Origin of the sequence: Stenotrophomonas sp. NY11291 (genome assembly GCF_023277365.1) — a bacterium.
GTDB lineage: Bacteria > Pseudomonadota > Gammaproteobacteria > Xanthomonadales > Xanthomonadaceae > Stenotrophomonas > Stenotrophomonas geniculata.
Genome location: NZ_CP096975.1, coordinates 57,298 through 114,485 on the forward strand (window position 1 = coordinate 57,298; position 57,188 = coordinate 114,485).

Genomic DNA, 57,188 nt, shown 5'->3' on the forward strand with positions numbered 1-57,188 from the left:
GCCGGGTGTGCCGCGCCAGCAGGCGTTCGCACGCCTGCAGTGGAGCCCCGCCGACTGGCAATGGGCACTGGAGGCCACGGCCAGCAGCGATACCGTGGTCAACGACGTCGCCACCGAACGGGCGCCGGGCTTTGCCCTGTTGCACGTGGAGGGCGGACGCCGCTGGACCCTGCCCGGCGGTGAACTGCGTGCTTTCGCGCGGCTGGAGAACGTGCTGGACCAGGCCTACATCGGCTCGGTGATCGTCAACGATGGCAATGGTCGCTACTACGAGCCCGGGCCGGGACGGCGGGCCAGCGTGGGTGTGCAGTGGTCGTGGCGCTAGCGCGGGACCGCTGCGCGCGCCGGGCAGGGCCCGGCGCTACCGTCAATCGGGGGCCTTGGCCGGTACGAACGGCGAGGTCGGGTCGCTGGCGGGGAAGGTTTCCTCCAGCGCCTCGTCCTGGTTGTCGCTGGCGCGCTGCTTGCGCTCGCGGCGCTTGAGCGGGCTCTCCTGGCCACCGCGATGGCGGTCACCGCCATCCTTGCGGTCCTGGGCCGCCTGTTCAGCCACATGTCTCACCGGCAGATGGTCGTCACCGTGCTCGGCATCGAAGAACGGCGCACCGGTGCCGCGGTAGTCGGCGTTGTCGGCATCGCGCTTGCCGCGCTGTTCACCGGGAAGAGGCGGGTGGTTTTCCCGCATCGGGTCTCGTGAGGTCTCTCGGCTCATGGTCTGGTACCTGCACTCGGGGCTCCCACTACACCGCCCTGCAGGTAAAGCCACTGCGAACCTGGCGTCATGAACATCTCGCTCACCCCCCGGTAACGGCACCGCGCGTATTCCTGCCCACCCGCCCCCGCTGCAGGAGCCGGCCATGCCCCGTCTTGAACGACCCGCACCGTCCGTGTTCAACGCCCTGCTCGATCCGCTTGGCCAGCGCACCGCGCAGCGCCGCACGCGCCGCCAGGAAGATCCGCAGGCGGTGGCACAGGATTACCTGCAGTACATGCTCAGCGATTACGAGGAGAGGCGTGGCCAGAGCCACCGCAACTGGCGTGATCTGTGCCCGGTGTATGCCTTCGCGCTGACCACCCATGCCGCGGATTGGCCACGTGGTGATGCCGCCGATACCTGCGAGGAACTGGCCGAGCACTGGGAGCAGATGCGCGGGCAGTCGCGGTTGAGCTGGTCGCAGGTACGGCCGGTGGTGGAGGACGCCTGGCGCGCACTGGACCATATTCCGGCGGCGGCGGTGAGGCCGTTGCTGCAGTAGTGGCAGGCACTTGAAGCAGCCGAGCGCGGGCTCGGCTCTACAGCCAAGTGGTCGCGCCACCTGACGTGCACGGCACGGACACGGTTGGTTTACGCCCTCCGGCCCACGCTGGGCACCCTGCCCCGCCAAAGGTACGCCCATGGCCCGCCCGATCTGGACCGGCACGCTGTCGTTTGGCCTGCTCAATGTGCCCGTGTCGCTGATGTCCGGCGAACGCAAGGTCGATCTGCAGTTCCGCATGCTCGACTCCCGCGATCGCAAGCCGATCCGTTTCGAACGGGTCAACGCCGACACCGGCGAGGAAGTGCCCTGGAAGGACATCGTCAAAGCCTACGAGTACGACAAGGGCAGCTATGTCGTGCTGGAGGAAGGCGACATCCGCTCGGCCGCACCGGAGAGCCACGAAGCGGTGGAAGTGGAATCGTTCGTGGATGCGGCGCAGATCGACCCGCGTTACTACGAGAAACCCTATCTGCTGGTACCTGGCAAGAAGGCCGAAAAGGGCTACGTGCTCCTGCGCGAAACGCTGCGCAGCACCGGCAAGGTGGGCATCGCGCGGGTGGTGGTACGCACGCGCGAATACCTGTGCGCGGTGATGCCGCATGAGGACGCGCTGGTGCTGATGATCCTGCGCTATCCGCAGGAACTGGTGGATCCCGAGGATTACAAGCTGCCCACCGGCAAGCTGTCCGACTACCGCATCACCAGCAAGGAAACGGCGATGGCCGAACAGTTGATCGAGTCGATGGCCGGCGACTGGGATCCGTCGCAGTACCACGATGAATTCCGCGAGCGCCTGCAGCAGGTGCTGAACAAGCGCATCAAGTCCAAGGGCGGCACCACGCGGGTGGACGATGAGCCGGCACCGCGCGAGGACGCCAGTACCAACGTGGTCGATTTCATGGCGCTGCTGCAGAAGAGCCTGGATGCGAACACGCGCACGCCGGCGAAGAAGACGGCGACGCGCAAGGCACCGGCGAAGAAGGCTGCGAAGAAGACCGCCAAAAAGGCCGTGAAGAAAACCACCCGGCGCAAGGCAGGTTGACCATGTCGCTGCACCAGTACCGGCGCAAACGCCGACTTGGCGGTGGCGCCGGGCAGACACCGGAGCCTGACGACACGCGCGTCCGCGGTGATCCGAGGCGGCGGCCGACCTTCGTCATCCAGCTGCACCATGCCAGCTCGCGCCACTACGACTTCCGCCTTGAGATGGACGGCGTGCTGAAGAGCTGGGCGGTGCCGAAAGGTCCTTCGCTTCGCGTCGGTGAGAAGCGGTTGGCCGTGGAAGTGGAAGATCACCCGCTGTCCTACGCCACCTTCGAAGGAGACATTCCCGAAGGCCACTACGGCGCGGGCCACGTCGAGGTGTTTGATCAGGGTACCTGGGCCTGCGAAGGTGATCCTCTGCAGGCACTGGCGGCAGGAAAGATCGACTTCGTGCTGCATGGGCAACGCCTGGCCGGTGGCTGGAAGCTGGTGCGCACCGCGATGAAAGGACGCCAGGTGCAATGGCTGCTGATCAAGCGCGACGATGGTGAAGGGCGCGACGCCGAGGCGGATGACCTGCTGACGGCACCGATGCCGAAACGAGCACCTGCGGCGAAGAAGCGTTCCGCAGGGAAGGCGGTGCGCTCGGTCCCCGCCGCACGGACGACCACACGCAAGGCCGATGCGCGCTGGCATGCATGCGCACTGCAGCTGCACGGCGCACGTGATACGCCCTATCCCCGCGGGTTCAAACCGCAGTTGACCGATCATCGCGACAGTGCCCCGGACGGCGAGCGCTGGCTGCATGAGATCAAGTGGGATGGCTATCGGCTGCTGGCCGACCTGCACGATGGCGAGGTGAAACTCCGCTCGCGCAACGGCCTGGACTGGACGGCCGATTTTCCCGAGGTCGTGCAGGCCGTGCGGGCGCTGCCGGTGCGTGATGCGCGACTGGACGGTGAGCTGGTGGTGCTGGACAAGGAAGGACGCAGTGACTTCGCAGCGTTGCAGCGCGTGATCGACGGCAGTTCGAAACAACCACTGCGCTACATCGTGTTCGATCTTCCGGGTGTGGCCGGCGTGGACATCAGTCGTGCACCGCTGGTGGAGCGCAAGGCGCTGCTGAAGGACCTCATCGGGCCCGCGCCCGGCACCCTGGCCTTCAGCGAACACGTGATCGACCATGGGCCGCAGGTATTCGATGCCAGCGGCGAGGCCGGCTTTGAAGGCATCGTCAGCAAGCAGGTGGATGCGCCGTACGTGAATACCCGCGCGCGCAGCTGGGTGAAGGTGAAGCACGAAGACACCGACGAGTTCGTGATTGTCGGCTACACGGCACCCAAGGGTTCCCGGGTGGGATTCGGTTCGCTGCTTCTGGCCACGCCGGACAAGGCTGGCCTGCGCTATGTCGGCCGCGTTGGCACCGGCTTCGACGATGAAAGCCTGCGTGCGCTGCTCAAGGCACTGCGGCCATTGGCAGTGAAGACGCCCGTGCTGCAGTTGCCGGCGCATGTGCCGTTCCGCGCTGCCAGCGTACGCTGGGTGACACCAGTGGCGGTGGCGGAGGTGGCGTTCCGTGGCTGGGGCAAGGAAGGCCTGCTGCGCCAGGCCAGTTTCAAGCGGCTGCGCAGCGACAAGCAGAAGGAGGACCTGGGAATGAGCACCGCAGATGCCGAAGCCGGAGGTGAGGTCCAGATCACTCATCCGGAGCGGGTGGTGTTTCCAAAGCAGAAACTGCGCAAGGGCGACGTGGCCGACTACTATCAGCGCATGGCGCGCTGGATCCTGCCCGAAATCGCCGGACGACCACTGTCACTGCTGCGCTGCCCGGACGGCGTAGGCAAGGCTTGTTTCTTCCAGAAGCACCATGGTCCCGGCCTGGGCGATGCGGTACATGCGGTGCCCCTGCAGCAGAAAAGCGGCCGCGAGGATTACGTCTACATCGACGACACGCGCGGCCTGCTGCAGCTGGTGCAGATGAACACCCTGGAGCTGCATCCCTGGGGCGCGACCGTGGCCGATCCCGAACATCCGGATCGTCTGGTGTTCGATCTCGACCCCGGCGAAGGCGTCAGCTGGGCACAGGTGAAAGCCGGTGCACGCGATGTGCGCGACCGCCTGCAGCAGGTGGGCCTGAAGAGCTTCGTACGCCTGTCCGGTGGCAAGGGCGTGCACGTGGTGGTGCCGCTGCAGCCCAAGGCAGGCTGGGACGAGGCGAAGGCGTTCTGCGAGGCGTTCGCGCAGGCAATGGCGCTGGAGCAGCCTGATCGCTACGTGGCGACGATGAGCAAGGCCAAGCGCGGCGGGGTGATCTTCATCGACTGGCTGCGCAACACACGGGGTGCTACCAGCGTGTGCTCGTGGTCGCTGCGTGCACGCGACGGCGCCGGCGTGGCAGTGCCGCTGCGATGGGAAGAGCTTGCACGCGTCAGTGCGGCCGACGCGTTTCCGATGGCCAAGGCACTGGCGCGCGCGAAGCGGCTGAAGGGTGACCCATGGCAGGGCATCGCGCGGTTGAAGCAGACGCTGCCGCGCATGGACCTGTAGAGCCGAGCCCATGCTCGGCTTGCATGCACATCGACACAGGCAGCCGAGCATGGGCTCGGCTCTACAGGGGCGGCGTTACCTTGCGTCGCGCGACGCGCGGCGGCCGAACCACCAGCCGGCCAGCAGCTGCAACGGCAGCGATGCCAGCAGCGAAATGACGAACCAGAGCGGAAAATCAGCGCCTGCGGCCCACACCGCGTAGCCGCAGCCCAGCGCGATCAGTGACCAGATGGAAAAACCATGCGAACGCGGCCAGCAGGGCGCGTAGTAGGTGGCGAAGGAAATGCCGGCGATGCCACCGAGCACGCTGAAGGCCAGATCCCACCCCAGCTGCACGCTGTTGTTATCCGGCGACATGCCCACCAGCGGGGGCAGCCAGCTGGCGACGCTGCTGACCAGCGCAAGCGACAGCACGCCGCCGATCAGGGCGACGAAGGACAGGAACAGGGTCTTGAGCAGTGCGGGCATGCGCGCATTGTAAGGCTGCGCGAAGTGCCTGGGGTTGCTGGCCTGCGGCCGGTACTACCGATGGATCGGCATGGCCGCCGCGTCCGTGGGAGAGGGGGACGGAGCGACGGCGGCCATGCACAAGCGGTCAGGCGGCGAAGTCGAGCACCACGCGGCCTTCGATGGTGCCCGCGTGCATGCGCGCGAACACGTCGTTGATGTTTTCCAGGCGGTCGGTGCTGACTGTGGCGCCGACCTTGCCCTCGGCGGCGAACTGCAACGACTCCTGCAGGTCCAGCCGGGTACCGACGATCGAGCCCCGCACGGTGATGCCGTTGAGCACCATGCCGAAGATGTCCAGCGGGAAGTTGCCCGGCGGCAGACCGTTGAGCGAAACGGTACCGCCACGGCGGACCATGCCCAGCGCCTGCTCGAACGCCTTCGGCGACACCGCCGTGACCAGGGCGCCGTGCGCGCCGCCGATTTCCTTCTTCAGGAAGGCAGCGGGGTCGGTGGTGCGCGCGTTGACGGTGATCTGCGCGCCGAGCTGCCGGGCCAACGCCAGCTTGTTGTCGTCCACGTCCACCGCCGCCACGTTCAGGCCCATTGCGCGGGCGTACTGCACGGCCATGTGGCCCAGGCCACCGATGCCGGAGATCGCCACCCAGTCACCGGGCCTGGTGTCGGTGACCTTCAGGCCCTTGTAGACGGTCACGCCGGCGCACAGCACCGGCGCGATCTCCACGAAGCCCACGTCCTTTGGAAGCAGGCCGACATAGTTGGCATCGGCCAGTGCGTACTCGGCGAAGCCGCCGCTGACCGAGTAACCGGTGTTGCGCTGCGTTTCGCACAGCGTTTCCCAGCCCCCCAGGCAGTGTTCGCAATGGCCACACGCCGAGTACAACCAGGGGATGCCGACCCTGTCGCCTTCCCTGACGTGCCCGACCCCGCCACCCACGGCCACGACGTGCCCCACGCCCTCGTGACCGGGGATGAACGGCGGGTTCGGTTTGACCGGCCAGTCGCCCTCGGCGGCGTGCAGGTCGGTGTGGCAGACACCACAGGCCTCGATCCTGACCAGTACCTCGCCCGCCCCCGGGCGTGGTACCGAGACTTCCTCGATGACCAGTGGCTTGCCGAACTCACGCACGACAGCGGCCTTCATGGTGGAATTCATGTTCGGATCTCCGTAGTGCGCTTGCCCACAGAATGACGCCGGCACGAGGCCGGCGCTTTGATCACGATCAAACCTTTGAAGATCCGTGCGCCGGGTTCAGCTGGCCAGCACCGAGGCCTCGCGGGCGAGGCGCTCGATGGCCTCCCAGTCGCGGGTCTGCAGCAGTGCCGGCGTGGTCAACCACGAGCCACCCACGCACAGCACGTTGGGCAGGTGCAGGAACTGCGGCGCGGTCTGCGCGCTGATGCCACCGGTCGGGCAGAAGCGCACGTCGGCGAATGGACCGTGCCAGGCCGCCAGCAGCGCGGCACCGCCGGCCTGCACGGCGGGAAAGAACTTGAACGTGTCTTGGCCGTGCTCCAGGCCCAGGATCAGGTCCGAGGCCGTGGCCGCACCGGGCAGGTACGGCAGGTCGGCATCGCGCGCGGCCGCGTACAGTGCCGGCGTGGCGCCGGGGGACACCGCGAAACGCGCTCCGGCCTGCTTCGCCGCCTGCATCTGCGCCGGGGTAAGCACGGTGCCGGCACCGATCACCGCGTCCGGTACGGCCTCGACCATGGCCGTGATCGCGTCCAGCGCCTGCGGCGTGCGCAGGGTCACTTCGATCACCGGCAGGCCGCCGCGGAACAGGGCCTGGGCCACTTCGACCGCGTCATTCACGTCTTCGGGGGTGTACACCGGAATCACCGGTGCCAGTTTCAGGACCGCGCGTACGCGCGGATCAGCGGCGGACATCGAATCGCTCCTCGCCCATCAGGGCCAGCACGTCAGCTTCGCTGACAGGATTGAAATCGCCGGGGATGGAGTGCTTCAGCGCCCCGGCGGCCAGGCCGAACCGCACGGTGGCGTCGGCATCAAGGCCGGACAGGATGCCATGCAGGATGCCGGCCGCGAAGGCATCACCGCCACCGATGCGGTCGACGATGCCCTGCAGATGACGCAGTGGGGCCTGTGCGCGGGTTCCGTCGCAACCCAGCAACACAGCGCCCAGCACATGGTGGTCCACGCTCAGCACCTGCCGCTGCGTGCAGGCCATCCACTGCAGTTGCGGAAAGGCACCGAACGCGGCGGCAGCGGCCGCGTCGATCCGCTCCATCAGGTCCGGCTGGGTGAAGCGGGTGCCCAGTACGACCTCCATGTCGCGGTAGTCGGCGAACACGATGTCGGCCTGCGCGAACAGTTCGCGCAATACCGCCTGCGCATCGCCTCCCCAGCGCTGCCAGAGGCGGGGCCGGAAATTGCCGTCGAAGGAGACGCGGACACCGGCCTGTCTTGCCGCGCGCGCCGCCGCCAGCGTGGCCGCCGCCACGTGCGGGCCCAACGCCGGGCTGACCCCGGAGACGTGCAGCCACTGCGCGTCCTGCAGCAGCGCTGGCCAGTCGTAGTCGGCTGCAGTGCTGCGCGCGAACGCCGAATCCGCGCGGTCGTAGACCACTTCGCTCGCGCGCTGTACCGCGCCGGTGGTGAGGAAGTACAGGCCCATGCGGCCCTCGGCGTCCTCGCGCACACCGCGCGTATCCACGCCGTGCCGCCGCAGTTCACCCAGTACATGCGCCCCCAGCGCATTGCCGGCCACGGTGCTGACCATGGCCACCTGATGTCCAAGCCGGGACAGCGAGACACCCACGTTGGCTTCGGCCCCTCCCACATGGACCTGGAGTTGCGGCGACTGCAGCAGCAGTTCGTTGCCGGGGGCACCCAGGCGCAGCAACAACTCTCCAAAACACACGATACGACCCATCTCAGCTCCTTCACGCGTGCCACCAGCATGGGACACTGCATGGCGTGTAAGTGGACCACGCGAGGGGCGTGGCGATTGGCTAGCGGTGTCATTCTAGACCGAAGACGCCTTGAGAGCGCTTGGGCTATATGTCGAAACCTTTGTCCTGCAAGCGTCTTGGAGACATTGCAAATCTGTTGCGGTGCAAGATGCCCGATCCCGGTGGTGCTGCTAACGTCGGTTTTGACTAGCGGTGTCATTTCGCCGCGCAGCTGCGATACCAGACCTTTGGGAGAGGGGAAAGGCATGCAATCTCGGATCCATGGAAAAAAGACACCGGTTACCTTGCTGGCCCTGGGGGTGGGACTCGCCCTGTCCACCAGCGCGGCCGCCCAGCAGCAGACCGCTACCGACCTGGACACGGTGAACGTCACAGGCTATCGCGCCAGTGTCGAAAAGGCGCTGGACATCAAGCGCGGCGAGGCCGGCGTGGTCGATGCCATCGTCGCCGAAGACATCGGCAAGTTTCCCGACCTCAATCTGGCTGAATCGCTGCAGCGCATTCCGGGCGTGGTGATCACACGCGAAGCCGGCGAAGGCCGCAACATCTCGGTGCGCGGCCTGGGCCCGGATTTCACCCGCGTGCGCATCAATGGGATGGAAGCGCTGACCACCGTCGGCGCCGGTGACCAGAGCGGTGGTACCAACCGCGGCCGCGGTTTCGACTTCAACGTGTTTGCCTCGGACCTGTTCTCGCAGCTGGTGGTGCGCAAGACCGCCTCGGCCGACGTCGAGGAAGGCTCGCTGGGTGCCACTGTCGACCTGCGCACCGCGCGCCCGTTCGACTACGACGGCTTCACCTTCGCCGCAAGCGGCCAGGCCGGCTACAACCAGATGGCCGAAAAGGCCGACCCGCGGCTGGCCGCGCTGGTCTCCAACACCTTCGCCGATGGTACCTTCGGCGCCCTCCTGTCGGTGGCCTACTCCGAGCGCCAGGCACTGGAGGAAGGCTCCAACACCGGCCGCTGGGCCAACGGCCCGAGCAATGGCAACTTCGCTGCGTCATCGCCGTTCGCCGCCGCACGCGCCGCTGATGTATTCCACCCGCGCTTCCCGCGCTACGTGCAGATGGAACACGAGCAGAAGCGCCTGGGCGTGACCGGCTCGCTGCAGTGGAAGCCCAGCGATGCCAGTGAAGTATCGCTGGACATGCTGTACTCGAAGATCGATGCCACCCGCGACGAGCAGTACATCGAAGCGATTTCCTTCAGCCGTGGCAGCAGCAGCACCCCGCGCCTGGTCGGCAAGCCGAGCACCATCGTCAGGAACGGCGAGATCCGCAACGGCGCGCTGCTGTACGGTGAATTCGACAACGTCGACATCCGTACCGAGAACCGCCACGACGAGTGGAGCACCGAGTTCAAGCAGATCAGCCTGAACGGCCAGCACCGTTTCGGCGACGACTTCACCGTGTCCGGCAAGCTGGGCATCTCGCGCTCCAGGCACGAGAATCCAGTGCAGACCACCGTCATCATGGACAAGTACGACGTCAAGGGCTACAGCTACGACTACCGTGGCAACAGCCGCTTCCCGATCCTCAACTACGGCATCGACCCGACCGACCCCAACGGTTGGGAACTGGCGGAAATCCGCCTGCGCCCGCAGTACGTGGACAACGACTTCGATACCGGCCAGATCGACTTCAACTGGAACATCAGCCCCGGCTTCCGCCTGAAGGGCGGCGTGCTTGCCAAGGACTACACGTTCAAGACCACCGAACTGCGCCGTGCCAGCGAACTGGCCGTGCCGACCTTCGCCAGCGGCAGCAGGATCGTGCCCGTGGACATGATCAACCAGGCCGGCCTGAAGGGCATCAATGGCAATCCGTCCAACTGGGTGGTGCCGAACCTGGATGCAATCGCCGACCAGTTCGACATCTACAGCAACAGCGGCATCTATGCCGTCGCGCCGCGCGCCAACAACGTGCGCAGCGTGGAAGAGAAGGACCGTGGTGCCTACCTGATGGGCGAGTTCAGCACCGAAATCGGCTCGCTGCCGCTGTCGGGCAACTTCGGCGTGCGCTACGTGCGCACCAGGCAGACCTCCACCGGGCTGTCGACGCTGGCCAGTGGTACCACCTCCACCACCGCCACCCGCACCTACGATGACACCCTGCCCTCGTTCAACCTGGTGGCCGAGGTCACGCCCGATTTCCTGATCCGCCTGGGTGCGGCCAAGGTCATGACCCGCCCGGGCCTGGGCAGCCTGACGCCAGGTGCAACCGTGGCCGTGGCCGGTGGTGCGCGCACCATCTCCAGCGGCAATCCCAACCTGGACCCGACGCGCGCCACCAATGTCGACCTGGGCTTCGAGTGGTACTTCGCCGAAGGCGCGATGGCGGGCCTGGGCCTGTTCTACAAGGACATCGAGACCTCGGTCCAGACCCTGCGCGAGAACCGCCCGTACACCGACAGCGGCCTGCCTGCCGAACTGCTGACCGGTACCGGCGCCTCGCCCACCGACGACTTCACCTTCACCCGGCCAGTCAATACCCCCGGCGGTGAGCTGTACGGCGCCGAGGCGAACTACACCCAGCCCTTCACTTTCCTGCCGGGCAAGTGGTCGAACCTGGGCGTGCAGCTGAACTACACCTGGGTCGAATCGAAGATCCAGTACATCAACTCGGCTGGCCAGCCGGTGATGAAGAACGATCTGCTGGGCCTGTCCAAATCGTCATGGAACGCAACGCTGTTCTACGAAGGCGAGACCTTCGCTGGCCGCGTCTCCGCCACCAACCGCGATGACTACCTCACCCAGGTGCCCGGTCAGGAAACCGGCTTCAACCTGGACGGCTACCACGGCATGACCGGCACCACGGTCATTGATGCGTCCATCCGCTACAAGATCAGCGACCAGCTGGAACTGAGCCTGGAAGGCATCAACCTGACCAACGAAGCCTCGGATGAATGGGTGTACTCGCCCGCCACCGGCCGCCTGCCACTCCAGTACACCGAAACCGGCCGCCAGTTCCTGCTGGGCGTGCGCTACAAGTTCTGAGCAACGCCGGCGGCGCGTACCGATACGCGCCGCGGTTCGCCATGACCGCTGCTGCGCCGCAAGGTGCCGCTGCGGCGTGGCCTTGCTACGGTCCGGCGGCCCGCCGCCGGCCGTCGCCCGTTGAAAGGAAATGTCTCCATGCCGCACCGCACGACCGTGTCCCGCTGCCTGCTGCTGGCAGTGGCCCTGGCTGCAGGCCCCGCGACGGCCGCCGCCGATGTCCCCACCCTGCTCTTCGATGTGGATGCCAATCACGGCCTGCAGGCCGTGACCGCTCACGGTGAGGCCGTAGCGAACTTTCGCGACAAGGTCGCGGTGGTCGACGACGGCGAGCATGGCAAGGCCATCCAATGGGAAGACGACGGCGTGCTTGCCTGGGACGCGCCGGGCAACATCCTGGCCCAGCGCGGCACGCTGGCCTTCGACTGGCGTTCACGCTATGCGGTGGGTGAAGCGCCGTTCGTGATCTTCCGCGTCGGCTACGCCGACCACAGCAGCTGGGACATGGCCTGGCTGCGCATCGACTGGAACGGGCACGGCTTCGATGCCTTCGTCACCGATGCCAACTTGGCACGCACACGCGTGTCGTTCCGCATGGATGCACTGCCGCGTCCCGACCAGTGGTTGCACCTGGCCTTCGCCTGGGATGAGGACCACGGCGTGCGCCTGTTCATCGATGGCCGCGAAGTGGCGCGTGCACAAGCCACAGGCGATTACGATGCGGCGCTGGACCAGCTCGGCCTGGCCGGGCGGGTGATGGCGCCCTACCAGGTGCAGAGCCGCTACAACTTCCTGCGTGGCAGCGACTTCCAGCACATCCGGGTGTACGACCGCATGCTCGACGCCCCCGCCGTGCAGGCACTGGCAGGCGGCAAGGCGCCGGCCAGCGCGGTGGCGCCGGCCAGCGACGAGCGCGCGTGGCGCCATCGCTTCGGGTGGGAAGGCGCGGCACCGCCTGCGCTGGCGTCGGCCGGCACCCGCATCCGCAAGATCGAATTCGCCGACACCCGCGACCTGAAGGCGTGGATGTGGAAGGCCACCGATGGCATCGCCGAAACCACCTGGCCGGGCGTGTACAACCGCTCGCGCCTGCCCGGCCGCAATGACTACTTCCAGCTTCCGGACTGGAACACCTATGTGGAAGGCGGCCAGCACCTGGACCTGACCCTGCCGGCCACCGAAACGGTGAACCGGGTGGAGATCCGTGGTGCGGCCTTCGGCACCCTTTCCCACGGGCCCGACGCCGAACATGCCACCGACGTGCTGGTCACGCGCCCGCGCGGCGTGGTGCGCAGCGTCGACGACATTGCCGCGCAGCGCGGCGGCGTGCTGCGTTTCAGCAACGTCGAGCAGGAAACACCGATCCAGGAAATCTGGGCCTACCACGTGAGCAAGGGCACCGAGCCGGAAGGCACGGTGAAGCAGACCTACATCATCGACAGCCGGGCGCTGCCCGACTACACCAACCTGGACGCATTGCGCCGCTACATCGACGGACGTTTCCCGGCCGCCGAACGCAGCACGGTGATGGCGCTGCCGAAGGGCGCCGGTTCCCGCCGCCGGGATGCCGGCACCCTGCCCGCACATCCGCAGCCGATCGTGCACGTGCTGATTCCTTCCGGGGTGGGTGACGCGCCGGCCAACCAGCCGCTGATCCGCAGCTGGGCCTACAGCTGGGAGAACATGCACGACGGCCTGGACGGCGTGGCCATCGACCTTCCCGCGCTGGACCTGCCGCCCACCCACGATGGACTGATCCCGCTGAACATCCGCATCAAGGATCCGATCTGGCCGGCGCGCGACATGATCGATGTATCGGTGTCGGTGCCGCCACGGCAGGCGCGCACGCTGTGGCTGGACCTGCGCGATCGCATCCTCACCCCGGACAGCCTGTGGCTGAGCATCGCCTCGGCCGCACCAGGCTTCGATGCCGATGCCCTCGACGGTGCGCAGGTCCGGCTGGTGTTCAAGCCGCGTGCCGACGCGCTGAAGGAGCACGTGGCCGACCGCTTCAACCAAGTCCGCGACAACTGGGGCTTCCTGGTGGAAGAGCACACCACGTCCAAGCGCCAGCGCCTGTACGCGCGCGTGTACGCGGACCTGAGCGACCTGCTGCGGGTGGACCCGGACCATGAACTCGGCCGCCTGTACTGGAACTACATCAGCTACAACAGCCAGGGCCGCCCGCCCTACACGGCGCCTGCCGTGCCCAGGGGCGTGCCGGCGTGGGCATTCAACCAGGTGCAGGACCTGGCGCAGGTGCGGCAGTTCGTCGACTGGTGGATCGACGAACGGCAGGGGGCCTACGGTGACTTCGGTGGTGGCATTTCGGACGATTCCGACCTGACCCAGCAGTGGCCGGGGCTGGCCCTGATGGGCGTGCAGCCGGATCGATTGAACGCCTCGCTGACCGCGCTGTCCGACGCGGTGTACCGCAACGGCATGTTCAGCAACGGCTTGAGTACCATCGAGACCGACGAGCTGCATTCCTATGAGGAAGGCATCAACACCAACAGCGCCATGCTCTACCTCAACTGGGGCGATCCGCTGACGCTGGAACGCCTGATGGAAACGGTGAAGGCCTTCGACGAGCGCATCATCCTGCGCAACCCGCAGGGCCACCTGCTGTTCTCCAGCAACTGGTTCGGTGGCAACAAGGTCTACCGCGAACCGAACTGGCAGTGGCAGAAGCCGTATTCGTTCCCGGTGCTGCACCCGGCGTTCCTGCTGGGCCAGTACAACGCCGACCCCACCGGCCGCGGGCTGGTGATCGGCCTGGCCGATGGCTATCTGGCCCACGCAGGCAAGGACGACAAGGGACGCTTCACCCTGCCCAACGAGATCAACTGGGCCAGCGGTGCCACCCGCGGCGGCGAGTTGAACAACGGCTCCGGCAGTGGCGACACGATGCACACCTTCTGGGCGGCGTGGCGCTGGAGCGGCGATGCGAAGTACCTGCAGGCACTGGACTACCGCGTGGCCCGTGGCGGTCCGGGCGCACTGGCCAACCTGGGCGAGAACGTCGTGGACGTACTGGGCCGGCAACAGGACTGGTATCCGCTGCTGCGCGCCGAGGCTGACGCGGGAAAAACCGGCTTCGCCAGCCTGATGGCCTGGCAGGCCAGCGGCGACAGGTCATACATCGCCGCCCTGCATGCCGACGGCCTGCAGGCGAAAGTGCAGCGCGCGTACATGAACACCGAGGGCCACTGGTGGTCCGACCGCGTGGAAGCGCCCAGTGAATTCCTCCAGCGCGCACGCCTGGGTGGGATCGCGCTGAAGCGCAACCAGAGTTGGCCCGGCCACACCGTCAGCTGGCGCTTCGACCGCGATGGAGCGGCCGAACAGGTCGCCCTGCTGGTGCATGCGCCGTCGCGTGAACGTTTCACCGTTACCAGCTACAACCTGGGCACGCGCACCATCGGCGCCGACATGACCGGCTGGAACGTGGCCAGCGGGACCTGGCGGATACGCAGCGGCGTGGATGCCGATGGCGATGGCCACATCGACGGCACGCCCGCCGAACGCCGCGTACAGCTGGAAACCAGCGCTTCGGTGGCGCTGCAGTTCCGTCCCGGGCGTACCGAGGTGTTCGAGTTCGAACGCGTGTCCGAGGGAACACCGGTGGAAACACGGCCGGACCTGGGCGTGGGTCGCGGCGACGTACGCATCGACGGCAGCCAGCTGCAGGTGACCGTGCACAGCCTGGGCCATGTCGGCACCGGCGTGGCCGTAGCAATGCTGGAAGACGCGCGCGGTCGCGAGATCGCCCGCACGGACGTGCCGGCGCTGGGGGCACCCCGTGACCTGCAGCCGAAGACCGTGCAGGTCTGGCTGCCGTTGCCGGCCGGTGACCGCAGCGGCCTGCGCGTGCGCGTGGCGCTGGCCGACGGTGGCGAAGAAGTGACCCGGCTCAACAACGTGGTCGGCGTGCCGCGATGATGCCTGCATTACGCCGGGCGTGATCCGGCGTGGGTCAGGACGCCTCGGTCTCCAGCCGTTTCATCCGGCGCTGGTACCAGCCATCATCCAACGGCTCGAACACCGCGCTGCGTTCCATCACGCCCTCGTAGACATGCAGCGACACGGCCACGTCCGCTTCGCTGGCGTTGCACAGCGTGTGGTACTCGTGCGGCGGAATCAGGCTGCCGGCACTACCGCGGTGGCCGTACAGCGTGGGCTGGGCGGCAAAGCGATGACGTTCGCCATCCTGTTCAATCAGCGCATAGGGAGTGACGATGAGTTCGCCCTGCCAGACGCCTTCCACGCACCACATCGCATCGTGGTCGTGCAGCGGCGTGCCCTGGCCCGGGCCCCAGCACATGGCGATGACGCTGTAGCCCAAGGTCGGGCTGCGGTGCAGTTCACGGCGTGCGTAATGCCCTTCGACCGGGCGCCGCACGCAGGGGGGCAGCTGGATGGACGGATCGACGATGGCCTCGCGCAGCACCTGCTGCAGCGCACCGGTGATGGCCTCCGGCGTGCCCAGCATCACCGCGGCATCGATCGCAGCGAACAGCCGCTCCCGGCCGGTGAATGACGGTGGCAAGGACATCGTTCCCATGCCCCGACTCTAGCCGAGAGGGGTTAACAGAATGTTTGCACCGCGGTGTCATCACTGCGTGCCGCGCTGCACGAACGGTACTTTCGCGTACAGCGCACGTTCGCCGGCACGAGGATCGTCCACCACGCCGCTCTGGCGATCAAACAGCATGGTCTGCCGCCGGGGCAGCGCGTAGGGGGGCCATTGCGGCATTCCGCGATGATTGGGGTCGCCGTTGCGCGCGAAGGCGATCAGTGCGTCGCTCATTGTCGCCGCCAGCGTATGCGCGTCCGCGCCGCCACCGGTGCGTGCGCCGGGCAGGCCGGCGTTGTCGAACACCAGCGGGATGTCGAGCGTGTGGAAGGCGCGCAGCCGGCCTTGCTCCACCGGTGAGCCCCAGTCCAGCTGGTAGGCCCAGGTGGGCGCGGCCCCGCTGGGCTGGCGCGCACGCGCTTCCAGCTCCTCCACTGCGCCGCGCCAGGAACGTCCTGCGGTAGTGGCCGCGAAGAACACCTCCGAAGGCGTGTAATGCGGGTACAGGCGCCGGTACTCGGCGATCACCGTCTGCGGCAGCAGATCCACGAACTGCTGGCGTTGCAGCTGTGCCGGCAGCGTCTCCCAGGTCAAGGTGAAGTTGGCCGGATCGTTGCCGAGGAAGGCACGGGTCTCGTCGCGCGTATTGCCGATGACCATCGGAATGCTGGCCGACTGCCGCGGCGCCTGCGGCCAGAACGGATGCACCGGGAGGGAGACTTCGTCCAGTACCGGCCCGAAGTACAGCGACGTGCTTTCCACCCGCGATGGATCGCGGGCACGGGTGGCTGCAAGCAGATCCGTGGCCGGGAGCCGCAGCAGGGCAGACAGGTCCTTTGCACCCACTGCCTCCATTGCGATGGCAGCGCGCTGCGCGGCGGCACGCGGGCCGGCCGCGGTGACCTGCTGCCCGCTCATCGTCCACGCGCGCTGGAACAGGCCGCGTGCCGCCGGCATCGCCATCAGCGTGGCGATCTTGGCGCCGCCCCCGGACTGGCCGAACACGGTGATGTTTCCAGCGTCACCGCCGAAGATCGCCGCGTGCTCGCGCACCCACTGCAGCGCCTGTACCAGGTCGAGCTGGCCGACATTCCCCGACGCGGCGTAGCGTGCGTCGCCAAGTGCGCCCAGGTACAGGTAACCGAAGGTGTTCAGCCGATGATTGAGGGTCACCACCACCACATCGCCGCGGCGGCACAGCGCACTGCCGTCGTACAGCGGATCGCTGCCGGAGCCGTTGTTGAACCCACCCCCGTGTATGTAGACCAGCACCGGGCGGCGGCCGCCATCCCCCAGTGCGGGGGTCCAGACGTTGAGGAACAGGCAGTCTTCGCTGCCGGGGCCTTCCGCGCCGCCCTGCGGTGCGGCCGCGCCATAGTCCAGTGCATCGGCGATCCCGTTCCATGCCGCTTCCCGGCGTGGTGGCTGGAAGCGATGGGTGCCGGTATCGGCGCCGTAGCGCACGCCGCGGAATACCAGCACGCCTTGTTCATGCTGGCCGCGCAGGCGCCCCCCGCGCACGCGGACGATCGGCAGGCGTTCGTCGCGTGCACCGGGCATCGCGGCTGCCGGCAGTGCCACCAGCGTGGCCGTGGCCAGCGCCCAGCGCGCGCTGTCGCGCAGGAAACGGCGGCGCTGCAGATCGTCGGGTGCTCTCGTCATCGGCTGCCCTCCGCATCCTTTCCTGCTGTCAGCCATGCCTGCGCCAGCGCTGGCCACTGCGACAGGGTGGAGCCGGGCTGCAGGCGCATGCCGAAGCCGTGGCCGCCATGGGCGAACACATGCAGTTCGTGCTCGACACCCGCCCTGGCCAGCGCCTGCGCCATCACCTCGCTGTTGTGCACGCTGACCACGCGATCGTCGTTGGCATGGATCAGCATCGTCGGCGGCATGTCCGCATGCACGTGCTCCTGCACCGAGTACTGCGTCGCCAATGCGGGGTCAGGGCGCTCGCCCAGCAATCGCCCGCGCGAACCACTGTGCGCATGCGCGCCCATGTCGATGACCGGGTAGACCAGCACCGCCCGTGCCGGGCGCGCGCTCAGCTGATCGATCGCATCGCGTGCGGGATAGACCGGCGCATCGAAGCCGGTGGCCAGCCGCGCAGCCACGTGGCCGCCGGCGGAAAAGCCCATGACCGCCACATTGTCCGCCTCCAGGCCGCGGCGCGCGGCCTGGTCGCGCACGACCCGCAGCGCACGCTGGGCATCGGCCAGCGCCGCCTGGCGGTCCCTGCCCGGCTGCGGCAGGCGGTAGCGAAGCACGAACAGGGTGAAGCCTGCCCGCTGCACCCAGTCCGGCACCAGCGCGCTGCCCTCCTTGTCGATTACCACCCGCTGGTAGCCGCCGCCCGGAATGACCAGCACCGCCTGCCCGTTCGGACGTGGCGGCGCGTGCACGATCATGTATGGCGCATCGATCCCGTCCACGAACCGGTCCGGATGGGCCGGATCGGGGCTGCGCTCAACCACCCGCGCCTTCCGCGCCGGAGCGCTCTGGCCAGGTACCTGGCCGTCCGGCCACAGCGGCAGGCGTTCGCCCGCCACCTCCCCGGCAAGCCGCTGGCCGTCGCGCAGCGGGACGTCGCTGGCACGTGCCGGGGCAAGCGTCAACAGAACGCACAGGAACAGCACAAGAGGGGGCAGACGCATGGCGGACCGGGCTCCAGCGAAGGGTGGGCAGCGTGCCGCAGGCGCCCCGGAAGCGGGTGTGATGCGCTGCGGCTTGCGTGATGACACCGGTTTACCATATACACCTCCTGCAGACGCTGTCGATGGGCAGTGCAACAACGCAGAGGGAGACCGTTCTTGAGCAACGAACACGGCACACAGGGGCAGAGGCCGGCGCCGGACGGTGCAGCCGCCATCGCCCGCGCCTTCACCGATGCACGCCGCGCAGGCAAGGCCCTGCCCGCGTTCCCCGGAGAGATCCCCGTCGATCTGGTGGCTGCCTACCACGTGCAGGACCAGGCCATTGGCCTGTGGAGCGATACAGTGGTCGGCTGGAAGGTGGGTTACATCGCTGCCGAGCGCCGCGACGGCTCCGGCGATGAGCGCCTGCTGGGGCCGATCTTCAAACGTCAGCTCTGGAATGATACCGGTGGAACAACCGACATCCCGGTCTTCGTCGGGGGCTTCGGCGCAGTCGAAGCAGAGTACGTGCTGGAGCTGTTGGAGGACGCGCCGGCCGGACAGCTGGACTGGTCCCCGGAACAGGCCGAAGCGCTGCCTGCGCGCCTCTATATCGGCGTGGAAGTGGCCAGCAGCCCGCTGGCCACCATCAACGAACTTGGTCCGCGCGTGGTGGTGTCCGACTTTGGCAACAACAACGGCCTGGTGCTGGGCCCGGAGATCGTCGACTGGACCGCACGCGACGAAAACTCGCTGCGTGCCGAGACACTGATCGAAGGTGAGGTGGTCGGCACCGGTGGCGCCACCCGCCTGCCCGGTGGCCTGCGCGCGGCATATGCCTTTGCGCTGTCCCGTTCGGCCCTGCGTGGCCGGCCGCTGCGCAAGGGCGACCTGATCGCCACCGGCAATGCCACCGGCATCCACGATATCGAGGCAGGACAAACGGCGCTGGTGCGCTTTGCCGGCTTCGGTGACATTGCCTGCCGGGCCGTGCCCGCGGGATGACCGCGGGGCTGCCCTGGTGAACACGCGCGGGAGGGCGCAGATGATCACACGACGTAACTTCCTGGCCGGGGGCGCTGCTGCCCTGGCCACCCCGATGCTCGCCGCCTGTGGCCGCGGGCCGGGCGGCGATATGGCCGGTGGCGCGCTGTTGACCGCCACCGACGTGCATGTGGCCGACTACCCTACCGTCACCGCGGTGAAGTGGATCGGCGAAACGCTGCAGCGCGAAACCAACGGTCGCCTGCGCCTGCGCCAGTACCACTCCGGCCAGCTGGGCCGCGAATCCGAGGCGATCGACATGGCGCGCTTCGGTGCCATCGATATCACCCGCGTGTATGCCGGTGCGCTGAACAATGCCTTTCCGCTGACCCAGGCGCTGTGCCTGCCCTACGTGTTCACGTCGGTGGCGCACCAGCGTGCCGCGTTGGATGACGGCGTGGCCGAAGCCGTGCTGCGCGGCTTCCAGGGCCGCGGCCTGGTCGGCCTGGCGATCTACGATTCCGGTGCACGCTGCTTCTACAACACCAAGCACCCCATCGTTTCGCCCAAGGACCTGCACGGCCTGAAGCTGCGCGTCGCCTCATCGGACATCTTCATCCAGCTGATGCGCCTGCTCGGCGCCAACCCGACGCCGATGTCGCTGGGCGACACGTTCTCCGGGATGGAAACCCACATGATCGACGGCGCCGAGAACAACATGCGCAGCTTCCATTCCAGCCGCCACTTCGAAGCGGCGCACTACTGGTCGCAGAGCGACCATTCGTACGCGCCGGATGTGTTGCTGATGTCGCGTGCCAGTTTCGAACGCCTGTCGCCTGACGACCGCCAGCTGCTGCTGCAGATCGCGCGCGCGTCGGTGAAGGTGATGCGCGAGCAGTGGGATGCGTCGGAGGACGCCGCACGCCGCGCCGTGCTGGCCTATGGGGTGAAAGCCAACGAGGTGGACATGCCCGCCTTCCGCACCGCCGCCCAGCCGCTGCTGCAGCAGTACCTGCAGCAGCCGGAGATCGCCGCGCTGGTCGACCGCATCCGCGCCGCCTGAGGACACTGCCATGATCGAGACGACGACGCCCGCCACCGGGCCTGGCCAGCGCCTGCTGGACCGCATCGCCGACATCGCCATCTACGGCGCCGTTGCTGCCCTGCTGGGGCTGGTGGTGGTGCAGGGCTGGCAGGTGTTCGCGCGCTACGTGATCAACGATTCGCCCAGCTGGACTGAGCCGGTCACGCTGCTGCTGCTGGCCACGGCGATGAGCCTGGGTGCCGCCTGCGGTGTGCACACCAACCGCCACTTCGGCTTCTTCCTGCTGCATGCCTACCTGGGCCCCGGCCTGCGCCGTGCGGTGGACGTGCTGGTGCAGCTGGTGGTGGCGGTGCTGGGAGGCTTCATCGCCTTCTGGTCGGGTGATCTGCTGCTCGACGGCCTGGACATCAAGACCGCCGGCGCCGATCTGCCGCAGAGCATCAACTACCTGCCACTGGCGGTGGGCGGCGGGCTGATGCTGCTGTTCGCGCTGAACCGTGCGTGGAACGCGCTGCAGGCCCGCGCCACCGGCGCCGAAGACGCTGAAGGAGATCGTTGATCCATGGGTATCACCATCCTGTTCTCCGTGTTTGCCGTGCTGCTGCTGCTCGGCGTGCCGGTGGCCTACGCGCTGGCCGCTGCCGCGCTGGCCACCCTGCTCTACCTGGATATCCCCAGCATCGTGCTGGTGCAGCAGATCTCGGCCGGTACCGGCTCGGCCTCGCTGATCGCCATTCCGTTGTTCATCTTCGCGGGCGAGATCATGATGCGCGGCGGCATCTCCGAGCGCCTGATCGCCTTGGCCTCGTCGCTGGTGGGGCGCTTGCGCGGTGGCCTCGGCCAGGTCTCGATCCTGTCCTCGCTGTTCTTCGGCGGCGTGTCCGGCTCGGCCATTGCCGAAGTTTCGGCGGTCGGCGGCACGATGATCCCGCAGATGGTCAAGCGCGGCTACGACCGCGATTTCGCCGTCAACGTCAGCATCACCGCCGCGCTGGTGGCGCTGCTGGTGCCGCCGTCGCACAACCTGATCCTGTTCTCGGCCGCTGCCGGTGGGGGCCTGTCCATCGCCGATCTGTTCGCCGCCGGCATTGTCCCCGCGCTGCTGATGACGTTGGCGCTGATGGTCACCGGCTATGCGGTGGCGCGCCGCCGCGGCTATGGCGTGGAGGTCTTTCCCGGCTGGCGCGCCGTGGCCCTGCGCATCGTCTCCGCCCTGCCCGGCCTGGGCCTGGTCGCGCTGATCTTCATCGGTATCCGTGCCGGCATCTTCACCGCAGTGGAAAGCGCAGCCATCGCCGTGGTCTACGCCTTGCTGGTGACCACCGTGCTGTACCGGCAACTGCGCTGGCGCGAGTTCTTCGACACCGTCATCCACGCGGCGCGCAGCACGGGCGTGATCCTGTTCGTGATCGCCACCGCCGCCGTGTTTGGCTGGCTGCTGGCCTACCTGCAGGTGCCCGCGGCCGCCGTCGAGTTCCTGCAGTCGTTCGCGCACAGCCAGTTCATGGTGCTGCTGATGATCGTGGTGATGCTGCTGCTGCTGGGCACCTTCATGGACCTGGCGCCGATGATCCTGATCTGCACGCCGATCTTCCTGCCGGTGGCCCGCGCCTACGGCATCGATCCGATCCACTTCGGCCTGGTGCTGGTGCTCACCGGTGGCCTGGGTCTGGTCACGCCCCCGGTGGGCTCGGTGCTGTTCATCGGCACGGCCATCGGCAAGATCAGCGTGGGCCAGAGCATGCGCACGATCTGGCCGTTCTGGTTCGCCGCGCTCGCCGTGCTGCTGGTCGTGGCCTTCTTCCCCTCACTGTCGTTGTGGCTGCCCGCCGCGCTGCGCGGCTGAGCCACAAGGAGACTGCCATGCGTGCACTGTGTATCGCCGCCACCATCACTCTGCTCGTGCTGTTGCTGCCGGCACGGCCTGCACCCGCGGCGGAGCCCGCGCGCGCCCCGGCGCAGTGGGCGCGGGGGCTGGAACACCAGCGCCAGGCGGACCGGGGCGATGGCACGTTCCTCAATCCGGTGCTGGCCGGTGACCATCCGGATCCCTCGGTGCTCAAGGACGGGGACGATTACTACCTCACGCTGTCGTCGTTCGACGCCTACCCCGGGCTCCCGATCTGGCACTCGCGCGACCTGGTGAACTGGCAGCCGCTGGGACATGCGGTCACCCGCAACGTGGGGGCGATCTGGGCGCCGGACATCGTCAAGCATCGGGGGCGCTACTTCATCTACTTCCCGGCCCGCACCGGCGAGCGCCGCAGCAACTTCGTGGTCTGGGCCGATGACATCAAGGGCCCGTGGAGCGCGCCGATCGACATCGGCCTGGGTGGCTACATCGATCCCGGCCATGCAGTGGGTGAAGACGGCAAGCGCTACCTGTTCCTCAGTGGCGGTGATTACGTGCAGCTGGCCGACGACGGGTTGAGCGTGGTCGGCACGCCGAAACACGTCTATGACGGCTGGCGCTACCCGCAGGACTGGGACGTTGAGGCCTACGCGCAGGAAGGCCCGAAGATCCACGTCCGCGACGGCTGGTACTACATGACCACGGCAGTGGGCGGCACCGCCGGTCCGCCGACCGGGCACATGGTGATCACCGCGCGCTCGCGTTCGATCCACGGACCATGGGAGAACGCGCCCAACAACCCGATCACGCGCACGCAGTCGGCGGCCGAGCCCTGGTGGTCACGCGGCCACGCGACGGTGATCGAAGGGACCGATGGACGCTGGTGGATGATGTACCACGGGTACGAGAACGGCTTCTGGACGCTGGGTCGGCAGGCCCTGCTCGAACCGATCGAATGGACCGCTGACGGCTGGTTCCGGGCCACGGGCGGAGACCTTGGTCAGCCACTGCGCAAGCCGGCCGGACAGGCGCTGTCGCCGCATGGCATGGCGCTGTCGGATGATTTCCGCGGCAGCACGCTTGGCCCGCAGTGGGCGTTCTTCAACCCGGCGCAGGATGAGTACCGCCGGCTGGGTTTCAGTGGCAACGGCCTTGTCCTGCAGGGCAAGGGCAGCACGCCGCGCGACGCCTCGCCGCTGACCACCATCGCCGGCGACCGGGCCTATCAGTTCGAGGTGGAGATGGAGATCGCCCCCGGTGCCGTGGGCGGCGCGCTGCTGTTCTACAGCGACCGGCTGTACGCGGGCGTGGGCAGCAACGGCGAGTCGTTCATCATGCATCGCTACGGCGAGGAGCGCCCTGCCCGACCGGCCCCGGGCCGCGGCGGCCGGCTGTGGTTGCGGGTGACCAACAACCGCCACATCGTCACCTTCCACTCCAGCACCGACGGGCACACTTGGCAGAAGTATCCGGTTCAGATGGAAGTGTCCGGTTACCATCACAATGTCGCGGGCAGGTTCCTGGCGTTGAAGCCGGCGCTGTATGCGGCCGGCGACGGTGCGGTAACCTTCCGCAACTTCCGCTACCGCGCGCTGGACTGAGCGCGGAGCCGGAATCCCCAGACTTACCGGGTTCAAAACATGTCAGTGCGCAACAAGAACGATGCCGCTACGCCGGCATTGGCGAAGGGCAAGGCAGCCACCATCAACGACATCGCGCGACTGTCGGGTGTATCCAAGAAAACGGTTTCAAGAATCATCAACAACTCGCCACTGGTGCGCAAGGACACGCGCGACAAGGTGGAAGCGTTGATGCGTGAAGTGGGCTACACGCCCGATCCACTGGCCCGCGGGCTGGCGTTCCGCCGCTCCTTCCTGATCGGCATGGTCTACGACAACCCCACCGCGCAGTACATCGTGGACATGCAGTACGGCGCGCTGGATGCATTGCGTGGATCCAGTTTCGAGCTGGTGGTGCATCCCTGTGACAGCCGCAGCCCCGGCTACATCGAAGGCGTGCGTCGCTTCGTGCAGCAGCAGAAGCTGCACGGCGTCATCCTAGTGCCGCGTGCCTCGGAAGACCAGGCGCTGGCGGACATGCTCGATGAGATCGGCTGCCGGTTTACCCGCGTGGCAGCGCTGCCGCTGGACGAAAGCTCGCAGATGGTGGTTACCCATGACCGCGATGGTGCGGCCGAAGCCGCCGACTACCTGCTCTCGCTCGGCCACCGTGACATTGCCCTGGTGACCGGTCCCAGCGCCTACCGTTCGGCCCATGAACGTACCGCCGGCTTCATCGACGCACTGTCGCAACGCGGTATCGAGCTGCCGAAGGACCGCATCATCGAGGCCGGCTACACCTTCGAATCCGGTGTCGCCGCTGCCGAGAAACTGCTGCTGGGCAAGCGCCGCCCGACCGCCATCTTCACCGGCAACGATGAAATGGCCGCCGGTATCTACAAGGTGGCGCTGCGCGCGGGCATCAACATTCCGCGCCAGCTGTCCATTGTCGGCTATGACGACAGCCCGCTTGCCTCGCGCCTGTGGCCCTCGCTGACCTCGGTGCGCCGGCACACGCGCGATACCGGACGCACCGCCGCGGCGATGCTGATCCAGCCCGAAGGCCAGGCCGCGCTGCCCATTGCCAGCGTGCGGCCGCACCTGATCGTCCGCGATTCCTGCCAGCCGCCGGAGGATTGATCCCCAAGGATCAATCCTGCAGGTCACGACCTCTGGTCGTGACACGCCCCTGCCCCATCCACCCGATCCACCGCGCCCTGCCCGGGCCATCCCGGCATCGTGCGACGCAAAATGACACCGGTTTCCTGTCTGGCTAGAATCGACCGTGAACCGCGCCGGGGCCGACCCGTCGGCCCGCCCCCCGCTCTGGAGACGCCATGTACAGCAAGACCCATTACGCCACCCATCCCGATGCCATCCACGGTGCCAGCAACGACCAGCTGCGTGACCTGTACCTGCTCGATGGCCTGTTCAACGCCGGTGCGGTGACCCTCAAGTACACCCACTACGAGCGCTTCGTGATTGGTGGCGCCGCCCCGGTGGACGCACCGCTTGCGCTGCCGACCCAGACCGAACCCGCTTCGGCCGCAGGCCACCCGTTCCTGGAGCGCCGGGAACTGGGCGTGATCAACGTCGGCAGCGGCACTGGTACGGTCACCGTGGATGGCACCGGCTACACGCTGGGTCCGAAGGACGGTCTGTACGTGGCCATGGGCAGCAAGGAGGTCGTGTTCGCCTCGCAGGACGCCGCCAACCCCGCCCAGTTCTATCTGGCCTCGACCCCGGCCCATGCCCGCTTCGAAACCAGGCAGCTGTCCATCAAGGACGCCGTTGCACTGGACCGCGGCGCGCTGGAAACCAGCAACGAGCGCACCATCTACCAGTACATCGTGCCGGCCACCTGCCAGTCCTCGCAGCTGCTGCTGGGCCTGACCGTGCTCAAGCCGGGCAGCGTGTGGAACACCATGCCGCCGCACCTGCACGACCGTCGCAGCGAGGTCTACTTCTACTTCGACCTGGGTGACAGCGACCGCGTCTACCACTTCATGGGCGAGCCGGCCGCGCAGCGTCACATCGTGATCCAGAACAACGAAGCGGTAGTGTCGCCGCCGTGGTCGATCCACATGGGCGCCGGCACCAGCAACTACGCCTTCATCTGGGCGATGGGTGGCGAGAACCTGGACTACACCGACATGCACGTGCTGGACATCTGCCAGCTCAAGTAAGCCCGCCTGGCCGCCGCGCACCGTGTGCCGGCCGTCGACACCGCTCGTCTCTATCAAGGAACGCATACGCAATGGCTAATCCCTTCAGCCTGGAAGGCAAGGTCGCTCTGGTAACCGGTGGCAATACCGGTCTGGGCCAGGGCATCGCCGTGGCACTGGCCGCCGCTGGTGCCGACGTCGCCGTGGCCGGCATCGCCCCGCCCACCGATACCATCGAAAAGATCACCGCGCTGGGCCGCCGCTGCCTGGCCATCGAAGCCAACCTGATCAGCATCGAGCCGGTGGCGCGCGTGGTCCGCGAGACCATCGAAGGCCTGGGCGGGTTGGACATCCTGGTCAACAACGCCGGCCTGATCCGCCGCGCCGATGCGGTGGACTTCAGCGAGCAGGACTGGGACGACGTGATGAACGTCAATCTCAAGTCCGCGTTCTTCATTTCGCAGGCCGCCGGCCGCCACTTCATCGAACAGGGCCACGGCAAGATCATCAACATCGCTTCGATGCTGTCCTTCCAGGGCGGTATCCGCGTGCCGTCGTACACCGCCAGCAAGAGCGGCATCGCCGGCATCACCCGGCTGCTGGCCAACGAGTGGGCGGGCAAGGGCATCAACATCAATGCCATCGCCCCGGGCTACATGGCGACCGACAACACCGCCCAGCTGCGCGCCGACGAAGCGCGCAACAAGGCGATCCTGGAGCGCATCCCGGCCGGTCGCTGGGGCACGCCGGATGACCTGGCCGGTGCGGCGGTGTTCCTGGCCTCGTCGGCGTCGGATTACATCAACGGCGCCGTGCTGCCGGTCGATGGTGGCTGGCTGGCGCGCTGACGCGTGATCCGCGGTAGTGCCGGCCGCTGGCCGGCGTCCTGGCAATGCTTCCGCCGTTCATGAGGTTGCCGGGCAGCGGCCGGCACTACCGGAGACCGGACATGCGCACCCTGTTGCCTTTGTTGTTGCTGCTGTCGTGCACCACCGCGCAGGCGGCGCCCGTGCGGGTATTCATTGCCGGTGACTCCACTGCGGCCGCATACGGCCCCGAGCGCGCGCCGCAGGCCGGCTGGGGCCAGGCGCTGCAGAGCTACCTGGACCCGGCGCGCTTGGAGGTGCACAACCACGCCAAGGGCGGGCGCAGCACGCGCAGTTTCATCGAGGAAGGGCGCCTGGAGGCCATCGCCGCCGAGCTGCGCCAAGGCGACGTGCTGCTGATCCAGTTCGGCCACAACGATGCGAAGTTCGAAGACCGCACGCGCTACACCGATCCGGACAGCGACTACCCACGCCTGCTGATGCGTTACGTACAGGTGGCCCGCGCAAAGGGCGCCACGCCGGTGCTGGTCACGCCGGTGGCGCGGCTGCTGTACGACTTCGGTTCACTGCTGGATACGCATGGCCGCTACACGCAGTCGATGAAGGCGTTGGCCGCGCGCGAGCAGATTGCGCTGATTGATCTGAATGACCGCAGCATGCGCTGGGTCCGCGCGCTGGGTGAGGAGGGCGCGCGACCCTACTTCCTGTTCGTGCCCGAACAGAACAAGGCCGACGGCACCCATTTCAGCGTGGCCGGCGCACATGCGGTGGCCTGCCTGGTATTGCGCGAGGCGGTGCCGCTGCTACCCGCGCTGCAGCCGGCGCTGGTGCGGGATATCGACTGCGACGTGGTGGCGGAAGGGCAGGGTAGCGACCCAGCCCTGCCCTCGCAGGTGGTGCACGAAGACAGTGTTGTGCGCACGCAAGCAGGCCCGCACGGCGGTGCCGGCCCGACCACGGCGTATCCGTTCTTCGCCGATGCCGAAGGGCTGCCGTTCGTGCTGCGCAAGCGTGTGCTGCACAAAGGCGCGGGCATCGGCCTGCATCCGCAGCACAAGGACGAGATCTATTACATCGTCAGTGGGCAGGGCAGTTATGTGCTGGATGGCAGGCAGTACGACGTGCACGCCGGGCACGCGCTGCTGACCCGCAAGGGCAGCCACCATGCGCTGCAGCAGGTGGGTGAGGAGGATCTGGTGGTGCTGCTGGTGTACCCGCGCTGATTGAAACGTAGCCGAGCATGGGCTCGGCTTTACAGAACAGCGCCGGCGTGCATGGTCATCGTCGTTCGACAGGCTCCGGGCCGAAGTGCTTCAGCCCCAACCTGGCCAGGTCTTCCGGTCGCTCGAAATAGGCTTCGTCGAAGGCGTGCAGCGCCTCCTGCTCCTGTTCGGTCATCGCGCCGTACAGGTCGGTCAGTTGCTTGACCGCCGGGTCATCTTCCAGCCGGTCGACCAGCCCGCGCATGCCGGCCAGGATCGCGTGGGTCTTCGCCGCGCCCATCGCCTGCAGCGCACGTAACGCCAGCTGGCAGGTCGGGTCGCCCCAGTTGCACAGGAACTGCATGAAGCCGCCGTTGTTGATGTCGGCCTCCATGCGCCACAGCGCCACCAGCTGCTGGTCTTCGTCGGACAGCGCATCACACGTCGCCGCCGTCCGCCCAGCCTTCACCCGTGCCGGCCTGGAACACGTGATCGTCAGCCTGCACGTCACCGGCAGGCAGGTGCGCCTGGTCGGCCAGTGCCGCGTAGATTGGGGTGAAGTCCGGCGACGTCGCCTGCATCAGCTGTTCAAAGCTGTCGATGACGAAGTAGGTCTTCTGGAAGGTGTCGATGCGGTACTTCGTTCGCATGATCCGCTGCAGGTCGAAACCGATGCGGTTGGGTGCGGCCGATTCCAGCGAGTACAGCGACTCGCCCTTGGACGACACGATGCCGGCACCGTAGATGCGCAGGCCGTCGGGCGTGTCGATCAGGCCGAACTCCACCGTGTACCAGTACAGGCGGGTGAGGTTCTGCAGCGCGTCCGGGCCGATCGCGTGGGCTTTGACGCCGCCACGGCCATAGGCCTCCATGTAGTCGGCGAACACCGGGTTCATCAGCAGCGGCACGTGGCCGAACAGGTCGTGGAACAGGTCCGGCTCGGCGATGTAGTCGATCTGGTCCGGGCGACGGATCCACCAGGTCACGGGAAAGCGGCGGTTGGCCAGGTGGTCGAAGAAATCCAGTTCCGGCAGCAGGCCTTCGACGCCGACCAGGGTCCAGCCGGTGGCCGCGCCCAGCACTTCGTTGAGCTGGTCGAAGCGCGGAATCATGTGCGCGTTCATGCCCATCTCGTCCTGCGCGTCCAGGAATTCCTGGCAGGCACGGCCGACCAGCAGCTCGCGCTGGCGCTGGTACAGCGTGCTCCAGGTGGCGTGGTCGTCGGCGCTGTAGGTGTCCCACGGCTGCTCGACGAGCGCGGTGGTGTACACCGGCACGTAGCCCTTGTCGGTCTGCTGGTGTTCGACGCGGCGGGGCTGGGCGAGGTCCATGGGGCACTCCTTGAAGGGATAGCCACGATGCTAGGGCAGGGCGCGCGCAACAGGGTTGCAAAAGTTGCGCCGATTGGCATTGTTGGCGCAATATCCTTGCGCAGTCACCATGTTGCGGAGCAGCAATGGCCGGAGAAGTCCAGTTTGATCGCACGGATATACGCCTGCTGGCTGAAATCCAGCGGGATGGGCGCGCCACCAACGCGGAGCTGGCGACTCGGGTGAACCTGTCGCCCTCGGCCTGCCTGCGCCGCCTGCAGCGGCTGGAAAGCGAGGGCGTGATCGTCGGCTACGGCGCGCGGCTGGAGCCGCGGCAGCTGCGCCTGGGCCTGCAGGCCTTCGTGCGCGTGCAGTTGGAAAAGCACGACCAGGCCGCCATCGGCCACTTCGTGGACAGCGTGCAGGGCTGGGACGAGGTGGTGGCCTGCCATGCGCTGACCGGCGACATGGACTACCTGCTGCACGTCTACGTGCGCGACCTGGAGCACTTTTCGCACTTCCTGCTGGACCGCCTGCTCAACGCCGGCGGCGTGGCCGACGCCAATTCCAGCTTCGTGCTGCGCACGGTGAAGGGTTTCCAGGCATTGCCGTTGTCGCAGTTGGAATGAGCGCAGCGGCGATTTGACGCGGCCGGGCGGGTAGCCGAGCATCACCGCCCTGCGCGCGCCGCAGCGTTCCTTTCCGGTTCCACGCATGTCCGAACTCCAGCACCCGGTGCCCACCACCATCTTCCTGCCGCTGCAGCGCAAGTCGCTGGCACGTTACATCGCTCACGGCACGCCGCCGCAGACGGCAGTGGAGCAGGCCGGGCTGATGGCCGCGCAGTTGTGCCGGACGCGCCTGCATCCAGCGGCCGAGATCGAACGCCTGCTGCATGATGCCTGCGCGCTGTTTGCCGGCAACGAAGGCGCCGCCGCGCAGCTGGCCGGCCCCGGTGGCGGAGGCCAGCCGGAGCTGGATGCCTGGCTGACCGCATTGGCCGCCCACGGCGTGCTGCTGGCGCCGGCGCAGATCCTGCAGGACGTCATCGCGCAGTCGCCATTGGAGTATCCGGGCCTGGCCCTGCAGCAGGCCTGCCAGGAAACCCTGACCGAGCATGAGATCCGCTTTCCCGCCACCTTTTCCAGTGACGAGGCGCTCACGCAGGATGACGTGGCCGCCGAGGACGCGCGTGCGGTCGAACACCATGGCCTGTACACCTCCGAGCAGGCCCGCGTGCTGCGCGCCATCGCCGCCAACCCCGATGAGCTGATCGACCTCGATGGCTATGCCGGCACCGGCAAGGGCCACCTGGTGCTGGCGCTGATGGAGGCGCGGCCCGGCCGCTACACCTACGTGGCGCCCTCGCGTGGGCAGGTGGAAGCCTTCCGCAGCCGCGTGCCGGCCAGCACCGCGGTGCGCCTGCTGACCCAGATCGAGTTCGCCAACCGCGTGGCGCAGCATGCCGCGCGCAGCGGCCACACCGGTGGCTTCGTTGCCAGCTACCGGCGCAGCACCCGCACGCCGCGTGAGATTGCCGGCCGCATCGGCCTGCAGGGCATCGGTGGGCGCAGCCCGGAGCAGGTGCTGCTGACTGCGTTCGAGGCCATCAACCGTTGGTGCGCGTCGTCTGCACCGGGCTTGGCGTTCCAGCATTTCGACCGGTCGGTGCCCGCCGCGATGCTCGACGTGTCGCCGTACATGGCGGCCGCCGAGCACGTCTGGCGCTGCATGTTCGACGCCGAACTGCAGCGGGGCACGCTGCTGAGCCTCAGCCCGGCGCACATCGGCAAGTGGTTGGCACTGCGCGGCGTTACCCCGCCGCTGGACATGGGCATGCTGCTGGTGGACGAGGCGCATGACCTGAGCCCGTCGTGGAAGCAGTTGCTGGCCGGCCATGCGCCTGGCGTGGTCAGCCTGGGGGATCCGCACCAGTGCCTGACCGGTACGGTGCCGCGCTGGGCCGCGTCGAAGGTGCTGGAAATGCACCAGTCGGTGCGCCAGGGCAACCAGGTCGAGGGCCTGGTCAACCAGACCCTGGCACTGGATGGACTGGGGCAGGACAGTGGGCCGTTCGTCGGTGCCGCCGACCGCGCCACCGGTGTGCTGCATTACCGCCACTGGGCGCAGGTGCCGAGCGAGGGCCTGCGCATCCATGGCAGCGTCGCCGATCTGGCCCTGGATGCGGCACAGCTGCACGCGCTCGGGCTGCGGCCCTATCTGCATCCGGCATCGCTGCGCGCGCTGCGCAGCGTGCTGCAGCGGCCGCTGGATGCGTGGCGCCGGCGCCGCGACAGCGCCTCGGACCCGGCACAGGAGCGCTTCCTGGCCACGCAGGCCGACGAAGGGCAGGGCGCGCTGGTCGAACTGTTTGCGTCTGCCGATCGGGTGCAGTCACTGCTGCAGGCGCTCGACGACCAGGACACGCCTGCTGAAGGGCGGGTGGCGCTGTGCCTGGCCGAACACGCGAAGAACCTGCAGTTCGACGTGGTCTCACTGTCACCCGGTTGCTTCAGTGCGGGGCAGGGCGGGCGCATCTGGCACAACCCGGTGCGCGCGGTCTATCTGGCACTCACCCGTGCGCGACGCCAGCTGCATGTGCCGGCCGATGGCATGGAACAGCTGCAGCACACGGCGACACTGCAGGAGCAGGCCCGTCAGGCGCGCAGGCGCGAGCGGCAGCAGGCCAGCGGTTACCGGCCTGCGCGCTAGAACGCGCGCGTCGCTGTCTGGCAGCGACACGCCGGCTCAGCTCAGCACTTGTCCTTGCGGCCCATCAGCTTGCCCAGGCGCGAGGCTTCCTCGCACTTCGGCGCGGCCACGGGTGCCGGTGCGGCGGCCGCGGCGCGTGCACGCTGCAGCTGCTGGATCTTCGCGCGGATCTGCGGCATCGCGGCCATTGCGGCCTTTTCGCCCTCCAGGATCGCGGTGCCACGCTGGCTGAAATCGGCGGCGCCGATGTCCAGCACCTTCGGGCGGATGACGATGTCGGCGCGTGCCAGTTCCTGCTCGCCCAGGCGCTGGCCCATGATCGAGATGGACTGGTTGACGATGCCCAGCATGTCGGTCGGCGCCTTGCCGCTGGCCTTGCTGGAGATGTCCACGGCGATCACGAAGTCGGCGCCGAGCTGGCGCGCGGCATCCACCGGCACCGGGCTGACCACGCCGCCATCGATGTAGTTGCGGCCACCGATCTTCACCGGTTCGAACACGCCGGGAATGCTGCTGGAGGCGCGCACGGCCTGGCCGACGTTGCCGCGCACGAAGATCGCGCGCTCGCCTGTTTCCAGCTGGGTCGCGACGGCGGCGAACGGCTTCTTCAGGCGCTCGGCGGGGCGGTTGGCGACCTGCTCGTTGACGTAGTCCTGCAGCTTCTGGCCCTGCACCAGGCCACCGGAGAACAGGCGCACGTCGCGGATGCTGGCTTCATCCAGCGCCACTGCCTTGCTCTGCATCTGGAAGGCATCCATGCCGCTGGCATACAGCGCGCCGACCACGCTGCCGGCACTGGTGCCGGACACCACGGCCGGTTCGAAGCCATTGGCTTCCAGCATCTTGATCACGCCGATGTGGGCGAAGCCCTTGGCTGCACCACCACCGAGGGCGATACCGATCTTCACCGGCTTGGCCTGCGGCACCACGGTCGGTGCTGGCGGCGGCGTGGGGCGGACCGGGTCGCCACCGCAGCCGGCCAGCAGGCCGATCAGGGCGACGGACAGCAGCATGCGGGGGCGGAACAGGCTCATCGGCAGTGCGCTCGCGGCGCCGGATTCGGGAAAGGACGCCAGCATACCGAAGCGGTGGCGGGGCGGGCAGGGTGGGGGAGTGGCCTATTCAGGAAAAGGAGCGCGGGCGGTGCCGACCTTGGTCGGCACCGCCCGGGCGAGGGGCTCAGAACCGGTTGTCGCCGTCCAGCATCCGGCCCAGGCCGCCCAGCACCGAGCCTTCGCCGCGGCTCTGGCCGCCGCCCTGCGGCGCCGCCATCCACATGCGCCCGGCCAGGCGCGAGAACGGCAGCGACTGCAGCCAGACCTTGCCCGGGCCGGTCAGCGTGGCCAGGAACACGCCCTCGCCTCCGAACAGCATGCTCTTGATGCCGGTGACCCGGCGTACGTCCATGTCCACGGTCGGGTGGTAGGCCACCACGCAGCCGGTATCCACGTCCAGTCGCTCACCTGCGGCCAGCTCGCGCTCGACCACGCAGCCACCGGCGTGGATGAACACCCAGCCGTCCCCCTCCAGCTTCTGCATGATGAAGCCTTCGCCACCGAACAGGCCGGTCATGATCTTGCGCTGGAACTGCACGCCGATCTGCACGCCGCGCGCGCCGGCCAGGAAGCTGTCCTTCTGGCAGATCAGGCGGCCGCCATGCTGGTCCAGCTTCATTGCCAGTACGGTTCCGGGGTAGGGGGCGGCGAAGGCGACCTTGCCCTTGCCCTTGCCGTGGCCGCTCTGGGTGTAGACGGTGGCAAACAGGCTCTCGCCGGTCAGCACGCGCTTGCCGGCGGCCATCACCTTGCCCATGAAGCCGCCGCCCTGGTCGCCGTTGGCGGCGCCGAACACCGTATCCATCTGCACGGTGGCGTCCTTGAACATCAATGCGCCGGCCTCGGCAATGGCGCTCTCACCGGGGTCGAGCTCGATTTCCACGAACTGCATTTCATGGCCGACGATGCGGAACTCGATGTCGTCGGCGCGGCTGCTGGCAGCGGCGGGGACCGGCGGCGGGGTGTTCGGCATGCCCGGGGCCGCCGACTGCAGTTCGGGCACCTCGGCGATCGAGGTCCACCCGCTCATGCCCTGGCACCAGGCCAGGGAGCGCGGGTTGGCCTGGGCGTAGCGGCGCGCGGCCTCGTCATCAAGCGGGCCGATACGCTCGGCCTGGGCGGAGGCATGGAAGTACCACTGGGTCATCGCGGCGGCTCCGCAGGGCTGGTAAACCGCGAGTCTAGCGAGCACGCGGGGGGCCGGGGCGACGGGGCCATGAACGGCAGGCATTTGCGGGGCAGGTGCTGTATTGCAACAATTATCTGGTAGCGCCGTTTTACCACCCCTCCAAACACAGCCTACCGCCATGTCCCCGACCCGCACTTCCCGTGGCCGCCTTCCGGTCGCGCGCCCCCTCGTTGCCGCTCTTTCCGCCCTGTTGCCGCTGGTAGCAGCCGCCCAGGAAACTCCCGCTGCCAAGGATCCGGTTGCCCTCGATGCCCTGCAGGTGACCGCGCAGCGGCGCGTTGAGAACGCCAAGGACGTGCCGGTCGCGATCAGCGCGATCCAGGGCGAGAAGCTCGATGTGTTGGGTTCTGCGGGCGATGACATCCGCTTCCTGGCCGCGCGCGTGCCCAGCCTCAACATCGAGTCGTCCTACGGCCGTGCCTTCCCGCGCTTCTACATCCGCGGCCTGGGCAACACCGATTTCGACCTCAATGCGTCGCAGCCGGTGTCGCTGGTGTACGACGACGTGGTGCAGGAAAGCCCGCTGCTGAAGGGCTTCCCGCTGTTCGACCTGGCCAACGTGGAAGTGCTGCGCGGCCCGCAGGGCACGCTGTTCGGCCGCAATACCCCGGCCGGCGTGGTCAAGTTCGATTCGGCGCGCCCGTCGCAGGATGCCGACGGTTACGTGCGCGTGGGCTATGGCAGCTACAACAGCTGGAACGTGCAGGGTGCCTACGGCGGCCCGCTGACCGATCGCTGGTCGGCACGCGTCTCGGCCATCTACCAGCGCCGCGATGACTGGGTCGACAACACCCGCGCCGGTGCGCCGAACAGCGGTTTCGAAGGCTATGACGAAGCCGCCGGCCGCGTGCAGTTCCTGTACGAAGGCGATGACTTCGAAGCGCTGTTCAACCTGCACAAGCGCAAGCTCAACGGTACCGCCCGCCTGTTCCGCGCCAACATCATCCAGAAGGGTGGCAACGGCCTGGTCGAGAACTTCGACCGCGACAAGGTGGCCAACGACGGCGTCAACTTCTCCGATCTGGAAACCTGGGGCGGCAGCGCGCGCCTGCAGTGGAACCTCGGTTCGGTGACCCTGCATTCGATCACAGGTTATGAAACCGCTGAATCGCTCAACCGCGGCGACATTGACGGTGGCTACGGCGAGGCATCACTGGGCGCTGGCAACTACGGCCCGGGCCTGATCCCGTTCTCGTCCGAGTCGGCCGACGGCCTGCCGCACCACCGCCAGTGGACGCAGGAGTTCCGCGTCGAATCCAACGAATGGGGCCGCTTCGACTGGCAGGCCGGCGTCTTCTACTTCGACGAAGACGTGACCATCAACAACTTCAACTACAACTCGCTGAAGCCGGGCAACCCGCAGACCGGCCATGTGGTGCAGAACCAGCGCAACAAGGCCTGGGCGGTGTTTGCCTCGGGTGACTTCGATGTCACCGACCGCTTCAAGCTGCGTGCCGGCGTGCGCTACACCCAGGACAAGAAGGACTTCAACGCCAGCGTGCTGCAGGCCGTTCTTCCGTTCGGCACCCCGGTCAGTGGCCCGTACCTGGCCAACACCGACGTCAACGACGTCAGCTGGGATGTCAGCGGCGTCTATAAGCTGACCGACAACGTGAATGCCTACGCCCGCGTGGCCAAGGGCTTCCGTGCGCCGTCGATCCAGGGCCGCCTGGCCTTCGCGCCCGGCCTGTCGCAGGCCGATTCGGAGAAGGTGATCTCGTACGAAGCCGGCATCAAGGCCGACCTGTTCGAGCGTCGCGCGCGCCTGGGCCTGAGCGTGTTCCGCTACAACGTTGACGGCCAGCAGCTGATCGCCGTGGGTGGCACCAACAACACCGCCACCCTGCTCAACGCCGACAAGACCATCGGCCAGGGCGTGGAACTGGACCTGGAAGCCTACCTGGCCGACAACGTCCTGCTGACCTTCGGCAGCAGCTACAACGACACCGAGATCAAGGACAAGGATCTGGCGGTGGCGGTCTGTGGTGGTGGCTGCACTGTTACCGACCCGATCACTATGATCGGCGGCAAGCCCTATGCGCTGGTCAACGGCAACCCGCTGCCGCAGGCGCCGAAGTGGATCCACAACGCGACCCTGCGCGTGGGCTTCCCGCTCAGCGATGGCAGTGAGCTGTATGCCTACACCGACTGGGCCTACCGCAGCGCGGTGAACTTCTTCATCTACGAGTCGCCGGAGTTCCGCGGCCGTAGTTCGCTGGAAGGCGGCCTGCGCCTGGGCTACAACTGGGATTACGGCCAGTACGACGTTGCGGTGTTCGGCCGCAACCTGACCAACCAGACCCGCGTGGTCGGTGCGATCGACTTCAACAACCTGACCGGCTTCCTCAACGAGCCGCGGACCTGGGGCGTGGAGTTCACCGCGAAGTTCTGATGCGGTGACTGCGGTAATGCAATGAAGAAGGGCCGGCGCAATGCCGGCCCTTCTGTTTCCTGCTTCATGTAGAGCCGAGCCTGCGCTCGGCTGCTCTGAGCCGAGCATGGCTCGGCTCTACAATGGCTTACAGCGCGCTCTGCGGGCGCACCTTCAGCACCGCATTCTCGGTGGCGCAGTCGCGGCTGGAGTGCCGACCAGCCTTGCGCGCCGCTTCGATCTCCTTGCGTGCGGCCAGCAGGTCCTTGTTGAACGCGGCGTTGTCGTGCAGGCGGGCCACGGCGGCGGCGCCCATGAAGCGGCCTTCGAGGATGTCGCTCTGCCAGTGCACGTTGCACACCAGGCGGCTCTCGCCGTAGTTGCGGCCGCGCGCCTGGATGGCATCGGCGCGGTCCGGTGCGATCTCCGACAGGATCAGGGCCCAGGCCCAGCCGATCGAGGTGTGGCCGGAGGGGTAGGAGCCGTTCTTGCGCAGGCCGTCCTCGTCCTTCGGCGAGCAGGTCGGCTCACCATTGACCATGAATGGGCGCGGGCGCTGGTAGTGATTCTTGGCAGCCTTGGTCGCCGCGCTGGCATCGATCCGGCTGCGCTCCAGCAGGCGATAGAGTGCCGGGGTCTTCACCGCATCGACGTCGATGTCGGCGGCGCAGGAGAAGTGGTTGGCGCCTTCGGGGAAGCCGAGTTCCGCATCGACACCGGCCTGGGCGAAGCGCGGGCTGCCGCGCAGCGCGCGGGCTTCACGGCTGACCTGCTCGTCCAGGGCGAGGGCGGCCGAACCGGCCACCGGCGGTGCCGGCACCAGGTCGAGGCTGGCCGGTACCGCGCTCTTGTCCAGATAACCCACCGCCTTGGTGGTGATGTTGGCTTCGACGGCGGTCGGCTTGGCGGCGGTGGCGGCACAACCGGCCAGGGCCGCGATGACGGCAAGGCCGAGCAGCGGGCGGGCAGGGTGGGAAATCAGCGACATGGACAGGCTCCGGGAGAGAAAACAACGCGCCATGATCGCAGCCCGAATACGACACCGCAGTGGCCATCGGTCATACGGCCAGACCCGGCATGGTCATCGCAGCAGTATCAAAAGCGTCATCAAGTGACGTCAGTCTCCTGAATCCGGGCGCAGCGCACGGACTTTCACGCGACTGCGCCGCGAGCATCGGCACAACGGCACGCACCTGGAGCCGTCCAGTTCCAGCCGGGTCGGGGGGATCCGCAGACAGAGGGAGAGAAGCGATGCGCAGCACCGCAACAGGAAGTACCGTCCTGGCCCTGCTCCTCGGGCTGGCAGCCGCTCCGGCACAGGCCGCCGACGTGGTCGGCGTGGCCTTCGTGCATGGCACCGGCGCGCAGACCAACGCCACCCAGGACTACTGGCAGCCGGCCATCATCGACACCGTGCGCCAGGGCCTGCCGAACAGCAGCAACTATGTGGTCATCAACTGCGACTTCACCCAGTACATGTGGAAGCCGGAGGCCGCCGGCTGCCTGGCCAACCAGCTGACCCGCTTCATCGACAGCCGCAGCATCACCCAGCTGGTGGTGATTACCCATTCCAACGGCGGCAACGTGGTGCGCTGGATCCTGTCCAACCCGACCTACGACAGCCGCTACCCGAAGATCATCCGCACGGTGCGCAAGGTCACCGCGCTGGCGCCGTCCTCGGCCGGCACGCCGCTGGCCGATGCGGTGCTCAACGGCAACACCTTCGAAACCTCGCTGGGCTGGCTGCTGGGCTACAAGAACGACGCGGTGCGCCAGCAGCAGGTGGCGAGCATGGCCACCTACAACGCGCAGAACCTGTACGGCACCGCAGGCCGTCCCGCCCTGCCCAAGCCGTTCCGTGCGGTGGTCGGCAGCGACGTGGAATCGGCGGTGTGGGACAGCAACAGCTACTGCGGTGGCTACGCCGCCAATGTCGGCCTGGAGTTCACCCAGAACTGGCTGTCGTCCTGCTCCGACGGCTTCCTGGAGTGCAGCAGCCAGAAGGCCGCCGGCACCACCTGGTTCACCGACAAGGCGCGTACCCAGGGCGCCGAACCGCTCAGCCACAACCAGAGCCGCCGCGAGTGCTTCGGCCTCGGCACCCTGCTGCGCAACGACCTGACCCAGTGAGGGAGACGACCATGACGATTCATTCCACCCTGCTGGCCGGCGCCGTCCTGGCAGTGCTGTCCCTTCCCGCAGCGCAGGCCGCGCAGCCGCTGCAGGCCGCCCGTGCAGGGGATCAGGTGCCTGCCGCCCTGGTGGCCGCGCCGCTGCCCGCCGATGAAAGCGAGCACGCGCCGTTGTCCTTTGCCTGGGCGCTGGACCCGGCACAACCGCTGCAGGCGGCCACGCCGTATGCCTCGGTCAGCCGCAGCTACTGGCAGCAGGTCGATGGTACGCAACTGCAGCGCGGCGTGGACTTGCCGCTGACCGCTGCCGATGCGGTGATCCAGCTGAGTCCGGCCGAAGGCGCGCGTGCAGTGCCGGCCAACACGTTGCAGGTGCGCGACCCGGCCGGCCGCAGCAGCGTGGCGCGCAGTGTCGACGCGCGCGCGCTGCAGCAGGCCGGCATGCCGGTGAGCGATGGCAGCAGCATGCTGCGCACCGGCGCGACCAGTGCGGCCGGTGCGTACACGCTGCAGAGCACGCAGGCACAGGGCCGCTACGTGGTGCAGGTGCTGGAGCCGAACAGCCCGCTGCGGCTGGAAGTGCAGGCCAACCAGGCGCAGGTGCTGGCCGGTGGCAACGTGCAGCTGCAAGCACGCTTGCTGGAAGACGGTGCCACCACCGCGCAGATGGCCTCGCGCCGCGGCAGCCTGGGCGGTGAAGCCCTGCTGGTCGCACCGGATGGACGCAGCTGGCCGCAGCGGTTGCTGCGTACCACCGACGGCGCGCTGCGCGCGCAGGTGCGGATCCCGGCCGACGTCGGCACTGTGCAGGGGCTGTGGGAACTGCAGGTGTTCGCCCAGGCCGATGGCGTGTTGCGCGATGGCAAGGTGGCCTTCGCGGTGGCACGGCCGACCGCGCGCTTCAGCGGCCAAGCGGCACCGGATGCGGTCAACCGCCAGGTGGCGCTGCCGCTGCAGGTGGCTGCAGCGGGCCGCTACGAGGCGCGTGGCACGCTGTATGCCACTGCCCGCGATGGCCAGCTGAAGCCGGTTGCACAGGCGCACGCGGCGGCGTGGTTCGATGGCCCGGGCGCAGGCCAGCTGGTGCTGCCGTTCGGCCAGGCCGCATTGCCGGCTGGTTTTGGTGCGCCGTACGAGCTGCGCGACCTGCAGCTGCAGGACCAGAGCCGGATGGCACCGATCGAGTCGCGCGCGCTGGCGTTGAAGTTCTGAGCAAGGGTGCAGCGGGCCGGGTTCCGGCCCGTTGCACCGTTTTCTGTAGAGCCGAGCCTATGCTCGGCTGCCGTTCCCCGCGTCCAGGAGCAGCCGAGCATAGGCTCGGCTCTACAGTGGCATGTCGATCATCCCGCGTACGCGGTCAGCCGGCCTTCCTGCTCGCAGACGGTGATCGCGCCGCCGAACACCGCCGACAGCGGTTCGTTGCGCAGCAGCTCGGCGCGGGTGCCATCGGCCAGCACACGGCCATCGCGCAGCAGCACCACCCGCTCGATTTCGGGAATGATCTCTTCGATGTGGTGGGTCACCAGCACCAGGGTGATGCCCTGCTGGGCCAGTACCCGCATGGTCGCCACCAGCTGTTCACGAGCGACCAGGTCCAGCCCGGTGGACGGCTCGTCCAGCAGCAGCGCCTGCGGCCGGTTGACCAGCGCGCGGGCGATCAGCACCCGACGGGTCTCGCCGGCCGACAGCTCGGCATAGGCGCGTTCGCGCAGCGCCAGCGCACCGGTCATCGCCAGCGTCTCGACCACGCGCGCACGCATGTCGGTGGTCACCTCGCGGAAGGCGGGCACCACGTAGCTGGCAAAGAAGCCGGACAGCACGGCCTGCTCCACGGTCAGCCCCGGCATGTCGGCGAGGTTGCTGCTGAGGTCGCCGGTGACGATGCCCAGCTGCGAGCGCAGCCGGTCCACCTGCCAGCGGTTCTGGCCCAGCACCTTCACTGCCACCGAGCCGTCGCCCTGCGCCAGCGGGTACAGCTCGCGGGTGATCAGTTTGATGAAGGTCGACTTGCCGCAGCCGTTGGGGCCGAGCAGGGCGGTGTGCTGGCCCTGTGCAATGCGCAGGCTGAGCCCGTGCAGCACCTTCACCTGGCCGCGCACCACGGTGGCGCGGTCCAGTTCGATCAACGGGGGCAGCTCCGCGATGGGCGGGGCCGCAGTCATGGTGCTGGCGCGTGGATCAAGGCTCGACAACTCAGGTCCCCAACTGTGAACGGTGCCACGGATGGCGATGCGAAGCACCGCCGCAGGGATGCAGTTTGCAACGCAAGCGCCCATGATGTCTGCCATCCCCGCGTCGATCCGGAGCGCTGCCATGCCTGATGCCCTGATGTCCCTGTTGACCGGTGGTGTGCTCGGCCTGGGCGGGTGGGCGATGCTGGCGGTGCTGCTGGTCTTCACCCAGATCACCATCTTCTCGGTGACCCTGTACCTGCATCGCAGCCAGGCCCATCGCGGGGTCGACTTCCACCCGGCGCTGGCCCATGTATTCCGCTTCTGGCTGTGGCTGACCACCTCGATGATCACCCGCGAATGGGTGGCCATCCACCGCAAGCACCACGCCAAGGTGGAGACCGAGGACGACCCGCACAGCCCGGTCACCCGTGGCATCGGCAAGGTGTTCTGGCATGGCGTGGAGCTGTACCGCGAAGCGCGCGGCCAGCGCGCGGACATCGAGCAGTACGGGCGCGGCACCCCGGATGATGCGATCGAGCGCCGCCTGTATACCCCGCATGCCACGCTGGGGCCGGTGCTGTTGTTCGCGATCAATACCGTGTTGTTTGGCCTGCCCGGCGTGGCCCTGTGGGCGGTCCAGATGGCGTGGATCCCGTTCTGGGCAGCCGGCGTGGTCAATGGCCTGGGCCACTGGTGGGGCTACCGCAACTACGAGTCCGCCGATACCTCCACCAATCTCACGCCGTGGGGGTTCTGGATCGGTGGCGAGGAGCTGCACAACAATCACCATGCCTTCCCCAGCTCGGCGCGCTTCGCGATGCGCCGCTGGGAGTTCGACATCGGCTGGAGTGCGATCCGCCTGCTGCAGGCGCTGCGCCTGGCCAAGGTGCTTCGCGTTGCACCGGCCATGGACGTACGCCCGAACATCGCGGTGCCCGATGCCGAAACCCTGAAGGCGCTGCTGTCGCACCGCTTCCAGGCGATGACCGATTACCAGCGCAATGTGTTCATGCCGGCCCTGCGCGAGGAAGCCGCTCACGCCGGGGCCAAGCTGCGCCGCCTGCTGCCGCGCCGTCTGCGCCGTGGCCTGGTCAATGATGGCCGCTGGTTGAAGCCGGACAGTCGTGCCCAGCTCAGCGCATGGGTGGCACAGCGCCCGCGCATCCGCACCCTGGTCGAGTACCGGGGGCGCCTGGCCGCGCTGCTGGAAGCGCGCGGCCACGATGCGGCCGAGCGCCTGCATCAGCTGCAGGCCTGGTGCCACGAGGCCGAGGAAAGTGGCATTGCCGCGCTGCAGGCCTACGCCGCGCGATTGAAGGGCTACAGCCTGGTGGGCGCGTGAGGGCAAGGTACCGACTTCTGCTGGTGGCGCTGTTGCCGGGTGCGGCGCTGGCCCAGGTCACCGACACCGCCAGCTACCTGCAGCGGATGGACAGCGATGGCGACGGCCGGGTGAGTGAATCCGAGTACGTGCAGTGGATGCTGTATGCCTTCGACCGCATGGACCGCAATGGTGATGGCGTGCTGACGGCCGAGGAGCTGCCCGGTGGCAAGGGCAGGGCGATCAGCCGCGAGCAGCAGCGGCAGGTGATCGTGAAGCGCTTCCACACGCAGGATGCCAACGGTGATGGCGTCCTGGATGCCCGTGAACTGGCGGCGCCGCCACGCTGAGCGGGCGTAGAATCGGCTCATGCCTGAACTGCCCGAAGTAGAAACCACCCGCCGCGGCCTGGCGCCGCACCTGCAGGGTCGTCGCGTGCATGGCGTGATCCTGCGCCGGGCCGATCTGCGCTGGCCGATTCCGCCGGAAGTGGCCGAGCTGCTGCCGGGCCAGCGCATCGAGGAGATCCGTCGCCGCGCCAAGTACCTGCTGCTGGATACCGCCGTCGGCAGCGCGGTGCTGCACCTGGGCATGTCCGGCAGCCTGCGCGTGCTGCCTGGAGATACCCCGCTGCGCGCCCACGACCACGTCGACATCAGCCTGGACAACGGCCGCCTGCTGCGCTTCAACGACCCGCGTCGGTTCGGCAGCCTGCTCTGGCAGCCGGCCGGCGAAGTCCACCCGCTGCTGCAGGGGCTGGGCCCGGAACCGCTGGACGACGTGTTTGACGGCGACTACCTGTTCGCCCGCAGCCGGGGCCGCAGTGCGCCGGTGAAAACCTTCCTGATGGACCAGGCGGTGGTGGTGGGCGTGGGCAACATCTACGCCGCCGAAAGCCTGTTCAAGGCCGGCATCAGCCCGCTGCGCGAGGCCGGGAAGGTCTCGCGCGAGCGCTACCAGCGGCTGGCCGACGCGGTGAAGGAGATCCTCGGCTACGCCATCACCCGTGGTGGCACCACGCTGCGCGACTTCATCAGCCCGGATGGCGCGCCGGGCTACTTCGAGCAGGAGCTGCTGGTATACGGCCGCGATGGCCTGCCGTGCCCGAACTGTGGCCGCGCGCTGAAGCACGCCACCATCGGCCAGCGCGCCAGTGTCTGGTGCAGCCACTGCCAGCGCTGAGCCGGGCGGCCAGCGGCAGCTGAACGGGCAGGGGACGTCTCCGCTGCCCGTTAACGTTTGTCTGCCTATGATGGCCGACCTTCCCTCTGTGCCTGACGCGCCTGCATGCAACGACGCGACTTCATCCGCAATGCCTCCCTCGCCCTGGCTGCATTCGGCCTGCCGTCCCTGCCCGCGTGCGCGGCCAGCAGGAGCGGCCAGATGGGCCTGCGCCGCCTCGGCCAGCCGCAGCCGTTCGACTTCGCCACCCTGAAGGGCCAGGCGCGCGCGCTGGCGCAGGCGCCCTACAAGAGCCACAAGCGGGTGCTGCCGGGCCGCCTGGAAGGCCTGGACTGGGACCAGTACCAGTCGATCGGTTACCGCCAGGACCATGCGCTGTGGGCCGACCAGCCGGGCAAGTTCCAGGCCAAGTTCTTCCATCTGGGCCTGTACTTCCACTCGCCGGTGCGCATGTTCGACGTGGTCGACGGCAAGGCGCAGGAGCTGGCCTATGACGGCGCGGCGTTCAACTACGGCAAGAGCGGGATCAAGGACGGCGAGCTGCCGGCCGATCTGGGCTTCGCCGGGTTCCGCCTGAACACGCGCAAGGACACCGACCGCGACTTCGCCGCCTTCCTCGGCGCCAGCTACTTCCGCGCCGTTGGCAAGGAGGGCCAGTACGGCCAGTCGGCGCGTGGCCTGGCGATCGACACCGGCATGGGCAAGCCGGAGGAATTCCCGGACTTCATCGCCTACTACCTGGAACAGCCGTCGGCCGATTCGGAAACGATCGTGGTCTACGGCCTGCTGGATTCGCCCAGCGTGGCCGGCGCCTATCGCTTCGCGATCACCAACGGCGACGTGCTGCTGATGGACATCGACAGTGCGCTGTACCCGCGCAAGGCGATCGAGCGGTTGGGCATCGCCCCGTGCACCAGCATGTACCAAGTGGGCGAGAACGACCGCCGCATGGCGTGGGACTGGCGCCCGGAGATCCACGACACCGACGGCCTGTCGCTGTGGACCGGTGCCGGCGAATGGATCTGGCGGCCGCTGCTGAACCCGCGCAACCTGCGCTTCAACATGTTCGTGGACCGCAATCCGCGCGGTTTCGGCCTGCTGCAGCGCGACCGCAACTTCGACCACTACCAGGATGATGGCGTGTTCTACGAGAAGCGCCCGTGCCTGTGGGTGGAGCCGAAGGGCGAGTGGGGCGAGGGCTCGGTGCAGCTGGTGGAGATTCCCACCGTGGACGAGACCTTCGACAACATCGTGGCGTTCTGGAACCCGAAGGAAAAACCGCAGCCGGGCCAGGAGCTGCTGGTCGGCTACCGCCTGTACTGGGGCGCCGAACCGCCGGCACGCCCGCCGTTGGCGCACTGCGTGGCCAGCCGTACCGGCCTGGGCGGCGTGGTCGGCAAGAAGCGCGAGTACTTCAGCTGGCGCTTCGCGGTGGACTTCGAAGGCGGCGAGCTGGCCACGCTGATCGACAAGGCCGAGGTCGAGGCGGTGGTTGAAGCCAACCGTGGCCGGGTCGAGATCGTGTCGGCGCGCCCGCTGCGCGAGATCAACGGCTACCGCGCGATGTTCGACCTGGTGCCGCCGGAAGGCAGCACCGAGCAGATCGACATCCGCCTGTTCCTGCGCAGTGGCGGCAAGACCCTCACCGAGACCTGGCTGTACCAGTACACCCCGCCGCCGGCGGGCGCGACGGAGCGCACGCTGTACTGAATGGATGCGGCTCGGTGCCGGCCACACGCCGGCACCGTTGCTTCAAGGCTTGCTGTCGGTGGCGTGCGACTGGGTCGGCACACCCACTTCCACCGTGCCCCGGCGGATCTTCATCCAGGTTTCGTCCTGCCAGCGCTCGTACTGCTTCGGATCCCAGTACTTGGGGTCGTACAGACGGTCGGCCTTGATGGTGCGGGAGATTCCGCCGTCCATGTATACGATGTCGACGTTGTTGGACATCGAGCCGACGCGGCTGCCGGTCATCTCGCGGCGCCCCTTTCTGAGCACTTCGGCCATGCGTGGGCGCGCGACCTCGTCGCCATACTCGGCGCGCAGCGCGCTTGCCTGCGCACGCGCCGCATCATGCTGCTCCAGCGGCAGCGTGGCCCAGTACTCGTTGCGCAGCTCGACGAACAACGGATAGCCACGTTCGGCGGCCACCTCCATCCAGGCATAGGCCATGACCGGATTGCGCGGCTGCTCTACCCCGTACCAGTACATCTCGCCGAGGTAGCCCTGGGCAGGCTTGTCCGCGTACCGCGCGGCCAGCCGGAAGTTGTCCATCGCGCCGTTGACATCGTTGCGACGCAGCGCGTTGACGCCCCATTGCCGGTACATCATGTCCGGGTGGCTGTCCATGAAACCGGCGCCGATCACCGCCGCATCGTCTTCACCGGACGGGCGTTCGGCCGCGATGACCAGCGGAGGCAGCAGGAGCAGCAGCGGCAGCAGCAGGAGGGCGGAACGCATGTCGGACTTCCAGTTCGGCAGCAGGAGTGCCGCAGCCTAGGCGCGACAGCGCTTGCTTGTAAACCGCTGGAGGTCATGGCGCACCGGCGCGACTGCTACAACGGCAGCGGGGCCTGCGCCGGATCGATACGCCCTTCACCGCGGGTGATCTTCTTGAACTCGGCGCGGCTGACCGACACGTAGCGGTCGTTGCCGCCGATCTCCACCTGCGGGCCGTCCTGTACCGCGTGGCCATGCTCGTCCACGCGCACGGTCATCGTCGCCTTCTTGCCGCTGTGGCAGATGGTCTTGATCTCCTGCATCTCGTCGGCCCAGGCCAGCAGGTACTGGCTGCCTTCGAACAGCTCGCCGCGGAAGTCGGTGCGCAGGCCGTAGCACAGCACCGGAATGCGCAGCTGGTCGACCACCTCGCTGAGCTGCCAGACCTGGGCGCGGGTCAGGAACTGCGCCTCGTCCACCAGCACACAGCCCATCGGCCCGTTCGTCGCCAGGTCCTGCTCGACCCAGCGTTGCAGGTCGGTGTCACGATCGAAGGCCATGCCCTCGGCGCGCAGGCCGATCCGCGAGGCGACCACGCCGGCGCCGGCACGATCGTCCAGGCGCGGGGTCAGGATCGCCACCCGCATGCCGCGCTCGCGGTAGTTGTGAGCGCTCTGCAGCAGGGTGGTGGTCTTGCCGGCGTTCATCGCCGAATAGTAGAAGTAGAGCTTGGCCATCGACGGATTGTACGCCGCAGCTCCGCTCCGCCGAAGCCGTTCAGCAACCCCGCCGGCGGCCCGCTGTGGTCGTCACCCGGCCCCGCTACAATCCCCATCCCATGCACGGTCTCAATCCCCCCCAAGCCGCCGCCGTCCTGCACATCGAAGGTCCGTTGCTGGTGCTCGCCGGCGCGGGCAGCGGCAAGACGCGCGTGATCGTGGAAAAGATCGCCCACCTGATCGGCTGTGGCCGTTATCCGGCGCGCCGCATCGCAGCGATCACCTTCACCAACAAGTCGGCCAAGGAAATGCGCGAGCGTGTGGCCAAGCGCCTGCGCGAGCAGGATGCCGACGAGGTGACCATCTGCACCTTCCATGCGCTGGGCCTGAAGTTCCTGCAGATCGAACACGCCGCCGTGGGCCTGAAGCGTGGATTCTCGATCTTCGATGCCGACGATGCCGCTGCGCAGATCAAGGACCTGATGTATGGGGCCAAGCCCGACGACATCGAGGACATGAAGAACCTGGTGTCGCGCGCCAAGAACGCCGGCCTGTCGCCCGAACAGGCGATGGCCGCCGCGCGCAGCAACCGCGAGAAAGAAGCGGCCAGTGTCTACGAGCGTTACCAGCTGCGCCTGACGGCGTTCAACGCGGTCGACTTCGATGACCTGATCCGTTTGCCGGTGCAGATCCTGGAGGAAAATCCGGAGATCGCGCTGGCCTGGCGTGAGCGCATCGGCTACCTGCTGGTGGACGAATGCCAGGACACCAACGACGCGCAGTACCGGCTGCTCAAGCAGTTGGCCGGTGACAAGGGCAACTTCACCTGCGTGGGCGATGACGATCAGTCGATCTACGCCTGGCGCGGCGCCAACCCGGAAAACCTGCAGCAGATGGGGCGTGACTACCCCGCGCTGGAAATCATCAAGCTGGAGCAGAACTACCGCTGCTCCAACCGCGTGCTGCGCGCCGCCAACGCGCTGATCGCCAACAATCCGCATGAGCACCTGAAGAAGCTGTGGAGCGACCAGGCCGACGGCGAACGCATCCGCGTGTGGGAATGCCGCAACAGCGAACACGAAGCGGAAAAGGTCGCCGCCGAAATCGCCTTCGTGGCGCAGTCGCGCAACGTGCCGTGGAGTGATTTCTGCATCCTGTTCCGTGGCAACTTCCAGTCGCGCCCGCTGGAAAAGGCGATGCAGCTGCTGCGCATTCCCTACCACCTGACCGGCGGCACCATGTTCCTGGAACGCCAGGAAGTGAAGGACACGCTGGCCTGGCTGCGCCTGCTGGTGAACCCGGACGACGACACCGCGTTCATGCGCGCGGTGCAGTCGCCCAAGCGCGATGTGGGTGCCGGTACGCTGGCCAGGCTGGCCGAGCTGGCGCAGGAAAAGGACATGCCGATGGCGCATGTGGCCGAGACCATCGGCGCCCTGCAGCAGTTGCCGCCGCGCGCGGCCAACAGCCTGGCGCGCTTCACCGACATCCTGCGCGACCTGCGGGCGCAGATGCGCCAGGTGACGTCCGGCGACATGATCCGCAAGGTGGCCAAGGAATCGGGGTTGCTGAGCGAGCTGCGCCAGCAGGCCAAGGAAGAGGCCAGCTACCAGCGCCGGGCGAACAACATCGAGGAACTGGCGCAGTGGTTCGAGGGCGGCCCGCGCGGTGCCACCGCCGCCGACCTGGCCGGCCAGCTGGCGCTGCTCTCGCGCAGCGACAAGGACGAGGGCGGCAACCAGGTACGCATGATGACCCTGCATGCGTCCAAGGGCCTGGAATTCCCCTATGTCTTCATCGTCGGCTGCGAGGACGGCGTGCTGCCGCACCAGGTCAGCCTGGACGAGGGCAACCTGCAGGAAGAACGTCGCCTGCTGTACGTGGGCATCACCCGCGCCAAGATCCAGCTGTGGATGAGCTACAGCAAACTGACCCGCAAGTTCGGCGAGCATGTGCGGCTGAAGCCGAGCCGGTTCTTCGAGGAGATTCCGGCCGAGGAGATCCAGCGCGATGGCGCGGACCCGGTGGCCGATGCGGCGCGCAAGAAGGAACGGGCGAGCGCGGGGTTGGCGGCGATTGAGGCGCTGTTCGACTAGGGCGCTCCAACGGCGCCGCCCCTCCGTGGTGGAGCGCGCGTTGGTTCCGCAGTGTGGCCGGTCGGGGTGGGTTCGCGGGGGACGCCGTGAACCCGTCCCTGAAGTGACCCCCGGGAGTTGGACACCAGATCCAACCCCGAGGGATACATGAACAGATACGACGCGCGTTTCAAACTGCAGGTCGCCAAAGAGGCCTGCAAGACCTCCACATCGGTCAAAGCCGTTGCTCGTCGCCACAGCCTGGAGTTTTCCACGGTCAGGCGCTGGGTGGCGACCTATCGGCTGCACGGTTGGCGCGGGTTTCACCGCCAGGCCCGGTCCTATGACCTCGCGTTCAAGCTGGCTGTCCTGGAGAAGATGAGCCAGGACGGCATGTCCGGGCGCGAAGCCACCACCTACTTTCAGATTGGTGATGCCGGCGCAGTGGGGCAGTGGCGGCGCCTGTATGCTCAGGGCGGTGCCCAAGCGTTGGCACCGCCCCTGCCGCCGCCCCGAAAGCCGATGAAAAAGACCCGTTCGTCCAAGCCACCTGAGGATATGAGCCGCGATGAGCTGCTCAAGGAAGTCGCCTATCTGCGCGCGGAGACCGACTACCTAAAAAAACTCGATGCCTTGATCCGGGAAGAGCAGGCGGCGCGAGACGCAAAGCGCAAGCCATCCAAGGATTGAGGCAGGTTCATACGCTGTCGCTTCTGCTCGAAGCGGCAGAGCTGTCACGCAGTACGTTCTATTACCAGAACCATGTCCTGGCCCATCCGGATCAGGACGAGGCAGATCTGCGCGAGCGCATCCGTGCAATCTACGATCAAAGCCAAGGGCGCTATGGCTATCGCACGGTAACGCTGGAATTGGCCAATCAGGGCCATCGGACCAATCGCAAGCGGGTACAGCGCCTGATGGGGGAGATGGGCCTGAAATCGCGCGTGCGCGTGAAGCGCTATCGGGCCTTCAAGGGAGCGGCCAATATTGTGGTTGGCAATGACCTCAATCGTGAGTTCCAGGCCGAGCGGCCCAACCAGAAGTGGGTGACTGACGTGACCGAGTTCAAGGTGCAGGGCATGAAGCTGTACCTGTCGCCGATCATGGACCTCTACAACGGTGAAATCGTGGCTTATCAGATCAAGCGCCAGCCCGTGTTCGATCTGGTGGGTCAGATGCTGGAGGAGGCCATCAGCAAGCTTTCCCCGGATGAGCGCCCCATGATCCATTCTGACCAGGGCTGGCAGTACCAGCATGAAAACTACCGGCACATGCTGGAAAAGCACTCGTTGAAGCAAAGCATGTCCCGGCGTGGCAACTGCTTGGACAATGCGGCAATGGAGAGCTTTTTCGGGACGCTGAAGTCGGAGTTCTTCTATCTGAACAGCTTTGACAGCATCGAGAGTCTGGAGGCTGGGCTGGTGGAATACATCCAGTACTACAACGAAGAGCGCATCAAACTGAAACTGAAAGGCCTGAGCCCGGTAAAGTACCGGGAGCAGGCCCAATCGGCCGCTTGACCCCGTCCAAGTCTCGGGGGTCACTTCACCTTGGGGGCTTAGCCGCGCCATCCATGGCGCGGATACCCCCGCGAACCCACCCCGACCGGCCTCTGACAGATTCCGGGCGCTTCCTTCCACGGCAATGCAGAGGAAATCAAAAGCAACAGCCGGCGGTTGAGGCAGAATCGGGGTTTCGGCTGGAGGTCTGCCTGTGCAACCGATCGAGAGTGAGCGCCTGCGGCTGCGGGCCATTGAACCGGACCGTGATGCGGCACCGATGCTGGCCCTGCTCAACGATCCGGGCTTCGTGCGTTTCATCGGTGACCGCAACGTGCGCGACGAAGAACAGGCACGCGAGTACATTGCGCTGCGGGTGCTGCACAGCTATGCGTTGAATGGCTTCGGCATGTATGCCATCGAGCGGTTGTCCGATGGTGCCTGGCTGGGCAACGCCGGGCTGGTGCGGCGGGATGGCCTGCCGGGGCCGGACATCGGCTATGCGGTGCTGTCGGAATTCGCCGGGCAGGGCTATGCCGGTGAGGCGGCACGCGCGGTGTTCGCGCATGCGCGTGGAGCGCTGGGCCTGCACGATCTGTATGGCATCACCGATCTGGACAACGTGGTGTCCGGGAAGATCCTGCAGGGCCTGGGTATGCAGACGCGCGGGGTGATCCAGTTGCCGGGCGTGGACAGCCCGAGCCGGTTGTATGCAACGCCCGGTGCGGCGCAGGTCTGACCCTTGATGTTGGTAGGTGCCGGCCGCTGGCCGGCACAGTAGCGGCTGATGGTAGGTGCCGACCGTTGGTCGGCACTATTCAGATGCAGTGCCGACCAACGGTCGGCACCCACCCCCTCAACCGCGCAGTTCGGCCAACTGTGCCTGCAGTTCGGCCACCGCCGCTTCCAGCTGGGCCACGCGCTCGGCCAGGCCCGGGTCGGCCGCATCGCTGCTGCCACCGCCGCTGCTGGCGTACTTCGCCGCCAGCGCCGCGCCGTCCACTTCGCCGCACAGCAGGTGCATGTAGCGGTCTTCGCGCTGGCCGCTGGCGCGCGGCAGCACCACCAGCAGCGCGCGCTGCTGCAGGCGATCGATGGCGTGGCGGGCCTCGTCGGTGTCGGCGAAGCGGTGCAGGCGTTCGCTGCGCGTGACCAGCTCGCCCAGCGTCTGCGGCCCACGCAGCAGCAGCAGCGCCAGCAACACGGTCTGCTGCCGGGTCAGGTCCAGCGCGGCCTGCAGGCGGTGCTCATAGCGGTCCGCGCGCGAGGAGAAGTGCTGGCGGGCCAGGCCCAGCGCCTCCAGCTGGCGCAGCGCATGTTGCACGCTGCCGGCATCGACGTTCATCACCGGCTCGCGGGCGGTCTTCTGGTTGGCGGCCGATTGGGCGGCATTGACGGTCAGCGGATAGGTGTCCGGGGTGGTCGCCTCCTTCTCCACCAGGCAGCCCAGCAGGCGGGCCTGCACGGCGTCGAGCAGGGGGACGTCGGGGGTCTGGGTGGAATCGGTCATGGCGGCCTCCGGAAGGGCAACGGGTCAACCGCCAAGCATAGCCGTCCCGGGACCGCCTTTGCCGGTAAAATGCGCCGGTATATCTGATTGCCGGTGAATCCATGCGTCGTCCCGTTTCCCTGTCCCTGACCCTGCTCGCCACTGCGGCGCTGGGCCTGTCCGCCTGCAAGCGCGTGGATGCGCCTGCCGCTGAAGCCGCTGCACCGGAGGCCCCGGCCGCCGCTGCCAAGGCGGACGGCGCGCTCGATCCCACTGCCAATGACAACCTCAATGCAGTGCTGTGGATGCAGCGCGCGCAGGAGTACAAGGCGATCACCGAGCAGACCTACCGCGCCGCCGCCGACCACTTGGACGCCGCGCTGAAGGAAGCCCACTGGGATGCGCTGGTGCCGGAAGAACGCGGCAACGAGGCCAAGGGCCTGAAGCCGGCCGTGGTGCTGGACGTGGACGAGACCGTGCTGGACAACTCGCCCTACCAGGCGCGCCTGGTGCGCGACGGCAAGGAATACGACGAGCTGACCTGGGACCAGTGGGTGGCCGAAAAGAAGGCCAAGGCCATCCCGGGCGTGGTCGATTTCGCCAAGGCCGCCAACGCCAAGGGCGTGACCCTGCTGTACATCTCCAACCGCGCCGTGCACCTGAAGGACGCGACCCTGGCCAACCTGCGCGAGCAGGGCCTGCCGGTGGCCGACGACAGCGTGTTCCTGGGCCTGGGCACCGTGGTCGAAGGCTGCGAGCAGGCCGGCAGCGAGAAGAACTGCCGCCGCCGCCTGGCCGGGCAGAAGTACCGCGTGCTGATGCAGTTCGGCGACCAGCTGGGCGATTTCGTCGAAGTGACCGCCAACACCAACGACGGCCGTGACGCGCTGCTGCAGCAGTACCACGACTGGTTCGGCGAGCGCTGGTGGATGCTGCCGAACCCGACCTACGGCGGCTTCGAGCCGGCGCAGTTCAACAACGACTACAGCCAGTCGCGCCAGGCCCGCCACGACGCCAAGCGCGCTGCCCTGGACTACGCACCATGAACCGCGCGCCGCTGCCGCTGCGCGACGACGAGCGCCTGATCTTCGCGCTGGACGTGCCTGACCGCGTGCAGGCGCTGGAGTGGGTCGACCGCCTCGGCGACAGCGTGGCGTTCTACAAGATCGGCATGGAACTGCTCGCCTCCGGCGAGTACTTCCAGGTGCTGGACGAGCTGGCCCGCCGCGACAAGCGCGTGTTCGTCGACCTGAAGTTCTTCGACATCCCGGCCACCGCCGCGGCGGTGATCAAGCGCCTTTCGCAGTGGCCGGTCAGCTACGCCACCATCCATGGCTGGCACCCGGCCATGATGGAGGCCTGCGCGGCCGCCAACAGCGGCGACATGCGTCTGCTGGCGGTGACCGTGCTGACCTCGATGGGCCGCCCGGACCTGGCGCAGATGGGCATTGACCGTGAGCCGGTGGACGTGGTGGTCGAGCGCGCGCTGGCCGCGCAGGTGGCCGGCATCGATGGCGTGATCGCCTCGGGCCAGGAAGCCGGCCCGATCCGTGCCGCTACCGGCGCCGGCTTCTCGATCGTCTGCCCGGGCATCCGCCCCGGTGGCCCGGTCGGCGATGACCAGAAGCGTACCGTTGGCGTGGCCCAGGCCTTTGCCGATGGCGCCGATGCCATTGTGGTCGGTCGCCCGATCCGCCTGGCCGCCGATCCGCAGGCCGCGGCCCGGGCCATCCAGCAGGAAATCACGTCGGCGCTGGCTGCGCGCTGAGATTCCGCTGCGCAGGCTGCAGGCCCGAACGCCATCCCGACCCGCGCGGGATGGCGTTTTTGCATCCGTCCACCAACCGGTTGTGCCCGAATCGCCGCAAAACCTGCCGTAGATTTCATGGCCTCCATGCCAAACATCAGGTTGATCAATAAAATCAATAATTTATGCATAACTACGTGAAGTGTTGCCTTAACTTGAGCGGCAGCGTAGGATCGCCGCCATCCGGTCCTCGGACCGGACATGTGCCACTACACTGTCCACCGGCCCCGCGCCGGCTTGAAGAGCCTGTGATCCCCGTGATCCCGGCTCTTTTTTTATTCTGATCAGTGACTTGCACAAGCAACAGCGGAAACCGTGACGTCCCGGCTTGCCGCTGTCACGTCGCAGGCCGCAAGATGCGGACCGGTCCGGGGAGTCCGAGTGCATGAGCGTGGCAGTGCGAGGAAGGTCTGCGCGTGGATGGGGGCTGGCAGCCATGCTGCTGCTGGCAGTGGCGGCGTGCCGTGAACCGGCCAACAATCCGGCCAGGCCGGCGGCCGAACCGGTTGCGGCGGTGCAGGCGATGGCCCTGCGCCTGGCCGAGGACGATCTGGTCGGCTATGCGAAGCTGTCGGTACCGCCGAGCCAGTACCAGCGCCTGCAGCAGGCCTGGACCGAGGGCCACAGCCAGTGGCCGCTGACCGAGCTGCCGCTGGGTGACCAGCTGCTGCCGATGCTGGCCGCGCTGCGCGCGCCCAATGCCAGCGCCGAACTGCAACGCAGCTTCGACCGCCAGCTGGCAGGCCAGGCCGGTGCCGTGCGCCAGGCCGCGCAGTCGATGGGCAACTTCGGTGTGCAGTACCTGCGCCATCAGAAGGGCTACACACCGGGCCAGCAGGCGCATTACATCGCCCTCGTCGAAACCCTCGCCAGCTGGGCGCAGGGGGCACCGATCAGTGACCGCGCCCGCGCGCGCAGCACCATCGCCGCGCTGGTCGGCGCAGCCAGCAAGGTCGGCTTCGAGGATGAGGCCGGCATGCAGGCCGCGGGCATGGAAGGCAGCCTGCAGCAGCTCACGCCGTTCATCCACACCCTCAAGGCGGTGCTGGGCAGCTACGGGCTGGGCGTGGACGATGCGCTGCGCAGCGTGCGCGGTGAGCTGCTCTCGGTGGAGGGTGACAATGCGCTGGTACGCCTGCACTACGACCTGGCTGGCCGCGAAATGACCCTGCAGCTGCCGCTGAGCCGTCGCGAGGGCCACTGGTACCTGACCCGCACCCTGGCCGACACCGACGCGTTGCTGCGCAAGGCCGATGCGGCCCGCGCTGCGGCGGCCCCCGCCCCGGTTGAAGCCCCCGCCGAGGGTGGGGAAGCGGCAACGCCGCCGCCTAAGCCATAATGGCGCCGATGTCGAAACAGAACCCGCTGCCGTTCCCCGGCGAAGAATCCCAGTCGACGCCCGCCGATACGGTGCCGGCGTCCCCCTCGACCGGTACCGGCCCGAACCCGGTACCGCCGCCCGCGCATGCGCGTCCGGCCGGCCGCCGCCCGCTGTGGGCACGGTTGCTGGGCCGCCTGGTCGAGCCGTGGCTGTCGCTGAAGATCGAGCCGGAAGACCCGGGCCAGTACAACGATGGCCGCCCGGTCATGTATGTGCTGGAAGACTACGGCCTGTCCAACGCGCTGATCCTGGACAAGGCCTGCCGCCAGGCTGGGCTGCCGTCGCCGCTGGTGCCGCTGGCCGGTGATCCGACCGGCCGCAAGCGCGCCTACCTGGCGCTGTCGCGGCGCAGCTCCAGCAACTCGCTGATCCCCGAGCAGCGCGGCGCCAAGACCCATTCCGATTCGCTGGCCAAGGTGCTGCAGGCCCATCGCGTGCGCGATGACCTGGACGTGCATCTGGTGCCGGTGTCGATCTTCGTCGGCCGCGCGCCGGACAAGCAGAGCGGCTGGTTCGCGGTGCTGTTCTCGGAAAACTGGGCGCTGGTGGGCCGCTTCCGCCGCCTGCTGGCGGTGCTGCTCAACGGCCGCAGTACCATCGTCCGCTTCGCCCCGCCGATCTCGCTGCGCAGCACCGTGGACGAAGGCCTGGAGCCGGAGCGCACGGTACGCAAGCTGCAGCGCGTGCTGCGTACGCACTTCCGCCGCATCCGTGAATCGGTGATCGGCCCTGACCTGTCGACCCGGCGCCTGCTGGTGGACCAGGTGCTGGCCGCCGAACCGGTGCGCGAAGCGATCGCCGCGCAGGCCAAGCGCGACAACTCGAAGCCGGCCGACGCCTGGAAGAAGGCGCATGCCTACGCCTGGGAAATCGCCGCGGACTACTCCAGCCCGGTGGTGCGCTCGGCCAGCTTCATGCTCAGCCACGTGTGGAACCGCATCTATGCGGGCGTGCTGGTGCACCACCTGGACAAGTTCAAGGCCGCCGCGCCGGGCCACGAAGTGGTCTACGTGCCCAGCCACCGCAGCCACATGGACTACCTGCTGCTGTCCTACCTGCTGTACGACCGTGGCATCGTGCCGCCGCACATCGTGGCCGGCATCAACCTGAACCTGCCGGTGGTCGGCACCCTGCTGCGCAAGGGCGGTGCGTTCTTCATCCGCCGCTCGATCCGCGGCAACGCGCTGTACTCGGCCGTGCTCAGTGAGTACGTCGCGCAGCTGGTGGCCGGCGGCTACTCGCTGGAGTACTTCGTCGAAGGCGGCCGCTCGCGTACCGGCCGCCTGCTGCAGCCCAAGGGCGGCATGATCTCGATGACGCTGCGTGCGTTCCTGCGCCAGCCGCGCAAGCCGGTGCTGTTCCAGCCCATCTACATCGGCTACGAGAAGCTGATGGAGGGCGGCAGCTACCTGGACGAACTGTCCGGCCGGCCGAAGGAGAAGGAATCGATCTGGTCGCTGCTGTGGGGCATCCCCAAGGTGCTCAAGCAGAACTACGGCCAGGTGGTGGTGAACTTCGGCGAGCCGATCGCGCTGAACGACGTGCTGGCCGAGAAGGCCCCGGAGTGGAAGGGCGAGGCGGTGTCCGAGGACGAGAAGCCGGCGTGGCTGTCGACCACGGTGGATACGCTGGCCGAACGCATCCAGGTGCGCATCAACGGCGCCGCCGACGTAAACCCGATCAACCTGCTGGCGCTGGCCCTGCTGTCCACGCCGAAGCACGCGATGGGCGAAGCCGACCTGATCGCGCAGATCGAGCTGTGCAAGACGCTGCTGGTCGAGATGCCGTATTCGGACCGGGTGACGGTGACCCCGCATTCGCCGGAGCGGATCATCGCCCATGCCGAGGAAATCAACGTCCTCACCCGCGTCAAGCACCCCCTGGGCGATGTCCTCAGCGTCAGCGGCGATACCGCGGTGCTGCTGAGCTACTTCCGCAACAACGTGCTGCACCTGTTCACCGCCTCGTCGTGGGTGGCCTGCTGCTTCCAGAACAACCGCCGCATGAGCCGCACCGGCCTGGTCCAGCTGGGCCGCACGGTGTACCCGTTCCTGCAGGCCGAACTGTTCCTGCCGTGGAGCGAGGACGAGTTCGCCCAGCGCATCGACCAGACCATCGACGTGTTCGTGCGCGAGGGCCTGCTGCAGAACGTCAACGATGACGACGGTGGAATCCTGGCGCGCAACACCGGGCAGACCGACGAGGTGTTCCGCCTGCGTGCGATTGGCCATTCACTGCAGCAGGCATTCGAGCGCTACTACATCGCCATTTCGGTGCTGGTGAAGAACGGCCCGGGCGTGCT

48 protein-coding genes (2 of these 48 only partly in view) are annotated in these 57,188 nt (G+C 67.5%); 31 read left to right on the top strand and 17 right to left on the bottom strand.

The annotated features are described in order from the left end of the window. On the top strand, positions 1–325 hold the final stretch of the coding sequence (locus M1L61_RS00270; protein ID WP_248854166.1) for a TonB-dependent receptor. Its footprint begins 1,766 nt before the window's first position; only the last 325 of its 2,091 coding nucleotides appear in the window; the start codon falls outside the window, past its left edge; the stop codon is at positions 323–325. A gap of 42 nt (positions 326–367) precedes the next feature. Here the strand turns inward: M1L61_RS00270 and M1L61_RS00275 are convergent, their stop codons facing one another. Next, positions 368–712, bottom strand: a complete 345-nt coding sequence (locus M1L61_RS00275) for a hypothetical protein (protein ID WP_029380149.1) — start codon at positions 710–712, stop codon at positions 368–370. Between the two features lie 145 nt (positions 713–857). Between M1L61_RS00275 and M1L61_RS00280 the strand changes: the two genes are divergently transcribed. The 3 genes from M1L61_RS00280 (at position 858) to ligD (ending at position 4,790) form a co-directional block, all read left to right on the top strand. Further along, positions 858–1,256 (top strand): hypothetical protein, encoded by a 399-nt coding sequence (locus M1L61_RS00280; protein WP_043397732.1) that lies wholly within the window; start codon positions 858–860, stop codon positions 1,254–1,256. 139 nt (positions 1,257–1,395) lie between these two features. Continuing rightward, positions 1,396–2,301, top strand: a complete 906-nt coding sequence (locus M1L61_RS00285; protein ID WP_010487384.1) for a Ku protein — start codon at positions 1,396–1,398, stop codon at positions 2,299–2,301. Positions 2,302–2,303: 2 nt separating this feature from the next. After that, positions 2,304–4,790 (top strand): DNA ligase D, encoded by a 2,487-nt coding sequence (gene ligD, locus M1L61_RS00290; protein WP_248854167.1) that lies wholly within the window; start codon positions 2,304–2,306, stop codon positions 4,788–4,790. Between the two features lie 75 nt (positions 4,791–4,865). On the opposite strand, the gene M1L61_RS00295 is transcribed toward ligD, so the two are convergent. The 4 genes from M1L61_RS00295 to M1L61_RS00310 all read right to left on the bottom strand — a co-directional run bounded on the left by M1L61_RS00295 (position 4,866) and on the right by M1L61_RS00310 (position 8,155). Further along, complete coding sequence (locus M1L61_RS00295; RefSeq protein WP_043397740.1) at positions 4,866–5,258, bottom strand: hypothetical protein; 393 nt, start codon at positions 5,256–5,258, stop codon at positions 4,866–4,868. 127 nt (positions 5,259–5,385) lie between these two features. After that, positions 5,386–6,414, bottom strand: a complete 1,029-nt coding sequence (gene adhP, locus M1L61_RS00300; RefSeq protein WP_248854168.1) for an alcohol dehydrogenase AdhP — start codon at positions 6,412–6,414, stop codon at positions 5,386–5,388. A 96-nt stretch (positions 6,415–6,510) separates the two neighbouring features. After that, a complete protein-coding gene (eda, locus tag M1L61_RS00305) occupies positions 6,511–7,149 on the bottom strand; it encodes a bifunctional 4-hydroxy-2-oxoglutarate aldolase/2-dehydro-3-deoxy-phosphogluconate aldolase (protein WP_019658823.1) in 639 nt (212 codons plus the stop codon). Beyond that, on the bottom strand, positions 7,136–8,155 hold the full coding sequence (locus M1L61_RS00310; RefSeq protein WP_026346897.1) for a sugar kinase: 1,020 nt from the start codon (positions 8,153–8,155) through the stop codon (positions 7,136–7,138). Before M1L61_RS00310 ends, eda begins: the two co-directional genes overlap by 14 nt. Positions 8,156–8,440: 285 nt before the next feature. Between M1L61_RS00310 and M1L61_RS00315 the strand changes: the two genes are divergently transcribed. Both M1L61_RS00315 and M1L61_RS00320 read left to right on the top strand, forming a co-directional pair. Next, positions 8,441–11,191, top strand: coding sequence for a TonB-dependent receptor (locus tag M1L61_RS00315; protein ID WP_029550752.1), 2,751 nt, complete (start codon positions 8,441–8,443; stop codon positions 11,189–11,191). Between the two features lie 138 nt (positions 11,192–11,329). Beyond that, on the top strand, positions 11,330–15,133 hold the full coding sequence (locus M1L61_RS00320; protein WP_248854169.1) for a LamG domain-containing protein: 3,804 nt from the start codon (positions 11,330–11,332) through the stop codon (positions 15,131–15,133). A 34-nt stretch (positions 15,134–15,167) separates the two neighbouring features. On the opposite strand, the gene M1L61_RS00325 is transcribed toward M1L61_RS00320, so the two are convergent. From M1L61_RS00325 to M1L61_RS00335, 3 genes are read right to left on the bottom strand one after another with little or no spacing between them, the layout of a single operon-like run. Beyond that, positions 15,168–15,755, bottom strand: a complete 588-nt coding sequence (locus M1L61_RS00325) for a cysteine dioxygenase family protein (RefSeq protein WP_019337395.1) — start codon at positions 15,753–15,755, stop codon at positions 15,168–15,170. A 51-nt stretch (positions 15,756–15,806) separates the two neighbouring features. Beyond that, a complete protein-coding gene (locus M1L61_RS00330; protein ID WP_019337394.1) occupies positions 15,807–17,429 on the bottom strand; it encodes a carboxylesterase family protein in 1,623 nt (540 codons plus the stop codon). Continuing rightward, positions 17,426–18,400, bottom strand: a complete 975-nt coding sequence (locus M1L61_RS00335; RefSeq protein WP_049453892.1) for an alpha/beta hydrolase — start codon at positions 18,398–18,400, stop codon at positions 17,426–17,428. Before M1L61_RS00335 ends, M1L61_RS00330 begins: the two co-directional genes overlap by 4 nt. Before the next feature lie 174 nt (positions 18,401–18,574). Between M1L61_RS00335 and M1L61_RS00340 the strand changes: the two genes are divergently transcribed. The 9 genes from M1L61_RS00340 (at position 18,575) to M1L61_RS00380 (ending at position 28,052) form a co-directional block, all read left to right on the top strand. Continuing rightward, positions 18,575–19,402 carry a hypothetical protein gene (locus M1L61_RS00340; RefSeq protein ID WP_019337392.1) on the top strand — a complete coding sequence of 276 codons (828 nt, stop codon included), beginning with the start codon at positions 18,575–18,577 and terminating at the stop codon, positions 19,400–19,402. 40 nt (positions 19,403–19,442) lie between these two features. Next, positions 19,443–20,444 (top strand): TRAP transporter substrate-binding protein, encoded by a 1,002-nt coding sequence (locus M1L61_RS00345; protein ID WP_019337391.1) that lies wholly within the window; start codon positions 19,443–19,445, stop codon positions 20,442–20,444. 10 nt (positions 20,445–20,454) lie between these two features. Further along, positions 20,455–20,985: a TRAP transporter small permease gene (locus M1L61_RS00350; RefSeq protein WP_019658831.1), complete on the top strand. Its 531-nt coding sequence runs from the start codon at positions 20,455–20,457 to the stop codon at positions 20,983–20,985. 3 nt (positions 20,986–20,988) lie between these two features. After that, a complete protein-coding gene (locus M1L61_RS00355) occupies positions 20,989–22,272 on the top strand; it encodes a TRAP transporter large permease (RefSeq protein WP_248854170.1) in 1,284 nt (427 codons plus the stop codon). Between the two features lie 17 nt (positions 22,273–22,289). Beyond that, complete coding sequence (locus M1L61_RS00360; RefSeq protein WP_019337389.1) at positions 22,290–23,879, top strand: family 43 glycosylhydrolase; 1,590 nt, start codon at positions 22,290–22,292, stop codon at positions 23,877–23,879. Between the two features lie 39 nt (positions 23,880–23,918). Next, a complete protein-coding gene (locus tag M1L61_RS00365) occupies positions 23,919–24,977 on the top strand; it encodes a LacI family DNA-binding transcriptional regulator (RefSeq protein WP_019337388.1) in 1,059 nt (352 codons plus the stop codon). Between the two features lie 197 nt (positions 24,978–25,174). After that, positions 25,175–26,023 (top strand): 5-dehydro-4-deoxy-D-glucuronate isomerase, encoded by an 849-nt coding sequence (kduI, locus tag M1L61_RS00370; protein ID WP_019337387.1) that lies wholly within the window; start codon positions 25,175–25,177, stop codon positions 26,021–26,023. A 71-nt stretch (positions 26,024–26,094) separates the two neighbouring features. After that, the gene (gene kduD, locus M1L61_RS00375) at positions 26,095–26,850 is read left to right on the top strand and encodes a 2-dehydro-3-deoxy-D-gluconate 5-dehydrogenase KduD (protein WP_005421125.1); all 756 of its coding nucleotides are present in this window, start codon (positions 26,095–26,097) and stop codon (positions 26,848–26,850) included. Positions 26,851–26,951: 101 nt separating this feature from the next. Continuing rightward, complete coding sequence (locus M1L61_RS00380) at positions 26,952–28,052, top strand: GDSL-type esterase/lipase family protein (RefSeq protein WP_019337386.1); 1,101 nt, start codon at positions 26,952–26,954, stop codon at positions 28,050–28,052. Positions 28,053–28,107: 55 nt separating this feature from the next. Here M1L61_RS00380 and M1L61_RS00385 read toward each other — a convergent pair whose 3' ends face one another. Both M1L61_RS00385 and phhA read right to left on the bottom strand, forming a co-directional pair. Next, on the bottom strand, positions 28,108–28,500 hold the full coding sequence (locus M1L61_RS00385) for a DUF4375 domain-containing protein (RefSeq protein WP_019337385.1): 393 nt from the start codon (positions 28,498–28,500) through the stop codon (positions 28,108–28,110). Then, entirely contained in the window at positions 28,469–29,362 is an 894-nt protein-coding gene (phhA, locus tag M1L61_RS00390) for a phenylalanine 4-monooxygenase (RefSeq protein ID WP_019658833.1), read from the bottom strand. The genes M1L61_RS00385 and phhA overlap by 32 nt, the downstream gene beginning before the upstream one ends. A 125-nt stretch (positions 29,363–29,487) precedes the next feature. Here phhA and M1L61_RS00395 point away from each other — a divergent pair, with 125 nt between their 5' ends. Together M1L61_RS00395 and M1L61_RS00400 are read left to right on the top strand one after the other, a co-directional pair. After that, complete coding sequence (locus tag M1L61_RS00395) at positions 29,488–29,970, top strand: Lrp/AsnC family transcriptional regulator (protein ID WP_004153377.1); 483 nt, start codon at positions 29,488–29,490, stop codon at positions 29,968–29,970. Positions 29,971–30,055: 85 nt separating this feature from the next. Continuing rightward, positions 30,056–32,053 carry a hypothetical protein gene (locus M1L61_RS00400; RefSeq protein ID WP_019658834.1) on the top strand — a complete coding sequence of 666 codons (1,998 nt, stop codon included), beginning with the start codon at positions 30,056–30,058 and terminating at the stop codon, positions 32,051–32,053. A 41-nt stretch (positions 32,054–32,094) separates the two neighbouring features. Here the strand turns inward: M1L61_RS00400 and M1L61_RS00405 are convergent, their stop codons facing one another. Next, on the bottom strand, positions 32,095–33,087 hold the full coding sequence (locus tag M1L61_RS00405) for a patatin-like phospholipase family protein (RefSeq protein ID WP_019337382.1): 993 nt from the start codon (positions 33,085–33,087) through the stop codon (positions 32,095–32,097). A 145-nt stretch (positions 33,088–33,232) separates the two neighbouring features. Next, positions 33,233–34,255: a TIGR00266 family protein gene (locus tag M1L61_RS00410; protein WP_248854171.1), complete on the bottom strand. Its 1,023-nt coding sequence runs from the start codon at positions 34,253–34,255 to the stop codon at positions 33,233–33,235. 160 nt (positions 34,256–34,415) lie between these two features. Here M1L61_RS00410 and M1L61_RS00415 point away from each other — a divergent pair, with 160 nt between their 5' ends. Then, positions 34,416–36,689: a TonB-dependent receptor gene (locus tag M1L61_RS00415; RefSeq protein WP_241877590.1), complete on the top strand. Its 2,274-nt coding sequence runs from the start codon at positions 34,416–34,418 to the stop codon at positions 36,687–36,689. A gap of 127 nt (positions 36,690–36,816) precedes the next feature. Here the strand turns inward: M1L61_RS00415 and M1L61_RS00420 are convergent, their stop codons facing one another. Next, positions 36,817–37,656, bottom strand: coding sequence for a phosphatase PAP2 family protein (locus M1L61_RS00420; protein WP_248854172.1), 840 nt, complete (start codon positions 37,654–37,656; stop codon positions 36,817–36,819). A 263-nt stretch (positions 37,657–37,919) separates the two neighbouring features. Here M1L61_RS00420 and M1L61_RS00425 point away from each other — a divergent pair, with 263 nt between their 5' ends. Together M1L61_RS00425 and M1L61_RS00430 are read left to right on the top strand one after the other, a co-directional pair. Next, complete coding sequence (locus tag M1L61_RS00425; protein ID WP_049480389.1) at positions 37,920–38,798, top strand: hypothetical protein; 879 nt, start codon at positions 37,920–37,922, stop codon at positions 38,796–38,798. An 11-nt stretch (positions 38,799–38,809) separates the two neighbouring features. Continuing rightward, the gene (locus tag M1L61_RS00430; protein WP_057504123.1) at positions 38,810–40,012 is read left to right on the top strand and encodes a DUF4785 domain-containing protein; all 1,203 of its coding nucleotides are present in this window, start codon (positions 38,810–38,812) and stop codon (positions 40,010–40,012) included. Between the two features lie 128 nt (positions 40,013–40,140). Here the strand turns inward: M1L61_RS00430 and M1L61_RS00435 are convergent, their stop codons facing one another. After that, positions 40,141–40,962 carry an ATP-binding cassette domain-containing protein gene (locus M1L61_RS00435; protein WP_159359622.1) on the bottom strand — a complete coding sequence of 274 codons (822 nt, stop codon included), beginning with the start codon at positions 40,960–40,962 and terminating at the stop codon, positions 40,141–40,143. Positions 40,963–41,113: 151 nt separating this feature from the next. On the opposite strand from M1L61_RS00435, the gene M1L61_RS00440 reads away from it, so the two are divergent. The 4 genes from M1L61_RS00440 to M1L61_RS00455 all read left to right on the top strand — a co-directional run bounded on the left by M1L61_RS00440 (position 41,114) and on the right by M1L61_RS00455 (position 45,187). Continuing rightward, entirely contained in the window at positions 41,114–42,316 is a 1,203-nt protein-coding gene (locus M1L61_RS00440) for a fatty acid desaturase (protein WP_248854173.1), read from the top strand. Then, complete coding sequence (locus M1L61_RS00445; RefSeq protein WP_019338125.1) at positions 42,313–42,645, top strand: hypothetical protein; 333 nt, start codon at positions 42,313–42,315, stop codon at positions 42,643–42,645. Before M1L61_RS00440 ends, M1L61_RS00445 begins: the two co-directional genes overlap by 4 nt. Before the next feature lie 19 nt (positions 42,646–42,664). Continuing rightward, positions 42,665–43,477, top strand: coding sequence for a bifunctional DNA-formamidopyrimidine glycosylase/DNA-(apurinic or apyrimidinic site) lyase (gene mutM, locus M1L61_RS00450; RefSeq protein WP_010487344.1), 813 nt, complete (start codon positions 42,665–42,667; stop codon positions 43,475–43,477). A gap of 105 nt (positions 43,478–43,582) precedes the next feature. After that, entirely contained in the window at positions 43,583–45,187 is a 1,605-nt protein-coding gene (locus M1L61_RS00455) for a glucan biosynthesis protein D (RefSeq protein WP_248854174.1), read from the top strand. Between the two features lie 42 nt (positions 45,188–45,229). On the opposite strand, the gene M1L61_RS00460 is transcribed toward M1L61_RS00455, so the two are convergent. After that, the gene (locus M1L61_RS00460) at positions 45,230–45,937 is read right to left on the bottom strand and encodes a sel1 repeat family protein (RefSeq protein ID WP_010487340.1); all 708 of its coding nucleotides are present in this window, start codon (positions 45,935–45,937) and stop codon (positions 45,230–45,232) included. Positions 45,938–46,032: 95 nt separating this feature from the next. Continuing rightward, positions 46,033–46,653: a thymidine kinase gene (locus M1L61_RS00465; RefSeq protein ID WP_010487338.1), complete on the bottom strand. Its 621-nt coding sequence runs from the start codon at positions 46,651–46,653 to the stop codon at positions 46,033–46,035. 101 nt (positions 46,654–46,754) lie between these two features. On the opposite strand from M1L61_RS00465, the gene M1L61_RS00470 reads away from it, so the two are divergent. The 3 genes from M1L61_RS00470 to M1L61_RS00480 all read left to right on the top strand — a co-directional run bounded on the left by M1L61_RS00470 (position 46,755) and on the right by M1L61_RS00480 (position 50,948). Then, entirely contained in the window at positions 46,755–48,731 is a 1,977-nt protein-coding gene (locus tag M1L61_RS00470; protein WP_191863849.1) for a UvrD-helicase domain-containing protein, read from the top strand. 147 nt (positions 48,732–48,878) lie between these two features. Then, positions 48,879–50,230, top strand: a protein-coding gene (locus M1L61_RS00475) for an IS3 family transposase (protein ID WP_099560046.1) whose coding sequence is annotated in 2 segments (ribosomal slippage) — positions 48,879–49,326 and positions 49,326–50,230 — 1,353 coding nt in all. Because the reading frame shifts where the segments join, the coding sequence is not laid out codon by codon here. Positions 50,231–50,423: 193 nt separating this feature from the next. Then, a complete protein-coding gene (locus M1L61_RS00480; protein ID WP_043397785.1) occupies positions 50,424–50,948 on the top strand; it encodes a GNAT family N-acetyltransferase in 525 nt (174 codons plus the stop codon). A gap of 117 nt (positions 50,949–51,065) precedes the next feature. Here the strand turns inward: M1L61_RS00480 and M1L61_RS00485 are convergent, their stop codons facing one another. Continuing rightward, a complete protein-coding gene (locus tag M1L61_RS00485) occupies positions 51,066–51,719 on the bottom strand; it encodes a DUF480 domain-containing protein (protein WP_010487332.1) in 654 nt (217 codons plus the stop codon). Positions 51,720–51,820: 101 nt separating this feature from the next. Between M1L61_RS00485 and M1L61_RS00490 the strand changes: the two genes are divergently transcribed. The 4 genes from M1L61_RS00490 to plsB form a co-directional block, all read left to right on the top strand. After that, a complete protein-coding gene (locus tag M1L61_RS00490; protein ID WP_197654923.1) occupies positions 51,821–52,744 on the top strand; it encodes a 5'-nucleotidase, lipoprotein e(P4) family in 924 nt (307 codons plus the stop codon). Further along, the gene (pyrF, locus tag M1L61_RS00495) at positions 52,741–53,466 is read left to right on the top strand and encodes an orotidine-5'-phosphate decarboxylase (protein WP_100447293.1); all 726 of its coding nucleotides are present in this window, start codon (positions 52,741–52,743) and stop codon (positions 53,464–53,466) included. The genes M1L61_RS00490 and pyrF overlap by 4 nt, the downstream gene beginning before the upstream one ends. A 424-nt stretch (positions 53,467–53,890) precedes the next feature. Then, on the top strand, positions 53,891–54,844 hold the full coding sequence (locus M1L61_RS00500; RefSeq protein WP_345779126.1) for a hypothetical protein: 954 nt from the start codon (positions 53,891–53,893) through the stop codon (positions 54,842–54,844). Continuing rightward, positions 54,844–57,188, top strand: the 5' portion of a protein-coding gene (gene plsB / locus M1L61_RS00505) for a glycerol-3-phosphate 1-O-acyltransferase PlsB (RefSeq protein ID WP_109814665.1). The gene runs 292 nt beyond the window's last position; only the first 2,345 of its 2,637 coding nucleotides appear in the window; the start codon lies at positions 54,844–54,846; the stop codon falls past the right edge of the window. Before M1L61_RS00500 ends, plsB begins: the two co-directional genes overlap by 1 nt.

Excerpts from the sequence above, each read along its gene's own strand:
- M1L61_RS00275 (WP_029380149.1), bottom strand. The coding sequence starts at position 712 with ATGAGCCGAGAGACCTCACGAGACCCGATGCGGGAAAACCACCCGCCT.
- M1L61_RS00280 (WP_043397732.1), top strand. The coding sequence starts at position 858 with ATGCCCCGTCTTGAACGACCCGCACCGTCCGTGTTCAACGCCCTGCTC.
- M1L61_RS00285 (WP_010487384.1), top strand. The coding sequence starts at position 1,396 with ATGGCCCGCCCGATCTGGACCGGCACGCTGTCGTTTGGCCTGCTCAAT.
- ligD (WP_248854167.1), top strand. The coding sequence starts at position 2,304 with ATGTCGCTGCACCAGTACCGGCGCAAACGCCGACTTGGCGGTGGCGCC.
- M1L61_RS00295 (WP_043397740.1), bottom strand. The coding sequence starts at position 5,258 with ATGCCCGCACTGCTCAAGACCCTGTTCCTGTCCTTCGTCGCCCTGATC.
- adhP (WP_248854168.1), bottom strand. The coding sequence starts at position 6,414 with ATGAATTCCACCATGAAGGCCGCTGTCGTGCGTGAGTTCGGCAAGCCA.
- eda (WP_019658823.1), bottom strand. The coding sequence starts at position 7,149 with ATGTCCGCCGCTGATCCGCGCGTACGCGCGGTCCTGAAACTGGCACCG.
- M1L61_RS00310 (WP_026346897.1), bottom strand. The coding sequence starts at position 8,155 with ATGGGTCGTATCGTGTGTTTTGGAGAGTTGTTGCTGCGCCTGGGTGCC.
- M1L61_RS00315 (WP_029550752.1), top strand. The coding sequence starts at position 8,441 with ATGCAATCTCGGATCCATGGAAAAAAGACACCGGTTACCTTGCTGGCC.
- M1L61_RS00320 (WP_248854169.1), top strand. The coding sequence starts at position 11,330 with ATGCCGCACCGCACGACCGTGTCCCGCTGCCTGCTGCTGGCAGTGGCC.
- M1L61_RS00325 (WP_019337395.1), bottom strand. The coding sequence starts at position 15,755 with ATGGGAACGATGTCCTTGCCACCGTCATTCACCGGCCGGGAGCGGCTG.
- M1L61_RS00330 (WP_019337394.1), bottom strand. The coding sequence starts at position 17,429 with ATGACGAGAGCACCCGACGATCTGCAGCGCCGCCGTTTCCTGCGCGAC.
- M1L61_RS00345 (WP_019337391.1), top strand. The coding sequence starts at position 19,443 with ATGATCACACGACGTAACTTCCTGGCCGGGGGCGCTGCTGCCCTGGCC.
- M1L61_RS00350 (WP_019658831.1), top strand. The coding sequence starts at position 20,455 with ATGATCGAGACGACGACGCCCGCCACCGGGCCTGGCCAGCGCCTGCTG.
- M1L61_RS00355 (WP_248854170.1), top strand. The coding sequence starts at position 20,989 with ATGGGTATCACCATCCTGTTCTCCGTGTTTGCCGTGCTGCTGCTGCTC.
- M1L61_RS00360 (WP_019337389.1), top strand. The coding sequence starts at position 22,290 with ATGCGTGCACTGTGTATCGCCGCCACCATCACTCTGCTCGTGCTGTTG.
- M1L61_RS00365 (WP_019337388.1), top strand. The coding sequence starts at position 23,919 with ATGTCAGTGCGCAACAAGAACGATGCCGCTACGCCGGCATTGGCGAAG.
- kduI (WP_019337387.1), top strand. The coding sequence starts at position 25,175 with ATGTACAGCAAGACCCATTACGCCACCCATCCCGATGCCATCCACGGT.
- kduD (WP_005421125.1), top strand. The coding sequence starts at position 26,095 with ATGGCTAATCCCTTCAGCCTGGAAGGCAAGGTCGCTCTGGTAACCGGT.
- M1L61_RS00380 (WP_019337386.1), top strand. The coding sequence starts at position 26,952 with ATGCGCACCCTGTTGCCTTTGTTGTTGCTGCTGTCGTGCACCACCGCG.
- phhA (WP_019658833.1), bottom strand. The coding sequence starts at position 29,362 with ATGGACCTCGCCCAGCCCCGCCGCGTCGAACACCAGCAGACCGACAAG.
- M1L61_RS00395 (WP_004153377.1), top strand. The coding sequence starts at position 29,488 with ATGGCCGGAGAAGTCCAGTTTGATCGCACGGATATACGCCTGCTGGCT.
- M1L61_RS00400 (WP_019658834.1), top strand. The coding sequence starts at position 30,056 with ATGTCCGAACTCCAGCACCCGGTGCCCACCACCATCTTCCTGCCGCTG.
- M1L61_RS00405 (WP_019337382.1), bottom strand. The coding sequence starts at position 33,087 with ATGAGCCTGTTCCGCCCCCGCATGCTGCTGTCCGTCGCCCTGATCGGC.
- M1L61_RS00410 (WP_248854171.1), bottom strand. The coding sequence starts at position 34,255 with ATGACCCAGTGGTACTTCCATGCCTCCGCCCAGGCCGAGCGTATCGGC.
- M1L61_RS00415 (WP_241877590.1), top strand. The coding sequence starts at position 34,416 with ATGTCCCCGACCCGCACTTCCCGTGGCCGCCTTCCGGTCGCGCGCCCC.
- M1L61_RS00420 (WP_248854172.1), bottom strand. The coding sequence starts at position 37,656 with ATGTCGCTGATTTCCCACCCTGCCCGCCCGCTGCTCGGCCTTGCCGTC.
- M1L61_RS00425 (WP_049480389.1), top strand. The coding sequence starts at position 37,920 with ATGCGCAGCACCGCAACAGGAAGTACCGTCCTGGCCCTGCTCCTCGGG.
- M1L61_RS00430 (WP_057504123.1), top strand. The coding sequence starts at position 38,810 with ATGACGATTCATTCCACCCTGCTGGCCGGCGCCGTCCTGGCAGTGCTG.
- M1L61_RS00435 (WP_159359622.1), bottom strand. The coding sequence starts at position 40,962 with ATGACTGCGGCCCCGCCCATCGCGGAGCTGCCCCCGTTGATCGAACTG.
- M1L61_RS00440 (WP_248854173.1), top strand. The coding sequence starts at position 41,114 with ATGCCTGATGCCCTGATGTCCCTGTTGACCGGTGGTGTGCTCGGCCTG.
- mutM (WP_010487344.1), top strand. The coding sequence starts at position 42,665 with ATGCCTGAACTGCCCGAAGTAGAAACCACCCGCCGCGGCCTGGCGCCG.
- M1L61_RS00455 (WP_248854174.1), top strand. The coding sequence starts at position 43,583 with ATGCAACGACGCGACTTCATCCGCAATGCCTCCCTCGCCCTGGCTGCA.
- M1L61_RS00460 (WP_010487340.1), bottom strand. The coding sequence starts at position 45,937 with ATGCGTTCCGCCCTCCTGCTGCTGCCGCTGCTGCTCCTGCTGCCTCCG.
- M1L61_RS00465 (WP_010487338.1), bottom strand. The coding sequence starts at position 46,653 with ATGGCCAAGCTCTACTTCTACTATTCGGCGATGAACGCCGGCAAGACC.
- M1L61_RS00470 (WP_191863849.1), top strand. The coding sequence starts at position 46,755 with ATGCACGGTCTCAATCCCCCCCAAGCCGCCGCCGTCCTGCACATCGAA.
- M1L61_RS00485 (WP_010487332.1), bottom strand. The coding sequence starts at position 51,719 with ATGACCGATTCCACCCAGACCCCCGACGTCCCCCTGCTCGACGCCGTG.
- M1L61_RS00490 (WP_197654923.1), top strand. The coding sequence starts at position 51,821 with ATGCGTCGTCCCGTTTCCCTGTCCCTGACCCTGCTCGCCACTGCGGCG.
- pyrF (WP_100447293.1), top strand. The coding sequence starts at position 52,741 with ATGAACCGCGCGCCGCTGCCGCTGCGCGACGACGAGCGCCTGATCTTC.
- M1L61_RS00500 (WP_345779126.1), top strand. The coding sequence starts at position 53,891 with ATGAGCGTGGCAGTGCGAGGAAGGTCTGCGCGTGGATGGGGGCTGGCA.